A 43548-nucleotide genomic window follows, 5' to 3' on the forward strand; every position below is an offset into this window, starting at 1 on the left:
ATCCCCGCCAACCTCGCCCACATCGCAGAAGGCATCCAGGACTCCGGCACCACCCGCCAGGAAGCCGCCACCCTCCTGGCCGGGTGATCGGGACGGGGCTTTAGCTGTTGCCGCGCACCACGGGGATGCTCGCCGTCGGCAGCCCGCTGGGGAACACCGTGGGCTCAGGCTCCGCAACCGGCTCCAGCAGCACCTGGGCGGGTTCACTGCCCACCACCAACCGGTGCCCGCGGACGTCCACCGCCAGCGGCCCGCCGTCCTGGACCGTCAGCGTGATGGAACCGGCGGCAAGCTGGACCAGCAGCAGGCGGCCCCGGATCTTCAGGTGGAAGGTAAGCCCCTCCCACTCCGCGGGCAGCCGGGGATCGAAGTACGGGACCGGGCCCTGGTCGCGCATGCCGGCGAACCCGCACACCAGCGAACTCCAGACTCCGCCGGTGGAGGCGATGTGCACACCGTCGATCGTGTTGCCGTGCGTGTCGTCAAGGTCGATGAAGGCGGCATTGGTGAAGTGCTCCAGCGCTTCCCTCGAATAGCCCACCTCGGCCGCCATGATCCCCTGCACGCAGGCGGAGAGGGTTGAGTCGCCGGTGGTGATGGGATCGTAGAAGTCGAAGGCCCGCTGCTTTTCTTCGGCCGTGAAGTCCTGCCACTGCAGGAACATGGCCAGGACGGTATCCGCTTGCTTCAGGACCTGGTGCCGGTAGATGACCAGCGGGTGGAAATGCAGGAGCAGCGGGTACTTGGACCGCGGCGTGGTCCAGTCCCAGGCCTCCAGGGTCATGAAGTCGTTGTCCTGCGAGTGGACCTGCATCCGGTCGTCGAACGGCAACTGCATCCGCTTTGCGGCCGCCTCCCACAGCTGGCGCTCCTCATGGGTGATGCCCGCATGCTCAAGCGCGGCGGCGGCGCGAAGGTTGAAGCGGGCCATGACGTTCGTGTAGAGGTTGTCGTTGACCACTGCGGTGTACTCATCAGGGCCCGTGACGCCGTGGATGTGGAAGAGTCCGTCCTTGCCAAAGAAGCCCAGGGAGATCCACATCCGGGCCGTCTCGATCAGCAGTTCGGCGCCCATGCCCTCCCGGAACTCGGCGTCCCCGGTAGCCCAGAGGTATCTGTTGGTGGCGAAGGCAATAGCAGCGGCGATATGGAACTGCGCAGTCCCGGCAGCGTAGTAGGCGCTGGCCTCAAGCCCGTTGATGGTGCGCCACGGGAAGAGGGCGCCGTCCACGCTCAGTTCCTTGGCCCGGATCCTTGCCTCGGGAAGCATGCCGTGGCGGAACTCGAGGACCTGCCGGGCGCCGTCGGGGTTGGTGTAGGTAAGGTACGGCAGCAGGTACACCTCCTGGTCCCAGAAGTAGTGCCCCTCGTAGCCCGAACCCGTCACACCCTTGGCAGGGATGCCGGCAACGTCGGCGCGCGCCGTGGCCTGGGCCAGCTGGAACAGGTTCCAGCGGATGGCCTGCTGCAGCCCGGGCCGGCCGCCATCAACCACGATGTCGGAGGTGGCCCAGTAGGCGCGGTAGTGGGCCATACTCTCGGCAAAGATGCTGTCCACCGGGCGGAGGGCTTCCTCTGCCACGGCGGCCGCATCCACCTCCGGGTCCTGGATGGCGCGGCCGGCCGCGTAGCTGACGCTCTTTTCCAGCCGGAAGGGCTCGTCGGCATCGACCGCAAGGACGTACCGGACGGTGCTGTCGTCCTGGTCCACCACCGTTTCGAACGGCTGGTGCCCGGCGGAGGTCCAGTGGTCCACCGCGATCCCCACCCGCTGCTTGGATTCGGCCGCCTCCCAGGAGAGGCGCAGCGAGCCGTCGCCGCCGTCGAGCCGCACAGGGAGCAGCACCCGCCCCGCGTGCCGTCCGGCCCGGCGGGGATCGTGCACGGAGTGGTCTTCCACCGGCTGGTCCTGGCGGTTAATCACGGCGGAGGTGACATCCAGGGAGATTTGCCGGTCCGCAGCCACCTCCAGCGAAATGCCGAGGCTGCCGCGGGACTCGTAGCCAACGGCCCGGCGTTCAGTCGTGGTCACCGTGGCGCCGGACCGGCACTGCCAGGTGATCCGGCACTCGTAGATTCCGGTGGAGAAGTCGACGCTCCGCCGGTAGTCCAGGACCTCCGATTCAGCGAGGCTGAGCATTTCGCCGTCCACCACCACCGCGAAGTTGTTGGCGTCCGGGATGTAGAGGATGCGCTGGCCCGTCCGGGCAAAGCCAAAGGCGTTTTCCGCGTGCTTGATGTCCCAGATTTCGTGCAGGCCATTGATGAAGCTGCCCGGAAGCCCGGCATCGGCCGCCGCCCAATGCGCACCGCGGATGCCCAGATGCCCGTTGCCCAGGGCAAACAGGGTCTCGAGGGTTTCCGCGCCGTCGGTTTCGTAGCGCGTCTCAACGAACTGCCAGGGGGTATCGGGGAACCGTTCGCGGTCCGCGGTAATCAGTGCCATGGTCGGGGTCCTTTTGGCCTTGCTGTGGTGCCGGGCTGGCCGGCACGGAGTATTCGGGGAAGGGCTGTTCTCGGATGGGTGCTGGCGGGAAGCAGCAGGGTTGCCCGGGGCAGGCAACGCAGGTTTTGATGCCGGCGTGTTTACGGGATGAGTTCCTGGAGGTCGTTGACCACCAAGGTGGCTCCGGCATCGAGCAGCGCCTGCCGCCCGGCGCCCCGGTCCACGCCGATGACCGAGTGGAACGATCCCGCGTGTCCGGCCTGCACCCCTGACACCGCGTCTTCCACCACCACGCACTCGGGGCTGGAGAGGTCCAGCAGTTTGGCCGCGTACTCGTAGGTGGCAGGGTTCGGTTTGCCGGGGAGGCCCTTCTCCGCGGCCACCACGCCGTCCACCACCACCTGGAAGTGGTGGCTGAGTCCGGCGGCTTCCAGGACGGCGGGGGCGTTGCGGGAGGAGGAGACGACGGCGACCTTGAGTCCGCGCTCCAGCGCGGCTTCGAGGAAGCGCACCGAGCCCGGAAAAGGTTCGACGCCGGCGCTGACGATGTCATTGAAGATCGCGTTTTTCCGGTTGCCCAGGCCCTGGACAGTTTCGTGGGCGGGGTCGTCATCGAGGGGGCCTTCAGGCAGCGTGAGCCCCCGGGAGGCCAGGAAGTCCCGTACCCCGTCAAAGCGGGGCTTGCCGTCGATATGGTCGAAATAGTCGCTTTCGCGGTACCCGGGGACCTCAGGGTGCGAGGACAAATAGCCGTCGAACAATTCCTGCCAGGCACGCTCGTGCACGGTAGCGGTGGGCGTCAGGACGCCGTCCAGGTCAAACAGGATTGCTCCGGCGCCGGTCCAGTCGGCGGCGGCAGCTGCAGTTTCCGGTGTCATCGGCAGTGCGGTGTCCTTTCGGTTGATGGACAGCCGGCCCTGCCGGGACAGCCTGAAGGAGGGTTTGCCGCGCCTCATGCACGCAGCATCACTTCCTTGTCCGCCCACTGCAGGACCGATCATGGCCGTAGACGAGTGTAAGCGCTTGCAAATTTAGCTGGCAACTGTTTTTTCTTACCCATCGGCGGGGTGGCTACACGCGTCAGCGCAGCACGTAGTGGCGCAGGAAGGCGCTGACGTCCACCATTTCGGTCTTGGACATCGCATGCCCCATCCCCGGATAGGTCCGGGCAGTCAGCAAGGTGTTCTTTTCCAGCCACTCGGCAGTGTAGGCCACCGCATCCTCGTTGATCACCAGGTCTGCCTTGTCCCGGCCCCAGAAGAAGGGCGGCTTGGCCTCGAAGGAATCCGTCACCGAGAGGAGCTCGTTGTTAAGCACGAAGCCGGACAGTCCCACAACCGCTTTGTAGTCATCCGGGTGCAGCCGCAGGAGCGTACTGGCCATGGCCATGCCCTGCGAGTACCCCATCAACGTGACGCTGCTGTGCTGGTCCCTGACGGAGCTGATCCAGGCCCTCACCGAGGCGGCAGCCGAGATGACATCCGCGAAGTCGTTTGCCAGGAAGTAGTCGAGCAGGAACCACCCCCAGTGGTCGCCGATGGGCATTGGCGCCCGCAGCGCCGCGAAGGTGAACTCCGGAGGCAGGAACTCGAAGAGGCGCACCATCCGGGACTCGTCTGTGCCGTAACCATGCATCATCACCAGCAGGGGGGTGCCGGCGCGCTGGCCTTCCGGCTTGGACCACACAACTGTTTCCACTGGTCAAGCCTAACGACGGAAGCCCGCCGGCCCCGGCCAGGTCATTGAATCCGGCATCACCGGGAGGTAGCGTGACGCTTGACAGACAGCAGGCTTAGCTTTTGGCAGTGTACGCACCACCTCCCGTAACGCCCTACCAGCGCCGCGCAGGACGCGGCCATAAGGAGCAAGTCATGAGAATCGGATCGTCAATCTTCCTCATCGCCCTTGGCGCCATCCTTGCCTGGGCAGTGGCTCCGGGACTGATCCCCTTCGTGGACCAGCAGCTGGTGGGCTACATCCTCATGGCGGTAGGCGTTATCGGACTGATCGCCTCGCTTATTCTTGCCTCCCCCGGCCGCAGCCGCCGGGTCAGCGAGTCCCGTTCCGTTATCGACCCCAACACCGGCGAGCGCATCACGCGCCACGAAAGCCGGGACGGCGGCATCTAGCCACGGCGCAACCGGGACGGGATCCCCGGGCACACTGATGAACCCGAAAAAGCCGGGCTGGGCCGCACGTGTCCAGTCCGGCTCTTGGTATCCCCAGCTGGGGACCTGATGAGGAATCTTGTTTCATGTTGGTTTCCATTGACAAACCAACAGAAGCAAAGATAAAGTCAAGTAACTCAACATCAATGTGATGCCAGTCACGCCGAGTCCGGGAACGGGCGAAGCGTACACAGCAGGACCTACGCAACGGAGGGTACGTGTTCGCCGAAGAGCGCCAGCAACAGATTGCCGAGCTTGTTGCCGGCAGCGGCCGGGTCAGCGTGACCCTGCTGGCTGAGCGCTTCCGCATCACCACCGAAACGGTGCGCAGGGACCTTGCCGCCCTCGAAAACGCGGGCACGGTCCGCCGCGTCCACGGCGGCGCCGTTGCGGCAGACCGCTTCAGCACCACCGAAGAAAGCGTCACTGAACGGGCCATCCAGCGGCCGGACCAAAAAATCCGGATCGCCGAAGCCGCCCTTGCCCTGATTCCCCGGAACTCACCCGCCAGCGTCCTGATGGATGGTGGCACCACCACCGAGGTGCTTGCCGACCTGCTGGCCCGCCGCGCCGCCGTCGAACCTTCCGACGGAACGGGCCCCCAGCATGAACTGGTGGTGATCACCCACGCAGTACCCATCGCCAGCAAACTCTCCAACGTTCCCGGCGTTGCCCTGCAGATCCTGGGTGGCCGGGTTCGCGGCCTCACCCAGGTGGCAGTGGGGCAGGCAACGGTAAATGCCGCCGCCCGGATCCGCCCTGACATCGCGTTCATCGGGACCAACGGCATCCACGCCACCTTTGGCGTCAGCACTCCCGATCCTGAAGAAGCAGCCGTCAAGGCAGCCTTCGTCCAGTCGGCACGCCGCATTGTGGTGCTGGCCGACTCCTCAAAGCTGGATACGGAAACCCTGATCCAGTTCGCCTCCCTGAAAGATCTGGACACCTTGATCACAGACAGTGAACCCGGACCTGAACTCGCAGCCGCCCTGGAAGAGGCCGGCGTGGACGTGGTGGTCGCATGATCGTCACCTTCACGGCCAACCCCAGCCTTGACCGCACCGTAGCCCTCCCCGGCCCCCTGGAGCGTGGCGAGGTGCAGCGCGCCGTCTCCGTCCGCCAGGAGTCCGGCGGCAAGGGAGTCAACGTCTCCCGTGCCTTGGTGGCCTCCGGACTTGAATCCCTTGCCGTCCTCCCCGGGGCGGACAGCGATCCGGTCCTGGCCGGCCTGCGTGAAAGCGCGGTGCCCTTCGTTTCGCTTCCCATCGACGAGCCGCTGCGCACCAACGTGGCGCTCACTGAGCCCGGCGGCGTGACCACCAAGATCAACGAACCCGGGCCCGTACTGGATGAGAACCAGCAGGAAGCCCTCATCAAGCTGTTGGTCGAAAGCTCACGCGGCGCCCGCTGGGTGGTCCTGGCCGGCTCCCTGCCGCCGGGATTCCCCACCGACTTCTACGCAACGGTGGCCCACCGCCTGCGTTCCTCCGCCGACGGCGCCGCCCCGCGCATCGCCGTCGACTCGTCCGGCCTGCCACTCGCGGCCGCCCTCACCGGCGGCCCGGAGGGCATGCCTGACCTCCTCAAGCCCAACGCCGAGGAACTGGCCGAGCTGGCCGCAGCTGCCGGCTTCCCACCGGCATCCGGTGACGAGCTGGAAGCGGATCCGGCGGCCGCAGCTGCCGCCGCAGCCGCCGTCGTCCGTTCCGGCGTGGGTGCTGTGCTGGCAACTCTCGGTTCCAAGGGAGCTGTCCTCGTCACGGCTGACGGCGCGTGGCTGGCCACGCACCCGCCGGTCGCCGCGGTCAGCACGGTGGGCGCGGGCGACTCCGCACTTGCCGGCTACCTGCTTGCCCATGGCCGGGGCGCCGCCCCTGCCGACTGCCTTCGTCAGGCGGTGGCCCACGGTGCCGCCGCTGCCTCGCTGCCGGGTTCCACCGTTCCGGCAGTAAACCAAACCACCCCGGATGCCGTAACCATCACGGCCCTTCGAAAGGATTGACAGTGACCCAGCTCATCACCACGGACCTGGTCGAGCTCGACCAGAACCTGGGCAACGCCCCCGAGACGGTGATCCGGCATCTGGCCAGCAAGGTAGCTGCCACCGGACGCGCATCAGAAGTTGAAGGCCTCTTCGCCGACGCCTTTGCCCGCGAGCAGAAGACCGCCACCGGCATTCCCGGCGGCATCGCCATCCCGCACTGCCGCTCGGCTGCCGTCACCGTACCCACGCTCGCCATGGCACGGCTGAACCCGAAGGTGGACTTCGGCGCCAAGGACGGCCCGGCAGACCTGGTGTTCTTTATCGCCGCTCCGGACGGGGCTGACCAGGAGCACCTGAAGCTGCTCTCCAAGCTGGCCCGGTCCCTCATCAAAAAGGACTTCACCGCGGCCCTCCGCAACGCCTCCTCCCAGGCTGAGATCGTGGAACTCGTGGACGGCGCTCTGGCCGACAAGCCTGCCGCCCACGCCGCCGCCGCTCCGGTTGATGCAGTCCCCGTCGGTGCTGCGGTCGGTTCCGGTGCCGGGGCTGTGGGATCCTCCGCCGGCACCGCGTCCGCCGCTTCCCCGGCCGGCCCGGCCACTTCCGGCCCCGCCCGCCTGGTGGCTGTCACGGCCTGCCCCACCGGCATTGCCCACACCTACATGGCAGCAGACTCCCTGGTTGCCGCCGCCCAGGAGATGGGCGTCGACCTGCAGGTTGAAACGCAGGGTTCCTCCGGCGCCAAGCCGCTGGACCCGGCCGTGATCGCCGCAGCTGACGCCGTGATCTTCGCCGTTGACGTGGACGTCCGCGGCAAGGAACGCTTTGCCGGAAAGCCCGTCATCAACGCCCCGGTAAAGCGCGGCATCGATGAGCCGGGCAAGATGGTGCAGGAAGCGCTGGCTGCCGCATCCGATCCCCACGCACGCCGCGTACCGCACTTCGGTGCCGAAGAGCAGGCGGAACAGGAAGCATCGGAAAAGGGTGAACACATCGGCCAGAAGCTGAAGCGTGCACTGCTGACCGGTGTCAGCTACATGATCCCGTTTGTTGCCGGCGGCGGCCTGCTGATCGCCCTGGGCTTCCTCCTGGGCGGCTACAACATCACCAGCGTTGCGGACAAGGTGGTGCTGGCGAACAACTTCGGCAACCTCCCGGAGGGCGGCCTGGCCATCTACCTCGGCGCGGTCCTGTTCAAGATCGGCGCGCTGTCCATGGGATTCCTGGTCCCCGCGCTGGCCGGCTACATCGCCTACGCCATCGCCGACCGTCCAGGCATTGCACCCGGCTTCGTTGCCGGCGCCGTTTCCGGATTCATGGGGGCCGGCTTCCTCGGCGGCATCGTGGGCGGCCTCCTGGCCGGCTACATTGCGCACCTGATCGGAACCTGGCAGGTGCCCCGCTGGCTCCGCGGCCTGATGCCTGTGGTGATCATTCCGCTGCTCGCCTCGATCGTTGCCTCCGGTTTGATGTTCCTGGTGCTCGGCGGACCCATCGCAGGACTCACCACAGCGCTCAACAGCTGGCTGTCCGGCATGACCGGTGCTTCCGCCGTCGTCCTGGGGATCATCCTTGGCCTCATGATGTGCTTCGACCTCGGCGGCCCTGTCAACAAGGTGGCGTACGCCTTCGCCGTGGCCGGCCTGAGCGCCGGCAGCGCAACCAACCAGGCGCCGTGGCAGATCATGGCCACGGTCATGGCAGCCGGCATGGTCCCGCCGCTGGCCATGGCACTGGCCACGGTCCTGGACAAGAAGCAGTTCAGCCTGGCTGAACGCGAGAACGGCAAGGCTGCCTGGCTGCTGGGCGCGTCCTTCATCTCCGAAGGCGCCATCCCGTTCGCTGCTGCCGATCCCCTCCGCGTCATCCCCGCCAGCATGGTGGGCGGCGCACTCACCGGTGCACTCACCATGGCTTTCAATGTGACGTCCCAGGCACCGCACGGCGGTATCTTCGTGTTCTTCGCCATCGGCAACCTGTTGATGTTCGTGATCGCGATCATCGCCGGCACCGTGGTCAGCGCACTGGCCGTGGTGGGCCTGAAGCGCTGGGCAGTCAAGAAGTCCGTTGATACGGTTGAACCGGTTCCCGCAACCGTCTGAGCCGGTTTAGCCACAGACCTTCCCGGCGCTGAAGCATCAGCACGCCGAAAGACAAAGGAGCAAAAATGCCAGAACGCACCGCAACAGTCGCCAGCCGCGTGGGCCTGCACGCCCGCCCGGCCGCCATCTTTGCCGAGGCAGCCGGAGAGTTCGACCTGGACATCACCATTGCCCGTGAGGGCGAGCCGGCCGATGAGGCCATGGATGCCGCCAGCATCCTGTCCCTCATGAGCCTGGGCGCCTCCCACGGCGACGTGGTGGTCCTCCGCGCCGAAGGTGCCGGTGCGGACGACGCACTGGAGCGCCTGGTGCAGATCCTCGAAACGGACCACGACGCCGAGTAGCAGCCACGCTGCCCCAGGCAGCACAACGCCGGCGGCCGCCGTCGGGCTTTCCCTCCCAAGGGATATGCCCGACGGCGGCCGCCTGGTTTTAACCTGCTGCCCACCCGGGCGGGCAGCAGTCACCCGCGTTCAGCGAGCGCCTTCACATCGGCCAGGAGCTTGTCCCACATGCCCTTCGAGTGCGCGGCGGCTTCCTCGCTGGGGTTGTTGTCCTGCGCCAGCGACAACCGGGTGGCGCCACCCTGGTCCTCAAGCGTCCATTCGAGCGTGTGGTAATTCTCCGGTTTGTCCTCCTGCCCGGACAACGGGCTGAAGTGGGTGTGCACCAGTCGCCGTCCGGGTTCAACCGCCAGGATCCGGCCCCTGTCCTGGTACGCCTTCCCCTCCCACTCGCCACGCCAGGTGATGGGGCTTCCCGCTTTCCAGTCCGTCTCCAGCGTGGTCCCGAACATGAACTCCTTCACGGTGGCCGGATCCGTTATCACGTCCCACACACGCTCCGGGCGGGCGTTGATGGTGGCAACGGAGGTGGCCACATGGTTTCCCGGCATGGCTCAGGCTTTTTTCGCCGTGAAGAGCAGGTACTCCCACTCCATCTGGAACGGGGCATCGCCGTGCGCATCCCCAAAGGAATCGGCAAGATCGGTGAGTGCCTTGTCCAGGGCCTTGACCTTGTCCTGGTCCTCGCCCAGGAATTTGTAGACGGAGATGATGGGGCCGTAGTGGGACTTGAAGTACCTGACGAAGTCCGCGGGCTGGTGGAAGCTCGTGACGGCCAGGTTCTGCTTGCGGGTGTGAACGTCGGTGATCCGCCCACCCAGGAGCTCGCGGATATGCTCCTCGCTCCCCCACAGCGGTGAGGGCTGCGCGCCGGGCGGGGGCGGCGGGGCAAAAGGCTTCATGGCGGCGAACATCTGCCCGATGAATCCCTCCGGGGTCCAGCACAGCAAGCCGATGGAGCCGCCGGGTTTGCAAACCCGGACCAGCTCGTCGGCGGCCGCCTGGTGATGGGGCGCGAACATCACGCCAATGCAGGACATCACTGCATCAAACTCCGCATCGCCGAACGGCAGGGCTTCAGCGTCGGCTTCCTGCCATTCCAGGCTGACGCCCCGGTTGGCGGCTTCCTTGCGGCCCGCTTCGAAAAGCTCGGGGGTAAGGTCGCTGGCCACCACCTTGGCGCCCATCATTGCTGCCGGGATGGCCGCGTTGCCGGTTCCCGCCGCCACATCCAGGACCCGTTGACGGGGCTTGATACCGCTGGCCTCCACCAGCACGGCTCCCAGTTCCAGGAGCATCTCGTCGGCAAGGGCCGGGTAATCCCCTGACGCCCACATGGCCCGGTGCTTCTTCTTCAGCTCCCGGTCCGCCTCCACTGCATCGGTCTGCTGGCTCATGTCCGTGCCCCTCTACGTGTCAGGTCCAAATGGGTGACAGCACGCTGTTGGCACAGCGGAGGCTGTGATGCGACTCATTGTGGACGCGATGGGGGCCGGTGTAAAGGCAGGACTGCCGGCGGACCGGGCGCCAAGGCCTTTCCCGGACGTAAGTTTTGGTTGCTGGTCAGGCCGGCTTGCGCGCCCGGGTGGTCTTGGCGGCCGGCTTGGCTTCGGCCTTCGTGCCGGACGCTTTGGTGTCCGACGATTTAGCTGCAGACGACTTCGGCGCCGTTGATTTAGCTGCACTGGACTTGGACGCTGTGGACTTGGACCCGGTGGATTTGGCTGAAGTGGATGTGGACTTCGCTGATGACCTGCCGGCAGGTTTGGCATCGTCCGTGCCGGTCTTCGCTGCCGCCGTCCTGGACGCGGACGTCTTGGCACCGGAGGCTTTGCGTGCGGGTTTGGCAGCCCCGGTTTCCTCGTCCCCGGCCTCTGCTTCGTCGTCGGAATCTCCGCCGGCAGACGCGGACTCCCCGCCGCCACGCTTCCTGTCCAGGCTCCGCTTGAGGGCCTCCATGAGGTCGATGACCTCGCCCTTGCCCCCCTCGCCGGCTTCGGCGCCGAAGGTTTCCTCCGTGTCCAGCGATTCGCCCTGTTCCAGCTTGGCGTCGATCAGCTGGCGGAGCTGCACCTGGTACTCGTCAGTGAAGGAGGCGGGCTCGAAGTCTGCGGCCATGGATTCCACCAGCGCCGCGGACATGTCCCGTTCCTGGGCGGAAATCCTGATGTCGGCCTCCAGTGACGGGAAGCTTGCCTCGCGCACCTCATCGGGCCAGAGGAGGGACTGCAGCACCAGGACATCGTCCTTGATCCGGAGGGCACCCAGCCGGGTCTTCTCCCGGAGGGCGAACTGGACGATGGCCACCCGGTCCGTGTCCTCCAGTGCCCGGCGGAGCAGCACGTAGGCCTTGGGCGACTTGGAATCAGGCTCCAGGTAGTAGCTCTTCTCGAACATCATGGGTTCGAGCTGCTCCGACGGGACAAACTGCACCACTTCGATCTCGTGGCTGTTTTCCGCGGGAATGGACTTGAGCTCATCCTTGGACAGCACCACGGTTCGGCCGTCCTCCTCGAACGCCTTCTCGATGTCCGAGTAGTCCACCACTTCCCCGCAGACCTCGCACCGGCGCTGGTAGCGGATCCTGCCGCCATCTGCATTGTGAACCTGGTGCAGACTGATGTCATGATCCTCTGTGGCGCTGTAGACCTTCACGGGCACGTTGACCAGGCCGAACGCAATGGCACCTTTCCAGATGGCTCTCATTTATACAGTCAACATCAGAGCGGGCCGGAGGTGAAGCCCCGTGGCAGGTAGCCGCGAACGTGTCCGGGTGGCGGGACGCGAACTGACGCTCACCAACCTGGACAAAATCATCTATCCGGAGACCGGCACCACCAAGGCGGACGTGCTGGCCTACTACGCTGCGGTGGCGCACGTCCTGATCCCGGCGGCCGCCAACCGCCCGGCCACGCGCAAGCGGTGGGTCAACGGGGTGGGAACGGCGGAGAAGCCCGGCGAAGTGTTTTTCCAGAAGGACCTGGAGGACTCAGCTCCCGGCTGGCTGCCGCGGGCTGCGATCACGCACAAGGACCGGACCATCCACTATCCAATGGTCAACGATGCAGCCACCCTGACCTGGTTTGGCCAAATCAACTCGCTCGAAATCCACGTACCGCAGTGGCGCGTGGACCCGCACGGCAACCAGCTGAACCCGGACCGGCTGGTGCTGGACCTTGACCCGGGCGAAGGTGCCGGACTGCCGGAATGCCGCGAAGTGGCCCTCCTGGCGCGCGCCATCCTGCAGGACGTGGGCCTGGATTCCGTCCCGGTGACCAGCGGCAGCAAGGGCATCCACCTTTACGCGGCGCTGGACGGGACGCAGACCTCGGAACAGATCTCCGCCTTCGCCCGGGAACTGGCCCGCGCACTCGAGGCCGACCACCCGGACCTTGCCGTCAGCGATATGAAGAAGTCGCTGCGCAAGGGCAAGGTGCTGGTGGACTGGAGCCAGAACAACGCGGCGAAAACCACGGTAGTCCCCTACTCGCTCCGCGGCAGGCCCACGCCCACGGCGGCAGCGCCCCGGACCTGGGAGGAAATCGAGTCTCCCAAGCTGAGGCACCTGGACTACCAGGAGGTCCTGCGAAGGGTGCGGGACGGCAACAACCCGTTCGCCGCCGTCGTCCCCGCTGCAGGTGGTGGAGAAGGTACTGACGCTGCCAGGGAGGAAGCGCACGACGTCGATGGTCGCCTGGGCAAGTACCGCGCCATGCGCGATCCCGAGGCCACGCCCGAACCGTTCGCGGGCATCGCGGCAGGCGGCAACAGCTTTGTCATCCAGGAGCACCACGCCAGCCGCCTGCACTGGGACCTCCGGCTGGAACACGAAGGGGTCCTGGCGTCCTGGGCCCTCCCGAAGGGCGTTCCGGAGCCCGGCGGCAAGAACCACCTGGCCGTCCAGACCGAGGACCACCCCATGGACTACCTCACCTTCCACGGGACCATCCCCAAGGGGCAGTACGGTGCTGGTGAGATGACCATCTGGGATACAGGCACTTATGAGCTGCACAAATGGATCAACGGCAGGGAAGTCATCGTCACCCTGACCGGGTCGGAAGGCGGCGGGCTGGGCGGCAGCAAGAAGGTGGCACTCATCCACACCGGTCGCGGGCAGGGCAAGGACGCGGAAAACCAATGGCTCATCCACCTGATGGACCAGGACCACACGGGCGGCCGACGGCGGTCCGCGGCTCCGCCGGTCCAGGAACCGTCGCAGGACACCGGCGAAAAGGAGCCTGCCGCGGTCCCCGAGCCAGCCGACAGTGCTCCCGCCGACCCACTGGAATACGCTCCCATGATGGCAACCTCCGGGACCATTGCCGACCTCCAGGGCAGCGCCTGGCAGTACGAACTCAAGTGGGACGGCGTCCGGGCCCTCCTGGTGGCGGACAGGGAAAAGGTCAGGATCTTCTCCCGCAACGGCAACGACGTCACCAGGACCTACCCCGAGTTGACGGACCGGGACTCCTGGCCAGGGCAGCCGTTCGTTGCTGATGGCGAGATTATCGCCCTCGGGCCCGGTGGAAGGCCTGACTTTGGCCTGCTGCAGGGGCGGATGAAACTCACCCGGGCGGCCGACGTCGCCCAAGCCCGCACCTCGATCCCGATCCAGCTGATGCTGTTCGATCTCCTCTTCGACAACGGGAAGGACCTCCGGCCCCTGCCGCTCAGTAACCGGCGGCAGCGGCTCGAAGACTTCTTCCGGCCCTCCGATTGCCCGGTGGACCTGTCCATGGTGCTGGAGGAACCGGTTGAGCTCCTCATGGAAAGCGCGCAGGAGCTTGGGCTTGAAGGCGTCATGGCCAAGCGGACTGACAGCCGGTACGTGAGCGGCCAGCGGACACGAACCTGGATCAAGCTCAAGACGGAGCAGACCCAGGAAGTGGTGGTGGGCGGCTGGCGGCCGGGAAAGGGCGGGCGCCAGGACACTGTGGGATCGCTGCTGGTGGGCATTCCCGACGGCGGCAAGCTGCAGTACGTGGGGCGGGTCGGCTCCGGTTTCAGCACCCGGGAGCTTACGGAACTGCGGCAGACGCTGGAACGCCTCGGCCGGAAGACCTCACCCTTCCATGAAGTCCCCCGCCCGGACTCTGCCGACGCCCACTGGGTGGCACCGGAGTTGGTGGGCGAGGTGACGTACAGCGAGTGGACGGGGCCGGGCAGGCTGAGGCATCCGCGGTGGCGGGGCTGGCGGGTGGACAAGGACCCGTCGGAGGTGGTCCGGGAAGGCTGAGGTCTTCGCGGTTTTCGAGGCGCGCTTTACGCTGACACGCAAATTACCTGGCGCCTGCCACATTCGGCTGGCCCAGGTAATTTGCGGGTGTTGGTGCCGTGTGCCGTCTACGAGGAGTGCGGCATCTGGGGGCGGCCGGTGCGGTGGACCGCCGTCACTGCGGCTTCGTGTCCCATCCGGCCGTGACCGGCGCCCTGGTCCTTGGGGTGCCGCCGCTTGCCCATGCCGTCCGGCCACCCGCCCTGCTCCGCCAGGGGGACGGGCCCGGTTGCCGGGAGGCCGGGCGCCACCGGGGTATCCATGGCTGCGGCAAGGTGGTTGGCGACCTCAGGCCTGATGTGGGACTGGCTGGACTCTTCACCCATTTTGTACTTCCCTTCTTTCCTTCGTTCTTCCTTGAAACGAAACGCCAATGAAAGCGCCCGGGCGCGCGTGGACTACTGCCCGGAAAGAGGTGTGTTCATCGCTCTACCATAGGCACGTCGGAGGCTCCTGTGAACCCCTTCCAAGGATGGTGGCCGCCGTCACTTTCAGGGCGGGTTCCCCGGCAAAAGGGACCCTCAAACGGGCCGGTTTGGAAAATTTTTGGGATCGACGCCATCGATCAGCCTGCTTCCCAGTGACAGCGCGGGAAAACGGGACAAAAAATTTCCCGAAGGAGGCCCTAATCGGGCCCAAAAGGGACCATAGTACGCGATGGAACTGTGGGACGCTATGGGATTTCCCGTAAAATTGAAGGCCTGCCCGGAGCGGGGCAGCTACAAGTCGCAAGCAAATGACCTCCACAGGAGTTGCCCAAATGCCCACAGACCGAAGCAGGACCGACTCTTCAGCAGGCGCCACAAACGCCCGCGGAACCGACCCGGCAGCCCCCACGGCTGCCAAGAAGCCCAGGCTGCTGCCCCGGCGGCGCCTCAAGGAATCCGATGTCAACGTGGTTGACCAGCCCATGCTTAAGAAGGCGCTGGGCGGAACCATCGTGGGCAACACCATGGAATGGTACGACGTAGGCGTTTTCGGCTACCTCATCACCACCATGGGCCCGGTGTTCCTCCCGGAATCCGATCCCACCACCCAGACGCTGTTCCTGCTGGGAACCTTTGCCGCCACCTTCATCGCCCGTCCCCTGGGCGGCGTGATCTTCGGCTGGCTGGGCGACAAGATGGGCCGCCAGAAGATCCTGGCCACCACGCTGATGATCATGGCGGCCAGCACGTTCGCCGTCGGCCTCCTGCCCGGATACGCCCAAATCGGGCTGTGGGCAGCAGCATTGCTGGTGCTCCTCAAGGTCGTCCAGGGCTTTTCCACCGGCGGCGAGTACGCCGGGGCCACCACGTTCGTCAGCGAGTACGCTGCTGACAAGCGCCGCGGATTCTTTGCCAGCTTCCTGGACCTGGGCAGCTACTTGGGCTTCGCCATCGGTGCCGCCCTGGTGTCCGTCCTGCAGCTGACCCTGGGCCAGGACACCATGGAGGACTGGGGATGGCGCATCCCGTTCCTGGTTGCCGGCCCGTTGGGCCTGATCGCCGTCTACTTCCGGAGCAAGATCGAGGAGTCGCCGCAGTTCCAGGCCACCCTTGACGCCCAGGAAGAGAATGCAAAGAACGCATCCGCGGGTGAAACGGCCACGGCCAAGGGACCGGTAGGGATCGTCAAGGCCTACTGGCGCCCCATCATTGTTGCCATGGTGGTTGTTGCCGCTGCCAACACGGCCGGTTACGCGCTGACGTCCTACATGCCCACTTACCTGACCGAGTCCAAGGGCTACGACGAAGTGCACGGCACACTGCTGACGATTCCCGTCCTGGTGGTCATGAGCCTTTGCATCCCGCTGACCGGCAAGCTCTCCGACCGGATCGGCCGCCGCCCCGTACTCTGGATCGGAGCCATCAGCACGATCGTCCTGGCCATCCCCGCGTTCATGCTGATCGGTATCGGCCAGATCTGGTCCACTCTTGCCGGCCTTGCCCTGGTTGCCTTCCCCGTCACCTTCTATGTGGCCAACCTGGCGTCGGCACTGCCGGCCCAGTTCCCCACCTCCAGCAGGTACGGTGCCATGGGCATTGCCTACAACTTCGCGGTGGCCATTTTCGGCGGGACCACCCCGTTCATCGTGGCCGCGCTGATCAGCGCCACCGGCAACGACATGATGCCTGCTTACTACCTGATGGCCACCTCCCTGGTGGGCGCCATTGCCATCTACTTCCTGAAGGAATCCGCCAACCGCCCGCTCCCAGGATCGATGCCGAGCGTCGACACCCAGGCAGAGGCGAAGGAACTGGTGGCGACCCAGGACGAGAACCCGCTGATCAACCTGGACGAACTGCCGTTCGAAACCCAGGACGGCACCGACCCCCACGCACACCGCGGGGTTCCGGCCGGGGCATAGTTCCCGCGGCCCGGGCACTCTTGTAGCCCACGCTCACAGGCCCGCCCCGCGTGCTTCCTTGGGACGCATACGGGGCGGGCCTTTGCGTGCTTGCCGGATGTCCTCTTATGACTGACGGCATGTTACGGTGCGCGGGATGCGGTGATACGTTCGCAAGGGCCCTCGGGCTGCAGTAGATCAACGAAACAGGACAGGTCCGGACATGAAGCGCGTAAGGGAGCAGGTACGCGCGCTCCACCGATTGGAACCTGCCAACGGCGACCACCTTGCCGCGCTCCGCGTGGCCATCAGCGTTGCTGTCCCCTCGCTGCTCCTGCTGGCCGCCGGCCGCACCGACCTCATGATCTACGCCGTCTTCGGCGCGCTCACCGGCATGTACGGCCGCTCCGAACCGCACCAGCTCCGGCTCCGCCACCAGGGCCAGGGCGCCCTGGTGCTGCTCACGGGCGTAGCCGTGGGAGTAATGCTGTCCATCAACCACATCCACTCCTGGTGGCTGGTGGCCGTGGAAGCCACCCTGGCAGGAGTTGGCTCCGTGTACGCGGACAGGGTACGGCTGAAACCCAATGGGCCCTTCTTCGGAATCCTCGCCCTGGGCGCCTGCGCGTCCGTTCCCACCGCGGTCCCCTGGTACACGGCCATGCTCATCGCCGTGGCATCATCGGTGTTCTCCATCCTGATCGGGTTCAGCGGCTGGATGCGCAGAAGGTCCTGGGAACCTGGTGCTGCCAGGCAGGTGCCGCGACTCTCAGCGGCAAGGCACCGCGAGCTGGTCATCCACGCTGCACGGTACGTACTGGCGGTGGGTGCTGCCGGGACAGTGGGCGTCCTCAGCGGCACCGGCCACCCGCACTGGGCCATGGCTGCGGCTGCCGTACCCCTGGCCGGAGCAGACCTGCCCAGCAGCGTCAGGCGGGGCATCCACCGCATCGTGGGCACGCTATTGGGACTGGCGGTCACCGCCGTCGTAATCATTCCCGGGCCCTGGACCCTGGCGGCCCTCGATCCGGCGCTGCAGGAGCCCGTGCACCGCGCGGCTGTGCTGGCCCTGCTGGTGATCCTTTTCCAGTTCGCCACTGAACTGTTCATGACCAGGCACTATGGCCTGGCCATGGTCTGGTTCACCCCGGTCATCCTGCTCATGACCCAGCTGGCGTCCCCCATCGAACCGGGGATACTCATCACCGAGCGTGCGGTCGAAACGCTGGTTGGCGCGGCGCTCGGAATCCTGGTGGTAGTGGCTGTCCGCAGGTCCGGTTCACGGCCTCGGAAGGGTCTTCCGGGACGGCAGTCCGCGCGCGCCGCCCTACTTCGGCTTCCGCGCCGGGCCGGCCATTAGCCGCGCCGGAGCCACCTTGGCCAATGCCGCCACCACCTTGTAGCGCTTGGACGGGATGGACACAGCCTTGCCGCGTTCGTTGTCCGCCAGGCCCTCGCTGACCACCCGCTCCGCGCGCAGCCAGGTCCAGGACGGGGCCACCGATTTGTCCATTCCCATCCGGTCGTGGAACTCGGTATGGGTAAAACCGGGGCAGACGGCCGTGACCTTGATGCCGCGCTTGCGGTAGGCCAGGTTTGCCCACCGGCTGAAACTCACCAGCCAGGCCTTCGCAGCCGAGTACGTGCCCCGGGGCAGGAACGCGGCCACGCTGGCCACATTGATGATCCTGCCCTCCCCACGCTCCAACATGCCCTTGAGGGCCGCGTGGGTGAGCACCATGGAGGTTTCCGCATGCAGCTTCAGGTGGCTCCTCTCCTCCGCTGCGTGATTGTCCTCGAAGTTGTGCAGCAGGCCGATTCCGGCGTTGTTCACCAGGATCCCCACCGGCCGCGTGGCATCCTCGAGGCGTTCGACGACGGCGGCGACGTCGTCGTCCTGGGTCAGGTCAGCGGGAAGCACCTCAGCGGTGACCCCGTACCGCCGCCGGAAGTCCTCGGCTGTTTCAGCAAGCCGGGAAGCGTTGCGCGCCACCAGGACCAGGTCATGCCCCTGGGCGGCGAGCTGCTTCGCGAATTCGTGGCCCAGACCGGCGCTGGCGCCAGTGACGAGTGCTGTGGTTCGGGTGCTGGTTGGCGTCATGCTGCAAGCCTAGCCAGAGAGATGGCGTCATGGACCGGTAGGCTGGTGCCGCCGGTGACTGGCCGGTCTGCTGCCGTGAAGGGGGAACCATGGAACAGCAAGCATCCGGGGCGCTCGGATTCCGTGAAGTGGACGGGGACGGGAACCCGGTGCCGCCTGAGGCGGAAGGCTCGAAGGCGATGGGGACGAAACGGTCATGGGCCTCGCCCAATCCCTTCATTGTGGTGTTATGGCTGCTGGCTGCCGGCATGATTTGCGGTGGAGCGTCGGCGTTGCTGAACAACCCCATGTCTGTGGCCATGGGAGACCGGGCCACCTTCGACTACTTCGTCTTCGCGTTTGCCCCGCAAGGGATTTCCGGCGGGACAGCCATCTTCTTTGCCCTGCTGTTCTGGCATGCCTGGCACTGGCAGCGCAGGCGCGGCTGACCGGAAAACGCATCCCCGGCAGGGGCTCCACGCCGCACTCTTGGCTGTTCCGACTTGTGCATCAAATAATAAGCATGCTTTGCTTATGGGGATAAATGAACCTCCGCAAGCAGTTCGCGGCGGTGCTGCCAACGCTGGCGGTTCCGTGAAGAAGCCCAAGGAAGAACATAATGACCACCGCAATGGAACACCAACTGCCTGCGTTTGGGGAGCGCACCGAGGCAGCCGGGCAGCTCATGTCCGCCACCGTACCGGTGGACGCCGGCTTGCTGATGACCCTGAATTCCCGCATGCATTGCCGTACGCCAATGCAGCGCGTTGACCCCGACGAGCTTCCGGTCCGGCAGCCCGTGTACGTGGACGGGAACTCCGTCATTGCCCTGCATCCCGGATCCGTTCCGGAGAGCGTGGTCACCTACCGCTGCGCCTGCGGCTTCACCATCGATGACCCCGGGACCGCCATGACAGTCAGCGACGAGGCTCTCGCCAGCTAACCGGCTCCCGGCTTGGCTTTGAGGCCCCGCAGGCTGCACGGCTTGCGGGGCCTCGCCGGCCGCCTGGACCCCCCGTCCGGCTCAAGCCCGGCTGCCCAAAGACTGCGCGCTAGTGCCCCGCGAGTACCCTGGCTTCCTCCACCGCGCGGCGGGTGTCTGCCAGGACCAGGTCGGCATTGATGGCCTCTGCTGCGCGAAGGCCGGCGGCGGCCGCGGTCATGACCTGCGCGGACACGTCCGTGGCGTTGCCGGCGGCCCATACGCCGGGGCAGGATGTCCGGCCGCTTTCATCCGTCTCCAGGCGCGTCCCCGGGCCCTCCCGGAGCGCAGCCGGCTCCAGTCCCAGACGCTGGAGCATGTTGGCCTTGCTGATGGTTTCGGGACTGACCACCAGCACGTCCAGGGCCACTGTGGCGCCCGAGTCCAGGGTGGCGCCGGCCAGCTGGTCGTCCCGGACCTCCAACGCGCGGACCTTTCCCTCCGCCACCTGGACCGAACGTGCAGCCAGCTGTTCCGCCTGGCCGGCGCTGAGTTCCAGGGCATCGTTCAGCAAGAGGGTCACGTCTGGACTCCACTGCCGGAACGTCAAGACCTGCAGGACGGAGTGGGAGTCGGCTGCCAGGACCCCGATCTTTTGATTCCGGATTTCCCATCCGTGGCAGTAGGGGCAATACAGCACGTCCCGCCCCCACCGGTCGGCGACGCCGGGAAGGTCGGGCAGCTCATCCACGATCCCGGAGGCGATCAGGAGCCGGCGTGCAGTCCGGGTGGAACCGTCGTCCATGGCCAGGACAAATTGGTCTTCGCCGCGGCTGGCCGACCGGACGAAACCGGAAGCCGTGGCCCCGCCATACCTCGCCAGCTCTCAGCCCTGCCGGTCCCCCGCCGATGATTGCCACATCAAATACGCCGTGCTGGTCTTCCATGGTGAAGGCCTACCCGCGGCTGCCCGGGGAATAACGAAAGCGCCGGCTCCCGTCAGGGCACCCTCAACGCTCCGGCCAGTCCACGAATTGTTCGTAGCCTTCGTGCTTGCGGAGGTAGCTGGAAATGAACGGGCAGTGCGGGATGATGCGCTTGCCCGTTGCCACCACGTCATCCAAGGCAAAGTGCGCCAGGACCTTCCCCAGCCCCTGGCCTTCAAAATCCTGGCCGGTCTCGGTGTGGGTGAAATCGATGTGCCCTGGAAGATCGTGGAAGAAGGCCTTGACGGCCAGCCTGCCGTCCACCAGGAGTTCGTACCGGTGCTGTGTGTCATTGCGCCGCAGCGAGACATTTGCGGTGAACTTGTCCTCAGCGGACGTGGTGTTCTCGGTCATGGTTCGACACTGGCACTACTTCAGTCCACTGGCAATGGTCCTTCGGCCATGGCGGCGCCGGTACGGTGCGGTGCGCCGCAGCGGAAAACCGCCGAGCAAAAGGATCGCCACGCAAAAGCAGACCGTGCCGGCTGCCAGCAGTCCCAGTGACAGTCCACTGAGTGCGGCGTCGGCCACGGGGATGAAGACCACCACGACGGCGGCCCCCGCCGTGGCGGGCCTGCAGCGCATGGTGATGGGCGCCGTCGTCCGTTCCTCCAGTCCGCCAAAGGCTACGGCCACCGGCAGGAGCAGGAGGACCAGCGCCAGGACCACCAGTGGACGTGACCACCACCATTCGGCGCTGCCGGAGCTGGGTTTGGGGATCGGCGCCAGGAGCAGTAGCCCGGACATCCCCACCAGCAGCGGCAGGTGCCACAGATACACAGTTAACGATCTGCTGCCGGCCAGCACCAGCATCCGTCCGATCCACGGGACCCCGGCCAGCGGCGCCAGGACCGGACGCGCCAGTTCCATCGCGGCCAGTTGCGGCACGGCCAGGATCACCAGGGTCAGGTTGGGCGGGTTGAGGTTCACCAGCATGTTTCCGCGATACAGCCCCAGCCCGGTCACGAGTCCCAGCAACAGGTGCGCCCCCACAGCGATGCCCAGCAGCTCGGAACGGGAAAGACGGGAGAGGCAGCCGTCGGCAGCCAGGAAACCCAGTTGCTGCACCGCGCACCACACGAACACCAGATTGGCATTGGCAAGGTCCGGCAGGACCCCGCGCAGGCAATCCACGGCAACCACCAGCCCGGCCAGCAGGCAGAAGGACAGCCAGGGCGCCCGCGCATACAGTGCCGCCAGGACGGGAATGTTCAGCTGCGCCGCGAGGTAGGCGGCCAGGAACCACAGGGGCATGGCCGCCCCTGCCGCCATGAGCTGTACCACCCGCCGGTCGACGCCGCACGCGGCCGCCACGGATAGCCCCACCACCATTGTTGCCAGCAAGGGGGTGGCCGGGCGGAGGAGGCGCAGGAGCCGGGCGCGGATGAACTGGGCGGCCGTGCCCCCGCTTGCTTTGAGCCGGCGCCAGGACTGCAGCCCGGTCACGCCGCCGGTGACGAAGAACAGGGGCATGACCATGAAGATCCAGATGATGGGCTCGAACCAGTTCTGCTGGGCAAGGGTGTTCTCTGTGGTCACGGTCCCGTCGGGGTGAAGGACCGGGCTAACCATCATGGAGTGGCCCACCACCACCAGCGCCAGGCACATGAAACGGACAAGGTCGATGGCCGGATCACGGTCCGCCGTGTCCTCCCCGGTTCCTGTCCCCCGCCCTGCTGTGCTGCGCATGGGACCTACAACGACTCGACGCTGCCCACGGCACTATTGTGCCCCTGTTGCCTGCGCGGGTTTAAGGACTTATGCCCCTTCTGCCGCTACTGAAGCACTGCCAGCAGGCCGGCGACGACGGCGAGCAGCGGCATGGTGCCCTGGGTTGCCGCGGCGCGGAGGTACTTGCGGCCAGTGAACGCCAGGACGGCGGCCGCCAGCAGCATGGAACCGCAGCAACTGAAGATCAGGGTCCAGCCCGCCACGGCCGGCGAAGATCCCGCACCGGCAGACATAACGAGCCCCACGCCAATGAACGCCCCCACGGCCAGGAACAGGTTGTAGAAGCCCTGGTTGTACGCCAACGGCTTTGTGGACTCGGCATCTGCCTGGGAGGCGATCCCGAAGCGTTTCCAGGTGGCGGGCCGGGTCCAGGTAAGGGATTCCATGGTGAAGATGAAGACGTGCAGCGCGCCGGAAAGGAAGGCAAAAAGAAGGGAGACCAGGACCATTGCTTGATCCTAGCCTCCCGTTCATGGAAGTTTCCGTTCCCGCTACCTCGCCAGCGTTGCCAGCGTGGTGGCGGCGAAGCCCTTCGCCGATTCGTTCCACAGAGCCAGCAGGCCCTGCAGGTTTTCGCCGTCGGCACGGTGCGCGGGAAGCTGGTCCTGGAGGGTGGCCAGCACGCCCGTCCGCAGCTCGGTGTTGAAGTTGACCTTGCCAACGTTCATGGCCGCGGCCTTGACCAGCTCTTCAGCCGGGATGCCGGAGGCGCCATGGAGTACCAGCGGGATGTGGATCCGCGCGGCAATGTCCTGCAAGACGTCCCAGCGGATTTTCGGCTCGCCCTTGTACTTGCCGTGGACGTTGCCCACCGCGACGGCCAGCAGTTCAGCGCCGGTGCGGGACACGAAGTCCTCCACCTGCGCGGAGTCGGTCAGGCCCGCGACGTCGACGCCGGGCTGGCCGGCCTCGAAAGCGCGGTCCTCGTCGCCTGCCAGGCCACCGAGTTCGGCCTCGAGCACCACGTCGGAACCCAGCAGGGCACGGGCAGCCTGGACCAGCGCAATGTTGTCCTCGTAAGGCAGGGACGAACCGTCGGCAAGGACGGAATCCGCCCCTGCCCGGACGGCGTCGGCCATAACGTGGAGGTCTGAGGCGTGGTCAAGCTGCACCGCGACGGGGACCGTGGCGGCGTCGGCCAGGCCACGCAGCGCCGAGATGAGCCGGAGGCCGTTGGCGGTGGCGGCGGTCTTGGGTGCCACCAGCAGGATCACGCCCGTGCCGGATTCCTCGGCGGCGCCCACCACGGCCAGCGCGGTGGTGAAGTCGTAGCAGGTGAAGGCCGGCACTGCGGAACCCTGCTGGAGGGCGGAGGTGACCAGGTGGTCCAGGCGGGTTTGCATCAGGCGCCCAAACCTCCCACCAGGATCCAGGCGACAAAGGTCAGCAGGAAGCCGGCCACGCCCAGGATGGTGGTCAGGACGGTCCAGGTCTTCAGGCCGTCGGAGACGGTGAGGCCGTAGTAGCGCACCACCACCCAGAAGCCGGCGTCCGTCACGTGGGACAGGCCCAGGGCGCCGAAGCCGATGGCGATCACGATCACGGCAATCTGTGCCGGGCTGTAGCCGCCGCCACTGACCGCTGCCGACAGCAGGCCGGTGGTGGTCACGATGGCAACGGTGGCCGAACCCTGGGCGGCGCGCAGGGCCAGCGAGATGATGAAGCCGAGCAGCAGCAGCGGAACGCCGAGGGTGTCCAGGGTCTTGGACAGCGCGGAGCCGATGCCGGAGACCTGCAGCACGTTGCCGAACACGCCGCCGGCAGCCACCACCATCAGGATGGAGGCGATGGGAGGCAGGGAGCCTTCGAAGATCTCGCCGGTTTCCTTGAAGGACCAGCCGCGACGGACGGCCAGCAGGAAGAAGGACAGCGCCACGGCCACCAGCAGGGCCAGGAACGGGTTGCCGATGAAGGCTGCGAGGCCGTACAGAGGATGGGACTTGGGGAGGATGAGGGTGCCGACGGTACCGAGCAGGATCTGCACGATGGGTGCTGCGATCAGGAAGATGATCAGGCCCGGCCGCGGCGGAGCAATGGCGGCGGCACCGGGACCGTCATGGCCCACTTTGACCAGTGACTTGGAGCCGAACTCCTCCACCTGGGCCTTCACGGCCGGCAGCAGCTCATAGTCCTTGCGGTTCATGATGGACGCAACCCAGTAGGACAGGAAGCCCAGGGGCACGCAGATCAGCAGCGAGATCAGGGCGATGAGCCCGATATCGGCGCCGAGCACGCCCGCACCGGCCACGATTCCCGGGTGCGGCGGAACAGCGACGTGGATGGCGAGCATGATGCCGGCCATGGGGAGGCCGAACTTCACCGGGTGGACCTTGGCGATTTTGGCGAAGGCGTACACGATGGGCACCAGCACGATGATGCCCACCTCGAAGAAGACGGGGATGGCCACCAGGAAGCCGACGGCAGTGAGGGCCACAGCCACGCGGCGCGCCCCCAGCTTGCGGGTGAAGTGGTCCGCGAGGGACTGGACGCCGCCGGACACCTCGATCATGCGGCCCAGCACGGCGCCGAGCGCGATCAAAATGGCCACCTTGCCCATGGTGCTGCCCACACCGCTGGAGACCACGGTGAAGATGTCCTGCAGCGGGATGGTTGCTGCCACGGCCACCAGGATGCTGACGGTGAGCAGGGCCACGAAGGCCTGGATCTTGAAGCGGATGATCATCACGAGCAGGATGGCGATGCCCACCGCTGCGATGGTGAGCAGTACCGGGGTGCCCAGCTCAACGGCGGGCTTGATGGCCGGGGCATCGGCCGCCCGCTGCAGCAGCGGGCTCATCAGGTGGTTCACAGGGGGATGTCTCCTTTGACGTGCCGGTCCCGGGGCAGGGCGGCATCAGGGAATGGTGGGGTGGGGCATAAACGCTGCGGGAATGCGCCGGCAACGCTGGGAGGTACGACGACGGCGGAGGGGGGACCGCCGTCGTCGTACCTTTTGCCGCGAGGGCAGGAGGGGTGGCTTACTTGGTGCGCTTGGCGGGCGCGACCACCTTGATGACGGCGGAGTCATCGGCGGCGGCGAGGCCCTGGGCCTGGCCCAGCAGGTAGAGCTGTTCGGCGGCGGCGGCAACGGGGGCTGCCAGGCCGGCGGCGCGGGTGGCCTTGCCCACGATGCCCATGTCCTTGACGAAGATGTCCAGGCGGGAGAGGACCTCGGCTCCGTCCTCGTTGTAGGCCTCGAGGATGCGGGGGCCGCGGTTGGAGAGCATGAAGGAACCGGCAGCGCCGGCTTCCAGGGCGGCGAGGGTCTTGGCCTGGTCCAGGCCAAGGGCGTCTGCCAGGGCCAGGGCCTCGGCGGCGGCGGCGATGTGGACACCGCAGAGGAGCTGGTTGACGGTCTTCAGGGCCTGGCCGTCGCCGGGGTTGTCGCCCACTACAGTGAGCGTGGAGGCGAGCAGGTCCAGGGTGGGGGCGGCCTTTTCGCGGGCTTCGGGGGAAGCGCCGACGACGATCAGCAGGTCGCCTTCGCCGGCGCGCTTGGGGCCGCCGGACAGCGGCGCGTCCACCAGGTCCACGCCGTATTCGGCCAGCTTGGCGACCGTGGCGGGGATGGCGTCGGTGCCCACGGTGCTGCCGAGGATGACGACGGCGCCGGGCTCCAGCACGGAGGCCACGCCGTTCTCGCCGAAGAGGACATCGTTGAGCTGTTCGCCGTTGCGGACGGCCAGGAGCACTGCGTTGGCGCCCTTGGCGGCGTCACGGGCGGTGGTGAAGGTGGCAATGCCGGCTTCGCGGGCGAGCTCCAGGCGGGGCTCTGCGATGTCGAAGCCGTGGACGGTCAGCTGCGAGGCCAGGCGCGTGGCCATCGGCAGGCCCATGGCGCCGAGCCCCAGGACGGTGACGGTGTAGTTGCTGGTCATGGTGTTCTCCATTGAATTCTTGCGGTGGTGGAAATCAGAATTTTTTGCTGAGCTTGCGGGTGACCTGGGCGAGTGAATCGTCGTCGCCCACGTTGCCGGCAAAGACGATGTACGGGATGCCCTTCGCGGGGCCGTCCACTGGTTCCCAGAGGCTGACGATGCCTGGCAGCATCGGGCCCCGGACGATAGCGTGGCGAATCTCCAGGCCGTGGGCTGCCACGTCCGAGGACGTGATGCCGCCCTTGGCGATGACGAACCGCGGCGGGAAGGTCTTCAGGGTTCGGTTGACCACGTCCACGACGGCGGCGGAGACGGTCCGGGCGATCCGCAGGCTTTCGGCGGGATCGTCGGTCTTGATGAGCAGGCGGCTGGTGTGGACGATGACGTCGCCGATGTGGAGGGCCTCGACGACGGCGTCCACGGTCTGGTCCAGGTGGGCCTTGGCTTCATTTTCCTCGCCGAGGAGTTTCTCGACGTCGATCTCGATGATCCGCGCGGCGCTGTGTTCCGCGGTGAGGACGTTGAGCTGGCGCGTGGTAAGGCCGACGTGCGAGCCCACCACGATCAGGCCGCCGGCCTCTGATGGGGTGTTGCCCTCGTACGCTTCTTCGGCGGTCAGCGCGGTGCGGACTTCCTGGCCGATGCGGCCGCGAACGAACGGCGGCCCCACGCGGTACAGGAGCTTCTTGCCGCGGCGCTCGGCTTCTTCCAGCCCTAGGGCGAGGGCGCGGAAGTCGTTCTCGGTGACGATGTCCGCGACGATGGGGGTTGAGTTGGTGGCCGGCTCGATGGCGTCCGCGATGGCCTTGGCGGAGATGGCAGGGTCCTGGGCGGATGATCCGGCGCGGATGATGTTGAGGTCCAGGACGATGACGGAGTCCGCGGGGAACCGGCCCTGTGATTTCTCCGCGATGTAATCAGCCATGACGGAGGTGCTGAAGCCGAAGGAAGCGTCCTTGGCGAACTCGGTCTCGGAAACGGGGACCAGGGTTCCCTTGGCGTCACCGGTGCCGCGCATGTGGTGGACGCCGCCAACGGTGAGGCGGCCGGCGTCGGGGAAGGCGGGGACCAGGACGACGCCGTCGGTCTTTTCACCGCTGACCTCGGCGACCGTGGCTGCGATGACGTCCGGTTCCAGGGGGAAGTGGCCTCGGAGGGTGGAATCGCTGCGGCTGACGAAGCCCAAGCGGACGCCTGCATCGGAGGCTGCCGCCAGGGCGTTGCGGACCACTTCCTCGTTCCGGGCTGCCGCTTCGGCGGGGTCAAGGCTTCGGGTGTTGGTCAGGACATACACGGCGGGCTTGCCCTGGGCAAAAGCCCACGTGAAATCTTCCACTTCCCAGCGGGTGAGCACGGGCAGGTCTGCCACGGACTGCGTGCCGGTGGGGTCGTCGTCGAGCGCTACCAGGACGCGGGGAACCGCAGCGTTGGAAGCTGCGAGGGAGGCCGCAACCACGCCGGCGGGAATCTCAAGGTCTGCCGGATAGGCGGCCAGAACGTCTGCTTCAAGCGTCACAGTGCACTCCGTTGTGTAGCGATCCGGGCTCGCGGATCCTGATGTAAAGGTAACTGTAAGATGTCTGACATCTTGCATTTAAAAATTAGTGTGGCACACAGCATACGGACGCGCAAGTACACTTGTCTGACATATCCGCCAGGCGTCGGCCGGAAAGAGTGATCGGGGGCAACATGGCAAGGAAGTCACTGGTGGGCGTGGTGGCCGACGAGCTGCTGGACCGCATCATTGAAGGCGAGTTTCCGCCCGGTTCGATCGTCCCCGGCGAGCATGAGCTGAGCGCGCGCCACGAAGTCAGCCGCATGACCGTGCGTGAGGCGATGAAGACACTGCAGGCCCAGCGCATCCTCAGCGTGGAGCGCGGCAGGGGAACCTTCGTCAATCCCTTGAGCCGCTGGGCCTCGCTGGAAGCCGTACTCCGGGCCGCGTCCGAGGGCAAGAACGACGCCGACGCCTCCATCCAGCTCATCGAGCTGCGCCGGATGCTCGAAACGGGCGCCTGCGAACTGGCCGCGGGACGGATTGCTGAAGAAGACATTACGGCGCTCTTCAACTACATTTCGGCGATGAAAGCCGCCCACAGCATCAACGACGTCGCGGCCTTCGTGGAAGCAGACCTTGCCTTCCACGACGTCATCCTGCGCGCGTCCGGCAACGTGTTCGTCTCCGTCCTCTTCGAGCCGCTGCACCGCGTGCTGGAAAAGCGCAGGACCGAGACCTCGGCAGTTCCGGCGATCCAGGAGCACGCAATCGGACACCATCAAAACATTGCCGAAGCCCTGGAGTCCCGCGACGCCGGCCGGTCGCGGCAGGCCATGGATGCGCACATGCAGCAGACGCTCGACGATCTGAGGCAGCTGGTCCTGGAAGCCAAGTAGCCCGTTGTCCTTGCGGTCTTGATTGGCCCGGGGCCCTGTTCAACGCTCCCGCAGTCCTACTAGGCTTCAGGGACGGCCCGCAACCGGGAGCATCGACGATCACGAGGAGCGAAGTTGTCCAACCACACGTACAGCATTTCTGAAATTGTCGGCACCTCCACCCAGGGTGTGGACGACGCCGTCCGCAACGGAATTGCCCAGGCTTCCAAGACCCTGCGGAACCTCGACTGGTTCGAGGTCAAGGAGGTCCGCGGCCACCTTGAGGACGGGAAGATCGCGGACTGGCAGGTCACCATCAAGATCGGCTTCCGCCTGGAAGAACACTAACGCCAGACACGACTGACCCGCAGCCAACATGTCCTTGAAGTTGGCTGCGGGTCAGTCGTGCTTTACGCCTAGTTTGCGGTGCCGGGGCTGCGCCGCCGCCAGACGGTGGGCACACCGTCGAAGGCCGGGAAGACATGGCCCTCGAAGAAGGACAGGACCGTGTGCGGGTCGAGGTCCGGGCTCCAGAGGCCGGAGACCGGGCAGTGCGAACCGGTGGCGGTGGAGGCGGCGCCGGCAGACGTCTGGCGCTCCTTCAGCAGGGCGATGCGTTTCATCGTTGAGACCATCCTGGGGTGATAAGAACTGGCAGGGAAAACTGGTACTCCCACCCTAGGAAAGGCCCGGTCCGCCACCAATGGGCGGCTGGCCAGAATCACTCCACTGCGCTGGACGAATGTACAGTGGCACGGCAGTCCAGGTACTGCTCAGCCCGCCGCGCCGCCGCTTTCGGCCACCGCGGCCGGGTCCCGCTCCAGTGCAGCATCCGGCGCCGCCCCGAGGCTGCCCAGCAGTGCCAAGGCGTCCGACGACGGCGTGCCCGGCCGGGCGGAGTACACCCGGAGCGTCTGGTCGGGGTCCTCCGGCAGGACCAGGTTCTCAAAGTTCAGTTCCAGGTCCCCCACAGCGGGATGGTGCAGCCGGACGGTGCCCGCAGCACGTGTGGCCACCCGGTGCCCGGCCCACCACTTGCGGAAGTGTTCACTGTGGACCGCCAGCTCGCCCACCAGATGGTTCGCCTGGGGATCGTTGGGGTGCCGGCCCACGTCGAGGCGGAGGGAGCCTGCCGCTTCGGCCGCCACCGTCTTCCAGTCCCTGAACAGTTCCCTCGCCGCGGGGTCCAGGATGGTCCAGCGGGTCAGGTTCCGCTCCACGGGCGGCAGCGCAGGGAAATCGGCGAACAACAGGAAGGCCATTCTGTTGCCTGCCAGGACGTCATTGCGCCGGCCCAAAACCAGCGCGGGCACCTCCCCCACGGCGTCCAGGAGCTGGCGCAGTGCCGGGCGGACACCCTGTGCTGCATTGGCGCCGGGTTCACGGGGAGCACCCGCGCAGTTCTCGAGGAGGTCCAGCATGTGCGCGTGCTCGCTGCTGTCCAGCCGGAGGGCCCTGGCAACGGCGTCCAGGACCGTGCGTGACGGGTGGATGTTGCGGCCCTGCTCCAGCCGGACGTAATAGTCGGTGCTGACGCCCGCCAGCCGCGCCACTTCCTCCCGGCGCAGCCCCGGAACCCTGCGGGCACCCGTGCTGGGACCTGCCCCGGCCACTTCCGGGCTCAACCGGGACCGCATGGCTTTAAGGAATTTTCCGAACTCGGCGCTTTGACCCATGCAGACCATTGTGCCTGCGTTGAGCGTCCTGCCCTACAACGAAGGTAGGACTGGCAGTCCTAGGAAAAACAGGAACAGCTTTGCCTGCTGACTTGCCGGCAGAAAATGCATAGGCTCAGGAGTGAGCCGGTGGAAACCGATTTCTCACTTCGGTTCCTCACTTGTCGAGCAGCCGGCATCATTCCCCAGCACCATACGTTCCAAGGAGCACACCATGTCAGAGCTGACACTCAACAACGGCGTCACCATCCCGCAGCTTGGCTTCGGCGTTTTCCAGGTCCCGCCGGAGGACACGCAGCGGACCGTGGAAGACGCCCTGGAAGCGGGATACCGCCACATCGACACCGCCGCCGCCTACCGGAACGAGGCTGGAGTGGGGGCGGCCCTCGCCGCCACCGGGATCCCCCGCGAGCAAATCTTCGTTACCACCAAGCTGCGCAACGGCGAGCAAGGCCGGGCGCAGGAAGCGTTCCAGAACAGCCGCAAGGCCCTGGGCCTGGACTTCATCGATCTCTACCTCATCCACTGGCCGGTCCCCTCGCAGGGGCTCTTCGTCCAGGCCTGGAAGGAGATGGAGCGGCTGTACGAAAACAAGGAAATCCGTGCCATCGGCGTCTCCAACTTCCTTTCGGACCACCTGGACGCCCTGCTGGAATCCGCGGAAACCGTGCCCGCCGTTAACCAGATCGAACTTCACCCCAGTTACCAGCAGGCGGACCTAGCCGCCAAGTGCCGCAGCCTGGGTATCGCCGTCGAGGCGTACAGCCCCCTGGGGCAAGGCGGGGACCTGAACGGAAATGCCGTCACCCAAATCGCGAATGACCACAGTGCAAGCACCGCACAGGTGGTGCTCGCCTGGCACCTCGCCAACGGCAACATCGTCATTCCCAAGTCGGCGAACCCGGGCCGGATCCGGGAAAACTTCGCGGCCTCGTCCCTGAAGCTGTCCGAAGACGAACTGTCCGCCATCACCGCACTGGAGTCCGGCGCGCGCATCGGTTCCGATCCCGCCGTCGCAGCCTTCACCCAGATGTAGGTCCCGGCAGACCCACCCGGCAACCCGCCAGGCTTCCCCGTTGAAAGGATTTTCATGCAGTACACCCACTTGGGCCGCTCCGGCCTGAAAGTTTCCCGCCTCTGCCTGGGCACCATGAATTTTGGTCCACAGACGGAGGAAGCGGACGCCCACAGCATCATGGACTCTGCCCACGAGGCCGGTATCAACTTCTTCGACACCGCCAATGTGTACGGCGGCGCCGACCACCGAGGCTGGACAGAGGAGATCATCGGGCGATGGTTTGCCAAAGGCGGCGAGCGCCGGGAGCACACCGTCCTGGCCACCAAGCTCTACGGCACCATGACGGACCGGCCCAACGAGTCCAAGCTCTCGGCATTGAACATCCGCCGCGCACTCGATGCCAGCCTCAAGCGCCTCCAGACCGACTACATCGACGTTTACCAGTTCCACCACATCGACCGCGACACGCCGTGGGATGAGATCTGGCAGGCCATCGAAGTGGCCGTGCAGCAAGGCAAGATCCTGTACTCGGGCAGCAGCAACTTCGCCGGCTGGCACATCGCCCAGGCGCAGGAAGCAGCGCGCCGCCGGAACTACAAGGGCCTGGTCAGCGAGCAGTCCATCTACAACCTGTTCACCCGGCAGGTGGAACTGGAAGTCATCCCGGCCGCCCAGCAGTACGGGCTGGGCCTCATTCCCTGGTCGCCGCTGCAGGGCGGGCTGCTGGGCGGCGTGCTGAAGAAGGAACGCCAGGGAGTCCGCCGGACGGAGGGGCGGGCCTTGGAAACTCTTAAGAAGCACGAGGACCAGATCCGCCAGTACGAGGACTTCGCGGACGACCTGGGCCACGAACCCGGCGACGTGGCCCTGGCGTGGCTCCTGCACCAGCCCGCAGTGACGGCACCAATCGTGGGCCCACGCACGCAGGAACAGCTGGACGCCGCCATCCGCGCACTGGATGTCTCACTCGATGGCGAAGCCCTCAAGCGCCTGGACGACATCTTCCCGGGACACCGCACGGCACCGGAAGACTACGCGTGGTAGGCCTCGCGGCGGATGCGGTGGCGCCGAGGAGCATCCTGTTCATCGGCGGTACAGGGGTCATCAGCGCGGCGGCGGCAGAACGCGCTGCCGCGCTGGGCCACCGGCTGACCATCCTGAACCGGGGCGAGTCCAGCCGCCCTGTCCCCGAGGGCGCCGAAGTGCTGCACGCGGACGTCCGCGATGCGGCCTCCGTCCGGGAGGTGCTGGGCGGGAGGGAGTTCGACGCCGTGGCTGACTTCATCTCCTACACTCCCGACCAGGCGCAAACCAGCCTGGAGTTGTTCCGGGAGCGGACGGCTCAGTACGTCTTCATCAGCTCGGCCTCCGCGTACCAGAAGCCGCCCACCAGGCTGCCCATCCTCGAGTCCACGCCGTTGAAGAATCCGTTCTGGCAGTACTCCCGGGACAAGATCGCATGCGAGGAGCTGCTGTTCCGGGCCTACCGGGAGGACGACTTCCCGCTGACGGTGGTCCGGCCGTCGCACACCTACGACCGCACCAAGATCGCCATGGTGGGCGGCTGGACGGACATCCACCGCATGCGCAACGGCCTCCCTGTCATGGTCCACGGCGACGGCACCTCGCTGTGGACGCTGACGCACAGCAAGGACTTTGCCAAGGCGTTCGTCGGCCTGCTTGGCCGGCCGCAGGCCGTGGGCGAGAGCTACACCATCACATCCGGCGAATACCTGCCCTGGAACCAGATCTACCGGCTCTTCGCGAGGGCGGCCGGGGTCCGGGAACCGGAACTGGTGCATGTGGCGTCCGAAACCATCGCCGCCCACGACCAGGAACTCGGTTCCAACCTCCTGGGCGACCGGTCCCATTCGGTGGTCTTCGACAACACCAAGATCAAGTCCCTGGTTCCGGACTACACCGCCACCATTCCGTTCGCGGACGGAGCACGGGAAATCGTGGCGTGGTACGACAGCCACCCGGAGCTGCAGCAGGTCAACGAGGCGTACATGCAGCTTTCCGACAAGCTGACCGGCTGGGCGCGGCAGGGCGCCTGAGCCCGGCCACAAGCTGGCCTGCTGCCTTGCGGGGCAGGCCAGCTTGCCGGAGGGCAGCTGTGCTACATTTCGGCGCATGACTTCGCCCCCTTCCAGCCGTCCCGTCGACGGGCATCCTGCCGACGGGCCCGTTGCGGCAGCCATTGGCCTCCTGGCGAAGCAGGGCTTCGATGCAACGTCCGTCGAGGAACTCGCAGAGGCCTCGGGCATGAGCCGCAGCACGTTCTTCCGCAGGTTCGGGTCCAAGGAGGACGTTGTCTTCGCCGACCACGAGCGGATCCTGCACCAGGTCAACGAACGGCTGGCCGAATCCAGGCTCGAGCCGCTGGCCGCGGTGGCGGACGCGGCGCTGCTGGTCTTCGACCACCATCTGCGGAACCCCCAAACCTCCCGCGCCCGGTACGGGCTTTTGCAGGCAGTTCCCGCCCTCCGGGACCGGGAGCTGGTGACCTCGCACCGCTACGAGCGGGCGTTCCTCCACCACCTGGATGACAAGCTGCCCCGGAACGGCCGGCGCGAATACAAGGCCGTCGCCTTCGCTGCAGCGGTAGTGGCCGTGCATAACGCCTTCCTGCGGGAATGGCTGCGGGCCGCACCCGGGGCCGGGGACACCGCTTCGTCCGACCGGCACCGGGCCACAGCCCTGGCCACCGAGCTCCAGGCCTTGGCGGAGACGTTCCGGCCCGTGCTCCTGGGCGCTCCCGTTCCCGCTGCCGCCCAGCCAGCCCCCACCGTCGTCGTCACCGTCTTTCCCGGCCCCGCCGACAAGGACGCGATTGCCCAGGCGGTCCGGGACGCGCTCCCGTAAGCCCCAGCGGCGCCACCTCCCAGCATTGATACTCAGTTTCTTGACGTGGAACTGCGTTTCATAGCATCCTTGGATCGTGTGGTGCAGACCACACGGCCCCGGCCCTTCCGCGGCCGCTGATTCAAAGGATGCAGATACATGACGACGACGTCGCCCAGCCTCGCGCCCACCCGCACCACGGGAATTCCAGCCGGTTTCCCTTCCGGCACGGTTGAGCCGGAATACGTCCTGACCGAGGCCCTCGGGACGGACCCGGCGTCCATCCTGGCCGGAGTCGGCGATGAAGACCGCGTTTACTGGGACCGCGCCCGCGCCTTCGTCCAGGCTGAGGTCCTCCCCGTCATCGACGGCTACTGGGAACGCGGCGAGTACCCGCTGCACCTCCTCAAGCGCCTAGGCGAACTGGACCTGCTCCGCGATGGCATCACAGTCGAAGGCTTCGCGCCGATGAGCAGCATGGCTGCCGGCCTGGTGAACATGGAGATCAGCCGGGGCGACGGTTCCGTGGCCACGATGATTGCGGTCCAGGGCGGCCTGGCACTGCGTTCGGTGGCTGAATGTGGCTCCGCGGCACAGAAGGAACGCTGGCTGCCGGCAATTGCCAGGGGCACGGAATACGCGGCGTTCGCCCTCACCGAGCCTACGCACGGCTCCGACTCGGTGGCCCTGGAAACCACGGCAACCCGCACGGACGGCGGGTTCCTGCTCAACGGCGAAAAGAAGTGGATCGGCAACGGCTCCGTGGGCGGCGTGAGCATCGTCTGGGCCCGGGGCGATGACGGCCAGGTCCACGGCTACCTGGTTCCACAGGACTCCCCTGGCTACACCGCCACGAAAATCGAAGGCAAACTTGCCCTCCGCGCCATCTGGCAGGCCCACATCCGGCTGGAGGATGTCTTCGTTCCCGAAGACAACGTCCTGCCGGGCGCACGCACCTTCAAGGACACAGCCAGGGTCCTGTTGGCGACCAGGCTGGGCGTGGCCTGGTCCGCCGTCGGGCATGCCACCGCCTGCTACGAAACGGCCGTCCAGTACGCCAAGCAACGCAAGCAGTTCGGCCGGCCGCTGGCCGCATCCCAGATCGTCCAGGAACGGCTGGCCCGGATGCTCAGCGAACTGGCCACCATGCAGCTGCTGGTGGTGCAGATGACTCGCCTGGATGAAGCCGGAACACTGACCCCGGAGCAAGCATCGCTCGTCAAGTACACCTGCACCCGGACCGCCCGCGGCATCGCGTCCAACGCCCGTGACCTGCTGGGCGGCAACGGGATCCTGCTGGAAAACCGCGTCGCCAGGCACCTTGCCGACATCGAAGCCATCCACACCTACGAAGGCACCGAGACCATGCAGGCGCTCATTATCGGCCGCGGCATCACCGGCACCTCCGCCTTCGCCTGACCCCTGCCGCTTGAGTTCCGCCTCCCATCATCTCTTGAAAGGACTGTTCTTGAACCAGAACGCCAACATCCCCGTCATCCTGGGCGGTGCACGCACCCCGTTCGGCAGGTTCCGCGGCGGCCTCACGCCCTTTTCCTCCAGTGAACTCGGTGCCCATGCCATCCGCGCCGCGCTGGAACGCACCGGCGTGGCACCTGAGCAGATCGGCGCGGTCATCGTCGGGCAGGTCATCCAGGCCGGCGCCGGCCAGGGTCCCGCCCGCCAGGCCAGCCTGGCCGCCGGAATCGGCTGGGACGTCCCCACCATCACCATCAACAAGCTCTGCCTGTCCGGACTGACGGCCGTCATCGACGCCGCCCGCATGATCCGCACCGGCGAAGCCGACTTCATTGTGGCCGCCGGCCAGGAATCGATGACCAACGCACCACACCTGGTCCCGGGGCTGCGCGCCGGCGTCGTCATCGGCGATGCCCCCATGCTGGACTCCCTGAATCATGACGGGCTGCAGGACCCGGTGAGCAAGAAGCTGATGGGTGAGGCCACCGACTCCGGAAACGCCGAACGCGGCATTACCCGCGAAGAGCAGGACGCCGTGGCGGCCCGCTCCCACCAGCGCGCCGAAGCCGCCCGCGCAGCGGGGATCATGGCGGAGGAGATCGCACCGATCGAGATACCGCAGCGCAGGGGACCCGCCGTGACCCTTGAACACGACGAAGGCATCCGCCCGGACACCACGGCGGAATCCCTGGCGCAGCTCCGCCCCGCGTTCTCCAAGGCGGAGACCGCCACCATCACGGCAGGGTCGTCGTCGCCCCTTTCCGACGGCGCAGCGGCGCTGGTCATTGCCAGCAAGGCAGCCGCGGAAGCGGCAGGCCTGGAGTGGATTGCCGAGATCGGCGCCCACGGCCAGACCGCAGGCCCCGACGGATCCCTGCATTCCCAGCCGGCCCGCGCCATCGAGCGAGCGCTCAAGGACCAGGGCCTGACCGTGCAGGAGCTGGACCTGGTGGAAATCAACGAGGCCTTCGCCTCGGTCCTCATCCAGTCCGCCAACGACCTGGGCATCGACACCGAATCCGTGAACGCCGAAGGCGGCGCCATCGCCCTGGGCCACCCCGTGGGCGCCTCGGGTGCCCGCCTGGTGCTGCACCAGGCGCTGGCACTGAAGCGCCGCGGTGGGGGCACCGGCGTCGTGGCCCTCTGCGGGGGCGGCGGCCAGGGCGACGCCCTGATCCTCACAGCATGACCATCCCGACAAAGAAGCAGGCCATGACCAACACCAACTCCGCCGACGGCTTCGCCACCATCTCCGTCGCAGCGATCCTGGCTGAATCAGCCCAAAGGACTCCGGACAGCATTGCCCTCGTCGTCGGCGAGGACCAGGTCAGCTACGGTGACCTCTGGCGCCAGACGCGCGGCTACGCCGGCGCTTTGCGTGCCCGCGGCATTGGTCCGGGAGACGCCGTCGCCGTCCTGATCCCAAATGTCCCGGACTTCGCACGGGTGTATTACGCCATCCTGTCGCTGGGCGCCATCGTGGTCCCGGTGCACGCCCTGCTCAAGGCCCGGGAGATCGAGTACGTCCTCGAGGACAGCGGCGCCAGGCTGCTGATCTGCGCGGCTCCGCTGCTCACGGAGGGCGCCGCCGGAGCTTCAGCCAGCGGGGTCGATGTGCTGACGGTCATGGCGCCCGACGACGGCGGGTTTCCACGGCTGGAAGCGGAGGCGGACGCCGCGGAGCCGATCCGGACGTACGAACCCTGCCGGCCATCTGACACGGCCACCATCCTTTACACGTCGGGTACCACCGGCAAGCCCAAAGGCGCACTGGGCACGCACTTCGCCCTGGTGGAGCAGACCTCGGTCCTGCTCACGAGCGTGATGGACTTCCGGCCCGGCGACGTCCTGTTCGGCGGGCTGCCCCTCTTCCACACCTTCGGCCAGACGGTGGTCCTCAATACCGGGCTGCGCGCCGGGGCCACCATCGTGCTGATGCCGCGCTTCACCGGCCCTGACGCCCTGAAACTGCTGGCAAAGCACGATGTGAACATCTTCCTTGGCGTGCCCACCATGTACGTGGCACTCCTGGAAGCTGCCAAGACCGTGCCGGACCGGCCCACCGCGCTGCGGTACGGCATCTCCGGCGGGGCGTCGCTTCCACTGGCCGTGATGGACCGTTTCCGCGACGTCTTCGGGGTGGAAATCCATGAAGGGTATGGCCTGACGGAAACGTCGCCGGTGGCGGCCTTCAACCACGTGGGCATGCGGCCGCGGCCCGGCACCATCGGCATCCCAATCTGGGGCGTTGACATCGAAATCGCCCGCCCTGAGGTGCCGGAGCGGATCGAGCTGCTGCCCAACGGGAAACTCGGGGAACTGGTGATCCGCGGGCACCTGCTGATGAAGGGCTACCTCAACCGGCCTGAGGCCACCGAGGAGGCCGTGGTGGACGGCTGGTTCCGCAGCGGCGACCTTGGCACCAAGGACGACGACGGCTACCTCACCATCGTGGACCGCAAGAAGGACATGATCATCCGCAACGGCTACAACGTGTACCCGCGGGAAGTGGAGGAAGTCCTGCTGACCCACCCGGCCGTGGTCAGCGCCGCCGTCTACGGCATCCCGCACGAGGTCCACGGCCAGGAGATCGCGGCCGCCATCGTGCTGGACGCGGGGGCCAGTCTCACCGAGACCGAGCTGATGGACTTCGCCAGCGCCCAACTCGCGGCATACAAGTACCCGCGCGTGGTCAAGATTCTTTCAGAACTCCCACTGGGGCCAAGTGGAAAGATCCTGAAGCGGAAATTGGCGGAGGCGCCCAACTAGAGCAGGAATCGGGGCACGCTGCCCAAGGGCGTTCCGTCCTTGGGCAGCGTGGGTGGCAAACGTATGGAGGGCGGCAACGGCAGGGAGGGCTTGCTGCGAGGCGGCGCGGGGCCTCCGCTTTCTACAACGTTCTAAATACCGCTTTTGCGGCCAGAAGACAAGGCTTCCGCTACCCCCTCCCCCGTGGCTAGATTGCTGGGGAAGCGTTTTCCCGTCTCAAATTGAAAGGATTCATCGATGAATCCACAAATGCTCTCCGCCCGCCTGCTCCCCGTGCGCCTGCTGTCCGTGGGGGCAGCCGGCCTGGCACTGACTGTTGGCTGCCTCGCCGCCCCAGCATCCGCCGTCGGGCCCTCTCCTAAGCCCGGAAGCCCGGGCATTCAACTGGACCACCTGGACCGCGGCCTGGTGGCTGCGGGCACTTCCGAGGGTGTTTTCCTCAGCTGGCGGCTGCTGGGCAACGAGGCAACAGGTTCCTCCGCCACCGGCCTTACCGGCACGGATTTCACCGTCTACCGCGACGGCCAAAAACTCGCCACCGTGACGGACAGCACGAACTTCCTGGACCGGGCCGGAACCGCAACGTCGGCCTACCAGGTGCGGGCCGTCGTCGGCGGCGTTGAAGTGGACCACAGCGCCTCCGCCACCCCCTGGGGCAGCAACTTCAAGGACATCCCGCTCAAGAAGCCGGCGGACGGCGTAACCCCGGCGGGACAGGCCTACACCTACTCCGCCAATGACACCTCCGTGGGGGACGTGGACGGTGACGGGCAGTACGAGTTCGTCGTCAAATGGGACCCCAACAACTCCAAGGACGTCTCGCAGGTGGGCTACACGGGCAACACCTACGTTGACACCTACAAGGCGGACGGCACGCTCCTCAGCCGGATCGACCTGGGCGTCAACATCCGGTCCGGCGCCCACTACACGCAAATGCTGGTCAACGACTTCGACGGCGACGGCCGGGCGGAGTTGATGATGAAGACCGCTCCGGGGACCGGGAGCACCAGCTTCAACGCGGACGGCAGCGTGGCGGCCAGCTCCTTCATCACCATGCTCCAGTCCGATATCAACGCCGGATTCGCCAACACGGACGACTACCGCATGAGCGCGGCGGACTACTACCAGCACATGGTGAGAACCTTCCAGGGCTGGACGGAGCACCCGGAGGTCAAGGCGGGCCACTGGCCCGCCACGCTGGAGGAGGCCTTCGGCATCGCGCCGCAGTACACGTACCCGCTGTCCCAGGCTGACGCCGAGGCGTTGACTGATTACTTCATGGACGTCTACGCCCCGTCGCGCAGCGCCCGGAATAACCTGCGCGCGTTTGAAGGATTCGTCGTGTCCGGCCCGGAGTACCTGACTGTGTTCGAAGGTGCAACGGGCAAGGAATTGAAGACCGTCGCCTATACGCCTGGCCGGACTGACGACGGCCTGATGTGGGGCGACTATGCCATGCCGCGCATCGAGCCGGGCAACCGGGTGGACCGGTTCCTGGCCGGCGTCGCCTACCTGGACGGCCGGAAACCCGCCGCGGTCTTTGCCCGCGGGTACTACACCCGCACCACTCTGGCCAGCTACACCTGGGACGGAACCAACCTCTCCCCCGTCTGGAACGTGGACTCCGGCTGGACGCCCATGACCAACCCGTTCAACGACTCCCCCCACGGCCGGGACGGTACGGACCCCACCTACGGCAAGCTCACCACGCAGGGCTTCCACTCCCTGAGCGCCTCGGACGTGGACGGCGACGGGAAGCAGGAGATCGTCTACGGATCGGCAACGCTCGACGACGACGGCTCGGTTTTGTACACGTCGTTCGACACCCTGCCTACCGGCAGCGCCGCCCCCGGCGAGGAGGCGCGGCTGGGCCACGGCGACGCCATGCATGTGACCGACATCGACTCCAGCAGGCCGGGCAAGGAGATCTTCACCGTCCATGAAGGCGCCGCGAATGCGCCCTACGGCTATGCCATGCGGGATGCAGCCACCGGCGAGGTGCTGTTCGGCGCTTACTCGGGCAAGGACACCGGGCGCGGGATGATCGGTGATGTGGATCCGTCCGTCCCCGGCATTGAGAACTGGGCCATCGGCATGCAGTCCGCGGACGGCCGCAAGCTCTCCAGCAACACGCCAGGCACCAACATGAGCATCAAGTGGGCCGCGGACATGACCACGCAGATCGTCAATGGAGCAGGCGACCAGACGCCTTCCATCGACGACTGGAAGCGCGGGCGGCTGCTGACGGCGGACGGCACGCGTACCAACAATGGCACCAAGGGAACCCCCAGCCTGGTGGCCGACATCCTTGGCGACTGGCGGGAAGAGCTGGTGGTCCGCACCGCCGACAGCTCCGCACTGCGGATCTATCTGAGCGCCGAAGTGACGGACCACAAGCTCTATACCCTGATGCACGATCCGCAGTACCGTGCCGAGGTTGCCCGGCAGAACACCACGTACAACCAGCCTTCCTACACCGACTTCTACTTCGCCTCCGACATGGACTTCGGCAACGTGCCGCTGCGCGCCGCATGGCTTCCCGGCAGCATCAAGGCCCTGCAGGACATCCTGGCGGACCTGGTGGAATCCGGCGACGTTTCCGGCCCGGTGGCGAGCCAGCTCCGCGCCAGCGCCCAGCAGGCCGCCAAAGCCGTCCAGGACGGCGACCCGGCCACGGCTGGCCAGGCGATGCAGCGCTTCGCCGATTTCCTTGCCCAGCAGAAGAACCCGGATACGGTATCAAGTACGGCCCGGGTGTCGCTGGAGTACAACGCCGGCAATATCCTCCGGGCCTTCCCGCATCCCGGGCAGTAAATGCCCGGACGGCCGATACAAGGGGAGACTGATGGCATGACACTTGCACCGCTCATCGAACTCAATGACGGCAACAGGATTCCGCAGCTGGGTCTTGGCACCTGGCCGCTGGACGACGAACAGGCCGCGACCGCCGTCGTACAGGCCGTGGAAGCCGGGTACCGGCACATCGACACCGCAGTGAAGTACGGCAATGAGCGCGGCGTGGGCAACGGCATCCGGGCCTGCGGCGTGGACCGCAGCGAGCTGTTCATCACCACCAAGCTCGACGGCGAGTTCCAGGGCCACGACCGCGCGGTGGCGGGCCTGGAAGGATCGCTGGCGCGCCTGGGCCTGGAGTACGTGGACCTGCTGCTGATCCACTGGCCACTGCCCGGCAGGGACCAGTACGTCTCCACCTGGCAGACTTTTGAGCGGCTGCAAGCTGAGGGGAAGGTCCGGTCCATCGGGGTGTCCAACTTCAAGCCGGCGCACCTCGAACGGCTGATGGCGGAGACTGACGTGGTGCCGGCGGTAAACCAGATCCAGCTCAGCCCGGCCATCACCCGCTCGGCAGAGCGGGAATTCCATAACCGGCACGGGATTGTTACCGAGTCCTATAGCCCGCTGGGCGGCTCGGGAGCAGGATTGCTGGACGCCCCTGTCCTCTCCCAACTGGCCGAAAAGCACGGCAAGACCCCGGGCCAGCTCGTGCTGCGGTGGCACATACAAAACGGATTGGTAACGATTCCCAAGACAGCTTCCCCCGAGCGGATGGCGGATAACCTGGACGTGTTCGATTTCATCCTGGACCCGCAGGATCTAGCGGAATTATCGATCCTGGACGAGGGAGCCGGGGCAGGCAACGACTCCGACAAAACGGGACACTAAACGGGCCTGAACTGCACTTTTTTCCAAAAACGGGGTTGGCAAAAAGATAGTAAGCATGATTACTATTGAGCCAGAAGGATGAAGTGCCTCCGGAACATGGGGGCCTCCTTTACTTAGGAAGAGAGCGACAAATGGGATTTATTGCATTTCTGATTCTCGGACTTATTGCTGGTGCGATCGCTAAGGCGATCCTCCCGGGCAGGCAGGGTGGCGGCTGGTTCATCACCCTGATCCTGGGCGTCGTTGGCGCGTTCCTCGGCGGCTGGCTGGGCGGGATGATCTTCGGCAGTGGACTGCAGGAGTTCTTCTCCATCCAGACGTGGCTGCTGGCGATCGTCGGCTCGCTGATCGTCCTTGCCATTTACGGCATGGTCACCAAGCGCAGCGTCCGCGGATAACTGTACGGGCAAGCCAGGAAGCCGGCCTGGGGACATCATCCCCGGGCCGGCTTTCATTTTCTCCGGCAACGGGCGCCCGCTGCCCGGCCGGGACTGACAACCTTCTCGCAACCCTCTCGCAGAGCAGGAGTTCATCGTGAAAAACAAGCTTCTTTTGGGTGTGGGCGTAGCCTTCGGGTACGTCCTCGGCTCGCGCTCCGGCCGTGCTGCTTACGACAAGCTGAAGGCCCGCGCGGCCGGCATCTGGGACAGCAAGCCGGTCCAGGACAAGGTGTCCGTGGCAACGGAAACCATTAAGGAAAAGGCCCCTGAGGTGGCAGACCAGCTTGGCGAAGCCGCACGCAGGGCAGGGACAGTGATTGGTTCTGCCATGCACCGCGACAGCACCTCCAGCGGTAGCCAGTCGTCCGGGGCCGCCACTGGCACTTCCGCGGCCGGCACTTCCGCTGGCACTTCCGCGGCCGGCACTTCCGCAAGTGGCGACGCCGGCGCCCTGGGCGAGGACCACATCCCCGCCCACAGCACCCACCCGGAAACCACCAATCTTGGTACGTCCGATGGGACCGGCACGAAGTCCTGAAGGCGGCTCCGGCACCGTTCATTACGAGCGGCCGCCGGCTTGACATTGGGATGACACCACTGTGTGTTACAACTGAACAACCTTGCTGGCCGTCGCGATCCTTGGGGGACGCGGCGGCCAGCAGCGTTTATCGGGCTGATCGGTCAGGTTCCCGGGTTTTCCACATAGGGGTTTGGGGTGGTCTTCATTGTCAGTGGTGGCTGGCAGAGTGGGGTTATGGAGGCCATTGGGGAGCAGTTTGGTGAGGCGTACGGCGGGAAAGCGTACGACGCCGGCAGCCGGCTGCCGCGCCCGGCCCACCTTCTCGCGGTCCCCGACTCGCAGCCCCCTCAGGGCGAGCAAGCCCAGGGCCTTCAGGTTGCGGTAGCTGCCGCCACGCCGGACGGGCTCAGTCAGCTCGGCGGGCAGCTTGCGGCCCTTGCCCTGGCCGCCCCGGACGTGCTGGCGTCCGCCTCCTATGTCGAAGCCGCCGAATTCGCCGCCCG

General features: G+C 66.4%; 41 protein-coding genes and 1 pseudogene. 24 read left to right on the forward strand and 18 right to left on the reverse strand.

What is annotated here, in order from left to right:
- Positions 1 to 100: 100 nt before the first annotated feature.
- The 3 genes from ACR65J_RS20390 to ACR65J_RS20400 form a co-directional block, all read right to left on the reverse strand.
- Positions 101 to 2446: a glycoside hydrolase family 65 protein gene (locus ACR65J_RS20390; protein WP_440172536.1), complete on the reverse strand. Its 2346-nt coding sequence runs from the start codon at positions 2444 to 2446 to the stop codon at positions 101 to 103.
- Positions 2447 to 2586: 140 nt separating this feature from the next.
- Entirely contained in the window at positions 2587 to 3324 is a 738-nt protein-coding gene (locus tag ACR65J_RS20395; RefSeq protein WP_440172598.1) for an HAD family hydrolase, read from the reverse strand.
- Positions 3325 to 3526: 202 nt separating this feature from the next.
- Entirely contained in the window at positions 3527 to 4144 is a 618-nt protein-coding gene (locus tag ACR65J_RS20400) for an alpha/beta hydrolase (RefSeq protein WP_440172538.1), read from the reverse strand.
- A 173-nt stretch (positions 4145 to 4317) separates the two neighbouring features.
- On the opposite strand from ACR65J_RS20400, the gene ACR65J_RS20405 reads away from it, so the two are divergent.
- The 5 genes from ACR65J_RS20405 (at position 4318) to ACR65J_RS20425 (ending at position 9044) form a co-directional block, all read left to right on the forward strand.
- Positions 4318 to 4575 carry a DUF6458 family protein gene (locus tag ACR65J_RS20405; protein WP_141158415.1) on the forward strand — a complete coding sequence of 86 codons (258 nt, stop codon included), beginning with the start codon at positions 4318 to 4320 and terminating at the stop codon, positions 4573 to 4575.
- Between the two features lie 257 nt (positions 4576 to 4832).
- The gene (locus ACR65J_RS20410) at positions 4833 to 5639 is read left to right on the forward strand and encodes a DeoR/GlpR family DNA-binding transcription regulator (protein ID WP_440172540.1); all 807 of its coding nucleotides are present in this window, start codon (positions 4833 to 4835) and stop codon (positions 5637 to 5639) included.
- Positions 5636 to 6616 (forward strand): 1-phosphofructokinase family hexose kinase, encoded by a 981-nt coding sequence (locus ACR65J_RS20415; RefSeq protein WP_440172542.1) that lies wholly within the window; start codon positions 5636 to 5638, stop codon positions 6614 to 6616. The genes ACR65J_RS20410 and ACR65J_RS20415 overlap by 4 nt, the downstream gene beginning before the upstream one ends.
- Before the next feature lie 2 nt (positions 6617 to 6618).
- Entirely contained in the window at positions 6619 to 8700 is a 2082-nt protein-coding gene (locus ACR65J_RS20420; protein WP_440172543.1) for a PTS fructose transporter subunit IIABC, read from the forward strand.
- Positions 8701 to 8765: 65 nt separating this feature from the next.
- The gene (locus ACR65J_RS20425) at positions 8766 to 9044 is read left to right on the forward strand and encodes an HPr family phosphocarrier protein (protein ID WP_015935750.1); all 279 of its coding nucleotides are present in this window, start codon (positions 8766 to 8768) and stop codon (positions 9042 to 9044) included.
- Positions 9045 to 9163: 119 nt separating this feature from the next.
- Here the strand turns inward: ACR65J_RS20425 and ACR65J_RS20430 are convergent, their stop codons facing one another.
- From ACR65J_RS20430 to ku, 3 genes are all read right to left on the reverse strand, one after another.
- Entirely contained in the window at positions 9164 to 9595 is a 432-nt protein-coding gene (locus tag ACR65J_RS20430) for an SRPBCC domain-containing protein (protein ID WP_440172545.1), read from the reverse strand.
- A 3-nt stretch (positions 9596 to 9598) separates the two neighbouring features.
- On the reverse strand, positions 9599 to 10441 hold the full coding sequence (locus ACR65J_RS20435; protein ID WP_440172547.1) for a class I SAM-dependent methyltransferase: 843 nt from the start codon (positions 10439 to 10441) through the stop codon (positions 9599 to 9601).
- A 166-nt stretch (positions 10442 to 10607) separates the two neighbouring features.
- The gene (gene ku, locus ACR65J_RS20440) at positions 10608 to 11750 is read right to left on the reverse strand and encodes a non-homologous end joining protein Ku (protein WP_440172548.1); all 1143 of its coding nucleotides are present in this window, start codon (positions 11748 to 11750) and stop codon (positions 10608 to 10610) included.
- Positions 11751 to 11790: 40 nt separating this feature from the next.
- On the opposite strand from ku, the gene ACR65J_RS20445 reads away from it, so the two are divergent.
- On the forward strand, positions 11791 to 14280 hold the full coding sequence (locus tag ACR65J_RS20445) for an ATP-dependent DNA ligase (protein WP_440172550.1): 2490 nt from the start codon (positions 11791 to 11793) through the stop codon (positions 14278 to 14280).
- A gap of 107 nt (positions 14281 to 14387) precedes the next feature.
- Here ACR65J_RS20445 and ACR65J_RS20450 read toward each other — a convergent pair whose 3' ends face one another.
- Complete coding sequence (locus ACR65J_RS20450) at positions 14388 to 14645, reverse strand: hypothetical protein (protein WP_440172552.1); 258 nt, start codon at positions 14643 to 14645, stop codon at positions 14388 to 14390.
- A gap of 434 nt (positions 14646 to 15079) precedes the next feature.
- Between ACR65J_RS20450 and ACR65J_RS20455 the strand changes: the two genes are divergently transcribed.
- Together ACR65J_RS20455 and ACR65J_RS20460 are read left to right on the forward strand one after the other, a co-directional pair.
- The gene (locus ACR65J_RS20455; RefSeq protein ID WP_440172554.1) at positions 15080 to 16669 is read left to right on the forward strand and encodes an MFS transporter; all 1590 of its coding nucleotides are present in this window, start codon (positions 15080 to 15082) and stop codon (positions 16667 to 16669) included.
- Between the two features lie 202 nt (positions 16670 to 16871).
- Positions 16872 to 18008 (forward strand): FUSC family protein, encoded by a 1137-nt coding sequence (locus tag ACR65J_RS20460; protein ID WP_440172556.1) that lies wholly within the window; start codon positions 16872 to 16874, stop codon positions 18006 to 18008.
- On the opposite strand, the gene ACR65J_RS20465 is transcribed toward ACR65J_RS20460, so the two are convergent.
- A complete protein-coding gene (locus tag ACR65J_RS20465) occupies positions 17976 to 18749 on the reverse strand; it encodes an SDR family NAD(P)-dependent oxidoreductase (RefSeq protein WP_440172557.1) in 774 nt (257 codons plus the stop codon). The genes ACR65J_RS20460 and ACR65J_RS20465 overlap by 33 nt on opposite strands.
- 89 nt (positions 18750 to 18838) lie before the next feature.
- Here ACR65J_RS20465 and ACR65J_RS20470 point away from each other — a divergent pair, with 89 nt between their 5' ends.
- Together ACR65J_RS20470 and ACR65J_RS20475 are read left to right on the forward strand one after the other, a co-directional pair.
- Complete coding sequence (locus ACR65J_RS20470) at positions 18839 to 19177, forward strand: hypothetical protein (protein ID WP_440172559.1); 339 nt, start codon at positions 18839 to 18841, stop codon at positions 19175 to 19177.
- Between the two features lie 170 nt (positions 19178 to 19347).
- Positions 19348 to 19671, forward strand: coding sequence for a hypothetical protein (locus ACR65J_RS20475; RefSeq protein WP_440172561.1), 324 nt, complete (start codon positions 19348 to 19350; stop codon positions 19669 to 19671).
- A 109-nt stretch (positions 19672 to 19780) separates the two neighbouring features.
- On the opposite strand, the gene ACR65J_RS20480 is transcribed toward ACR65J_RS20475, so the two are convergent.
- The 8 genes from ACR65J_RS20480 to ACR65J_RS20515 form a co-directional block, all read right to left on the reverse strand.
- A complete protein-coding gene (locus tag ACR65J_RS20480) occupies positions 19781 to 20533 on the reverse strand; it encodes an NAD(P)/FAD-dependent oxidoreductase (RefSeq protein WP_440172600.1) in 753 nt (250 codons plus the stop codon).
- 127 nt (positions 20534 to 20660) lie between these two features.
- A complete protein-coding gene (locus ACR65J_RS20485) occupies positions 20661 to 20990 on the reverse strand; it encodes a GNAT family N-acetyltransferase (RefSeq protein WP_440172563.1) in 330 nt (109 codons plus the stop codon).
- 15 nt (positions 20991 to 21005) lie between these two features.
- Positions 21006 to 22325, reverse strand: coding sequence for an acyltransferase family protein (locus tag ACR65J_RS20490; RefSeq protein WP_440172564.1), 1320 nt, complete (start codon positions 22323 to 22325; stop codon positions 21006 to 21008).
- Between the two features lie 86 nt (positions 22326 to 22411).
- Positions 22412 to 22816, reverse strand: coding sequence for a DUF1304 domain-containing protein (locus ACR65J_RS20495; protein WP_440172566.1), 405 nt, complete (start codon positions 22814 to 22816; stop codon positions 22412 to 22414).
- A gap of 42 nt (positions 22817 to 22858) precedes the next feature.
- Positions 22859 to 23710: a class II fructose-bisphosphate aldolase gene (locus ACR65J_RS20500; protein ID WP_440172568.1), complete on the reverse strand. Its 852-nt coding sequence runs from the start codon at positions 23708 to 23710 to the stop codon at positions 22859 to 22861.
- On the reverse strand, positions 23710 to 25176 hold the full coding sequence (locus ACR65J_RS20505) for a GntP family transporter (RefSeq protein ID WP_440172569.1): 1467 nt from the start codon (positions 25174 to 25176) through the stop codon (positions 23710 to 23712). Before ACR65J_RS20505 ends, ACR65J_RS20500 begins: the two co-directional genes overlap by 1 nt.
- A 169-nt stretch (positions 25177 to 25345) precedes the next feature.
- Positions 25346 to 26245, reverse strand: a complete 900-nt coding sequence (locus ACR65J_RS20510; RefSeq protein ID WP_440172571.1) for an NAD(P)-dependent oxidoreductase — start codon at positions 26243 to 26245, stop codon at positions 25346 to 25348.
- 34 nt (positions 26246 to 26279) lie between these two features.
- The gene (locus ACR65J_RS20515; RefSeq protein WP_440172572.1) at positions 26280 to 27761 is read right to left on the reverse strand and encodes a four-carbon acid sugar kinase family protein; all 1482 of its coding nucleotides are present in this window, start codon (positions 27759 to 27761) and stop codon (positions 26280 to 26282) included.
- Positions 27762 to 27934: 173 nt separating this feature from the next.
- On the opposite strand from ACR65J_RS20515, the gene ACR65J_RS20520 reads away from it, so the two are divergent.
- Positions 27935 to 28639, forward strand: coding sequence for a FadR/GntR family transcriptional regulator (locus tag ACR65J_RS20520; protein ID WP_440172574.1), 705 nt, complete (start codon positions 27935 to 27937; stop codon positions 28637 to 28639).
- 114 nt (positions 28640 to 28753) lie between these two features.
- The gene (locus tag ACR65J_RS20525; RefSeq protein WP_141158437.1) at positions 28754 to 28966 is read left to right on the forward strand and encodes a dodecin; all 213 of its coding nucleotides are present in this window, start codon (positions 28754 to 28756) and stop codon (positions 28964 to 28966) included.
- 68 nt (positions 28967 to 29034) lie between these two features.
- On the opposite strand, the gene ACR65J_RS20530 is transcribed toward ACR65J_RS20525, so the two are convergent.
- Both ACR65J_RS20530 and ACR65J_RS20535 read right to left on the reverse strand, forming a co-directional pair.
- Entirely contained in the window at positions 29035 to 29241 is a 207-nt protein-coding gene (locus tag ACR65J_RS20530; protein WP_440172576.1) for a hypothetical protein, read from the reverse strand.
- Positions 29242 to 29391: 150 nt separating this feature from the next.
- Positions 29392 to 30294: a helix-turn-helix domain-containing protein gene (locus tag ACR65J_RS20535; protein ID WP_440172578.1), complete on the reverse strand. Its 903-nt coding sequence runs from the start codon at positions 30292 to 30294 to the stop codon at positions 29392 to 29394.
- A 214-nt stretch (positions 30295 to 30508) separates the two neighbouring features.
- Here ACR65J_RS20535 and ACR65J_RS20540 point away from each other — a divergent pair, with 214 nt between their 5' ends.
- The 12 genes and pseudogenes from ACR65J_RS20540 to ACR65J_RS20595 all read left to right on the forward strand — a co-directional run.
- A complete protein-coding gene (locus ACR65J_RS20540; protein WP_440172580.1) occupies positions 30509 to 31330 on the forward strand; it encodes an aldo/keto reductase in 822 nt (273 codons plus the stop codon).
- Positions 31331 to 31384: 54 nt separating this feature from the next.
- A complete protein-coding gene (locus ACR65J_RS20545) occupies positions 31385 to 32356 on the forward strand; it encodes an aldo/keto reductase (protein ID WP_440172582.1) in 972 nt (323 codons plus the stop codon).
- Positions 32350 to 33369 carry an NAD-dependent epimerase/dehydratase family protein gene (locus ACR65J_RS20550; protein ID WP_440172584.1) on the forward strand — a complete coding sequence of 340 codons (1020 nt, stop codon included), beginning with the start codon at positions 32350 to 32352 and terminating at the stop codon, positions 33367 to 33369. The genes ACR65J_RS20545 and ACR65J_RS20550 overlap by 7 nt, the downstream gene beginning before the upstream one ends.
- Positions 33370 to 33445: 76 nt before the next feature.
- Positions 33446 to 34177 carry a TetR/AcrR family transcriptional regulator gene (locus ACR65J_RS20555; RefSeq protein WP_440172586.1) on the forward strand — a complete coding sequence of 244 codons (732 nt, stop codon included), beginning with the start codon at positions 33446 to 33448 and terminating at the stop codon, positions 34175 to 34177.
- A gap of 138 nt (positions 34178 to 34315) precedes the next feature.
- On the forward strand, positions 34316 to 35575 hold the full coding sequence (locus ACR65J_RS20560; protein WP_440172588.1) for an acyl-CoA dehydrogenase family protein: 1260 nt from the start codon (positions 34316 to 34318) through the stop codon (positions 35573 to 35575).
- Positions 35576 to 35624: 49 nt separating this feature from the next.
- A complete protein-coding gene (locus tag ACR65J_RS20565) occupies positions 35625 to 36821 on the forward strand; it encodes an acetyl-CoA C-acetyltransferase (RefSeq protein ID WP_440172590.1) in 1197 nt (398 codons plus the stop codon).
- Positions 36822 to 36844: 23 nt separating this feature from the next.
- Positions 36845 to 38401: a long-chain-fatty-acid--CoA ligase gene (locus ACR65J_RS20570; RefSeq protein ID WP_440172602.1), complete on the forward strand. Its 1557-nt coding sequence runs from the start codon at positions 36845 to 36847 to the stop codon at positions 38399 to 38401.
- A gap of 237 nt (positions 38402 to 38638) precedes the next feature.
- Complete coding sequence (locus ACR65J_RS20575; protein WP_440172591.1) at positions 38639 to 41215, forward strand: rhamnogalacturonan lyase; 2577 nt, start codon at positions 38639 to 38641, stop codon at positions 41213 to 41215.
- Positions 41216 to 41251: 36 nt separating this feature from the next.
- Positions 41252 to 42085 (forward strand): aldo/keto reductase, encoded by an 834-nt coding sequence (locus ACR65J_RS20580; protein ID WP_440172593.1) that lies wholly within the window; start codon positions 41252 to 41254, stop codon positions 42083 to 42085.
- Positions 42086 to 42216: 131 nt separating this feature from the next.
- Positions 42217 to 42483, forward strand: coding sequence for a GlsB/YeaQ/YmgE family stress response membrane protein (locus ACR65J_RS20585; protein WP_440172594.1), 267 nt, complete (start codon positions 42217 to 42219; stop codon positions 42481 to 42483).
- A 136-nt stretch (positions 42484 to 42619) separates the two neighbouring features.
- A complete protein-coding gene (locus ACR65J_RS20590; RefSeq protein WP_440172596.1) occupies positions 42620 to 43063 on the forward strand; it encodes a YtxH domain-containing protein in 444 nt (147 codons plus the stop codon).
- 216 nt (positions 43064 to 43279) lie between these two features.
- A pseudogene (locus ACR65J_RS20595) lies at positions 43280 to 43548 on the forward strand (HNH endonuclease signature motif containing protein); the annotation flags it as partial.

The organism is Arthrobacter sp. SAFR-044, assembly GCF_059414985.1.

Bases quoted from the DNA above. Each gene is read 5' to 3' on its own strand.
- ACR65J_RS20530 (WP_440172576.1), bottom strand. From the start codon at position 29,241: ATGAAACGCATCGCCCTGCTGAAGGAGCGCCAGACGTCTGCCGGCGCC.
- ACR65J_RS20490 (WP_440172564.1), bottom strand. From the start codon at position 22,325: ATGCGCAGCACAGCAGGGCGGGGGACAGGAACCGGGGAGGACACGGCG.
- ACR65J_RS20545 (WP_440172582.1), top strand. From the start codon at position 31,385: ATGCAGTACACCCACTTGGGCCGCTCCGGCCTGAAAGTTTCCCGCCTC.
- ACR65J_RS20470 (WP_440172559.1), top strand. From the start codon at position 18,839: ATGGAACAGCAAGCATCCGGGGCGCTCGGATTCCGTGAAGTGGACGGG.
- ACR65J_RS20435 (WP_440172547.1), bottom strand. From the start codon at position 10,441: ATGAGCCAGCAGACCGATGCAGTGGAGGCGGACCGGGAGCTGAAGAAG.
- ACR65J_RS20585 (WP_440172594.1), top strand. From the start codon at position 42,217: ATGGGATTTATTGCATTTCTGATTCTCGGACTTATTGCTGGTGCGATC.
- ACR65J_RS20560 (WP_440172588.1), top strand. From the start codon at position 34,316: ATGACGACGACGTCGCCCAGCCTCGCGCCCACCCGCACCACGGGAATT.
- ACR65J_RS20475 (WP_440172561.1), top strand. From the start codon at position 19,348: ATGACCACCGCAATGGAACACCAACTGCCTGCGTTTGGGGAGCGCACC.
- ACR65J_RS20425 (WP_015935750.1), top strand. From the start codon at position 8,766: ATGCCAGAACGCACCGCAACAGTCGCCAGCCGCGTGGGCCTGCACGCC.
- ACR65J_RS20395 (WP_440172598.1), bottom strand. From the start codon at position 3,324: ATGACACCGGAAACTGCAGCTGCCGCCGCCGACTGGACCGGCGCCGGA.
- ACR65J_RS20575 (WP_440172591.1), top strand. From the start codon at position 38,639: ATGAATCCACAAATGCTCTCCGCCCGCCTGCTCCCCGTGCGCCTGCTG.
- ACR65J_RS20430 (WP_440172545.1), bottom strand. From the start codon at position 9,595: ATGCCGGGAAACCATGTGGCCACCTCCGTTGCCACCATCAACGCCCGC.
- ACR65J_RS20405 (WP_141158415.1), top strand. From the start codon at position 4,318: ATGAGAATCGGATCGTCAATCTTCCTCATCGCCCTTGGCGCCATCCTT.
- ACR65J_RS20500 (WP_440172568.1), bottom strand. From the start codon at position 23,710: ATGCAAACCCGCCTGGACCACCTGGTCACCTCCGCCCTCCAGCAGGGT.
- ACR65J_RS20460 (WP_440172556.1), top strand. From the start codon at position 16,872: ATGAAGCGCGTAAGGGAGCAGGTACGCGCGCTCCACCGATTGGAACCT.
- ACR65J_RS20415 (WP_440172542.1), top strand. From the start codon at position 5,636: ATGATCGTCACCTTCACGGCCAACCCCAGCCTTGACCGCACCGTAGCC.
- ACR65J_RS20465 (WP_440172557.1), bottom strand. From the start codon at position 18,749: ATGACGCCAACCAGCACCCGAACCACAGCACTCGTCACTGGCGCCAGC.
- ACR65J_RS20570 (WP_440172602.1), top strand. From the start codon at position 36,845: ATGACCAACACCAACTCCGCCGACGGCTTCGCCACCATCTCCGTCGCA.
- ACR65J_RS20520 (WP_440172574.1), top strand. From the start codon at position 27,935: ATGGCAAGGAAGTCACTGGTGGGCGTGGTGGCCGACGAGCTGCTGGAC.
- ACR65J_RS20455 (WP_440172554.1), top strand. From the start codon at position 15,080: ATGCCCACAGACCGAAGCAGGACCGACTCTTCAGCAGGCGCCACAAAC.
- ACR65J_RS20535 (WP_440172578.1), bottom strand. From the start codon at position 30,294: ATGGGTCAAAGCGCCGAGTTCGGAAAATTCCTTAAAGCCATGCGGTCC.
- ACR65J_RS20580 (WP_440172593.1), top strand. From the start codon at position 41,252: ATGACACTTGCACCGCTCATCGAACTCAATGACGGCAACAGGATTCCG.
- ku (WP_440172548.1), bottom strand. From the start codon at position 11,750: ATGAGAGCCATCTGGAAAGGTGCCATTGCGTTCGGCCTGGTCAACGTG.
- ACR65J_RS20540 (WP_440172580.1), top strand. From the start codon at position 30,509: ATGTCAGAGCTGACACTCAACAACGGCGTCACCATCCCGCAGCTTGGC.
- ACR65J_RS20485 (WP_440172563.1), bottom strand. From the start codon at position 20,990: ATGACCGAGAACACCACGTCCGCTGAGGACAAGTTCACCGCAAATGTC.
- ACR65J_RS20390 (WP_440172536.1), bottom strand. From the start codon at position 2,446: ATGGCACTGATTACCGCGGACCGCGAACGGTTCCCCGATACCCCCTGG.
- ACR65J_RS20495 (WP_440172566.1), bottom strand. From the start codon at position 22,816: ATGGTCCTGGTCTCCCTTCTTTTTGCCTTCCTTTCCGGCGCGCTGCAC.
- ACR65J_RS20555 (WP_440172586.1), top strand. From the start codon at position 33,446: ATGACTTCGCCCCCTTCCAGCCGTCCCGTCGACGGGCATCCTGCCGAC.
- ACR65J_RS20450 (WP_440172552.1), bottom strand. From the start codon at position 14,645: ATGGGTGAAGAGTCCAGCCAGTCCCACATCAGGCCTGAGGTCGCCAAC.
- ACR65J_RS20510 (WP_440172571.1), bottom strand. From the start codon at position 26,245: ATGACCAGCAACTACACCGTCACCGTCCTGGGGCTCGGCGCCATGGGC.